A 57,671-nucleotide genomic window follows, 5' to 3' on the forward strand; every position below is an offset into this window, starting at 1 on the left:
AAGCCGCGATGAACCTTTTTAGTTTCTGCTGTATCAGATTCTGTCGTTAAGTTTTCTAACGAGTTAGAATTCGTATTTAGCTGAAATACCGTAGTTTCTTTCCGCTTGAGTGTTCTCTTTGTAAAGTTCATCATCACCGCGAATATCATTCCAACGGTAGTACTCTTCGTTAGTTAAGTTGAACACACCACCACGAATCGTCAGATCCTTCATTGGTTTGTAGTAAGCTGTTAAATCAACAACTGTTGCGCTTGGAAGCTCAGCCTGGCCTGCGTTACCGCCACTTTCGTCATCGAAGTTGATGTCTGAACCAGATTTGTCAGCTGTGTAGTTTAACTTAACGCTAGTGTCGGGTGGACGACACTTGTTACCAAGTGCCGTCTCCCTAAGAACCCAGCGTGCAACTTTCACTGCACTAGGCTCAAGCCTCCACGAAGGCATCGTTTGATACCCAGCAACTTATAAAGCAGTCGAAGCAGGTTCGTTCCAAGAGTTACGAGCTAGCCTTTTAGATTTTCTCTTTACCAAGTATTCTTGGTAAAGAGGGTCAAAGGGTGTCGCTGCACTTCGGATTTTCACATGCCTTTCTATTGGCACTTTGGCTATTTGGAAGAGATTGAACTGGCAATCCATATCCATGATCTTCTGCCAACCGTGAAACTGCCATTGGCCTTTTCGGTTGATGAAGTATTTTAGGGCAATCCAAGTTTTAGACTTTGTTGGATGACGCCTTTTAGCCCAGTGCCATAACGTATGGAATAACTTGTGACCTACATATCCGAATACCTGTTTAGCTACGCAGTGCCGATAATAGTTCGACCATCCCCTGAGTTTAGGATTTATCAGTTTGATAAGATCATTCACTGGAAGGGTTACGTGCTTTTTGATGAGTTCACGCAGATTGCTTAAGAACATCAACGTATTGGATTTACTCGGCTTGATGAGCAGTTTCCCTTTGTACTTCCTATGGTTGAACCCAAGAAAATCAAAGCCATCGTTGATATGAGTAATGTGCGTTTTCTCTTCGGATAATGTTAAGCCTCTTTCCGCTAAGAAATCAGCAATCAACGGTTTGATATCGTTCTCGAGCACTTCCTTTGAAGCGCAAGTGACGACGAAATCGTCGGCATATCCAATAAAGTTAGCTCTTGCTCCTTTCTTAAGCGCGGTAGACTTAATGCGCTGTTCGAGACCCGATAACGTCATCAACATCAAGGTGGGGGATATAATTCCGCCTTGAGGAGTGCCTTCGTCGGTGTCGTAAAACAGCCCTTTGTCTACAAAGCCTGACTTTAGCCATTGCTCCAACATCCGTTTATCGATGGCGATGTTATCCATAAGCCATTGATGCCCGATTTTGTCGAAGCAAGCTTTAATATCTCCTTCAAGAACCCATTTAGCCGATTTCTTTAAAGCCAAACACTTGAAGCACTGGTCGACAGCGTCAGCCGTGCTACGATTTGCTCTAAAGCCATAACTATTCGGGTCGGCAGTTGTTTCTGATATGGGCTCTAGCGATAATAGGTGTAGCGCTTGTTGTGCTCTGTCTATCATGCATGGGATGCCCAGAGGTCGAAGCTTGCCATTCTTTTTGGGGATATAGATACGCCTGAGTGGTTTCGCTTGATAAGCTTTCCGACTCAGTTGATTTACTGCTTTCATACGACGCGTGTCTGTGTTCCAGACAACGCCGTCTATTCCAGGCGTTTTACTGCCTTTATTTTGAGAAACTCGCTTAACAGCAAGAAGTTTTGCTGAGCGAGAGTGAGTCAGTATCCACTGCAATGCTTTTGCTTTGCCGTGTTTACCGTCTCTAGTTGCCTTTGCGATACGCATTTGAAGCTTTAAGACGTTCGCCTCTACGGCCTTCCAGTTAATGGATTGCCACAGTGCACTGTCAGAAGATGCACTAATCTCATTCGAAATCGTCATTTGCTTTTCTTCCTTAATAAAGTTCTTCAAACTCTCTCGCAACGAGAGACCAGTTGGAAGTGGGCTCACTTTCGTGATCAGGCACAAACCTGTATCTGCGTCATTACAATGCAGCCTTTGCTTTTTCCAACCTCCTCTACCCGCATCACTATCGGCCACAGAGGCTTTCCCGTAGGGAGTGATACAGGCTTACCGTGTTCCGTATGTCACGCAATGTCAGTTTAGATGCCCGCTATGGTGCGGAGAGTTCAATGATCACGAAAGAGCATGGGGCAATCTCTTTCCGACTCTCGTGCCTTTTGGCTACAGCGTATTAACCACTTCCGCTGTTTCACAACATAACGCACCTTACGCGGATTCACTTATGTTCATCATGCTGACTACCTAGCACTCACCCGATGTTGTGGTTATCAGGAGGATCGTCCTCTCACGATTTCAATCCCGATTGGAAAATACCAACCTTCGTTACATTGTCAAAGCCGCTACTTTATTCAGGCTCCTAGGTTCATCTGGTGATACAGATGGTTCACTCGTTTAGCGGTGAACAGCGCTTCATACGACTTCACGTCGCACACCCCAATTTTGGTTTGGCGCATCATAGTTAAGACCTAACACCGCATTCCAAGGGTTAACACTATTTAGTGCATTTCCGTTTCCGTCCTCACCCTCTGTGTATGAAGCTACGAAGTGAGTTGAAATACCCTTAGGCGCACCAACCAAGACATCCCATAGTAACGTGTTCGAGAATTCAATCCCCTTTATCGTTGCCGAATCCAAGTTAACGTTAGAATAGTGCGTTGTTCCACCAACCTTTTTCGTAACCACTGTCTCGATAAAGTCATCGTAGTCACTGTAGTAGGCCGCGATTTCAGATGATGAAGCTTGAGTGTTGTGACGATAGCCTAGCTCGTATGAAATACTGGTTTCTGATTTAAGATCTGGATTTGGATCATTTACGTACCCATGTCCAGGGTTATCATATGTATAGTAAAGTTCATCAAAAGAAGGGGCTCTAAAGCCTTGGCTAATTTGGCCAAAAATAGTGCCTGTATCTGTAAGTTTGTATGTTGAACCTAAACGACCAGTTACCGCAGAATCTGAGAAATCACTCAACGTCTCAGTGGTGTTGTTACCAGGATCAGTTGAGAAATAGTCAAAGCGTACACCAGGGGTAACAATAAGTTTGTCATTCACTAAGCTAATTTCGTCTTGAATAAACAAGCCAAATTTTTGCTCCTTAGCATCTGGAGTATATACATAAAGTTGGTTATCAGTAGCAGGATCAGAGTTATACTCCATATTGGTGTTGCTGATGTCACTATGTGTATAAGTTGCACCATACACTAGGTAATGGTTGTTAATTTCTTTATCTAGCTGAGTCTCGATTTCAAGCTTATCTTCAGTGTACTCGTAGTCTTTTGTTTGTAAGTTGTCGTTGTTAGCTGGTACCCAAGGTGGCATACCTGGGCCTGCAGGTTTAAAGCGCTTAGTTACACCATTCTCTTCTTTAGAAATGTACGATACTTTACTCGTTACAGTATCGGCAATTGTGCCATCAGCGAACCAAATGTGCTTAATAGCGAATCGATTTTGCGTTGTGTCATCAGCACCTGTATAGCTATCGTAGCTTGAGTGGTAGATGTCAGAGTCTGAAGTATCTTTGATTAGCTCAGCTAAAAACTCGATACGATGACTTTCGTTTAACTGATATTGCAACTTAACCAAAAGATTATCTGTTGAAGTATCTTGACCTTCTACAGCGTAGTTCTCTAAGTCGTTAGGGTTACGGAAGTTTTGCAACTCTTCACCATCTCGACGAGTGTAGGCTACCAATGTTTCTAGGTCATCGAATCGATTAGCTAATGCAACGTGCTCACTGAAAGAGTTATCTTCTGAAGAGTAAGACAGTTTCGCTTGACCGCCAAAGTCTTCTCCATCTTTTAAGAAATCAGAAGGGTCTTTAGTTTCAAAGGCGACAACACCACCAATAGCGTCGCTTCCGTGTAAACTTGAAGCCGCACCTTTGATAATTTCGACACTTTTCAGCATATCGGGATCGATTGAAATACCGCTAGAGTTAATAAATGCGTAAGGGCCACCATCAAATGAACCTGGTTGCGATGAGCCATCCACTAAAATCTTTACGCGCTTACCTTCCATGCCACGAATGTTGATGGTTTGTGCACCTTGTCGAGAGCTCGAGTTCATCGTTACACCTGGAGTGTATTCGAAGATTTCGTTAACATTTTTTGCCATGTTCTCTTCGATTTGCTCATCGGAGATGACTGCAACAGAAGCCGCTGTATTGATAAGTGTTTGATTCGTGCGCGTCGAGGATACAACAACCTCATCAAATAGGGCATAATCTTCAGCAAAGGCTGACGTTGATGAAAGCGCTAAAACGATTGAAGCAGAGAGTAGGGATTGCTTATACATCTGATAGTTACCTTAGTTCCATAGTATTATCTTGATTTGCGAAGATGATATTGGATCTAAATGATAATTACTATTATTTGCATTTAATTAATTTTCAACTTTATCAACTAATTCATAATTAATGCTCTTAATCACTTGTATTAAAAAGACTTATTCAGTTCCATTCATTCTGTGAATGCTTCTGTTTTTGTGATGTAAATCTCAATTTATAGTAGGAAAGCTATGCATAGCCCAATAACACTTGAAGCATTACACATACTAGATGCTATCGATCGTCGTGGAAGTTTCGCCGCAGCAGCGAATGAAATGGACCGAGCGCCATCATCATTGAGTTACCAAATTCAGAAGTTGGAGCAAGATCTAGACATCATGATTTTTGATCGGTCTGGGCATCGTGCAAATTTCACGGAAGCGGGTCAGTTGATACTTGAGCAAGGTAGAATCATTCTTGGAGCTACAGAACGTCTTGTTAACGAGGCAAGCATTCTAGCCAATGGTTGGGAGCTCGATTTGACCATCGCCTTTGATGGCATTATCCCGATTGCTAACTTTTTCCCACTGGTAGATGAACTAGGAAAAATCAGTAAAACACGCGTTCGTTTGCAAGAGGAAATCTTAGCGGGTTGTTGGGAATCTCTCACAGATGGTCGTGCTGACTTATTGATATGCCCTAAGCTCGATACAATTCCAAACGATATGAAAAGTGACGTAATTGGTAAAATGGAGATGGTGTGGGTCGCGGCATCAAGCCACTATGTTCACAATCGTTCTGGTGAATTCGATCAGAAGGCGAGAGAAAGTTACAGGGTTATTGCCATTGCAGACACCGCACGCGATCAGCCAGCACTAAGCATCAATATTCTAGAGAAACAGCCACGTTTAACCGTGACAAGCTTTCCTGCGAAAGTAGAGGCTTTGACATCAGGACTAGGGATTGGCACCTTACCGAATAGTGTCGCTAAACCTTTGATTGAATCTGGCGTACTACAGCAGATCTCCGGTACAGAACCACAACCGATCGATATTGTTATGGCTTGGCGACGCAACAAAATGGGCGACGCCAAGTCTTGGTGTATCCAACATCTTAAAAAGACATGGGCGTTAAAGTAACGGTAACACCATATCTGCAGTACCATCTTCAAAACTGATATCTAGCTCGAAGCCGAGCTTTTGGGCTAGTGTCAGCATCCCTCTATTCGTTGGCATCGTCATGCCCGACATCTGTTTAGTCTGCTTCGCACGGCAGTAATCGATAACCTTAGTCATAAGAATGCGACCTAGACCAACACCTTTAAGGTCAGAACGAATCAATATTGCGAATTCGGCGTCTGTGTTCTCAGGGTTAATCAGCGCACGGGACACGCCGATGATCGCTGGAACGCCTTGTTCCTCGCGAACGACCACAAAGGCGATTTCTCTATCGAAATCAATCTGAGTGAAATTCGCCAACGCCTCATGATTGAATTCACCGACATCACTAAAGAAACGCTTATAGAGATCTTCCTTAGACACACGGTTAATGAAGTCAGCATGAAGCGGTTCATCTTCGGGAAGAATAGGGCGTAACAACACTTCGGTTCCATCTTTTAGCTGGATACGTTCTTCAAGCTCGACCGGATAAGGGCGAATCGCAAGACGTTCCTGTGGATCGCCTTCGTACGCTTTCAAGATGATATCGGCATCTAATATCGTGAACTTGTCACCATTGGCCAGTACTGGATGGATATCCAAATCATGTATTTCAGGGCAATCCACTACCATTTGCGATATACGTACCAATAACTCAGACAAACCTTCTATATCGATGGGGTTAGGGAGTTTTTGTAGACGAATCTTGCCGCTTTTTATCGCTCGAATAATCAAGTAACGCGCCAGTGTCATGTTGAGCGGTGGAAAAGCAGCTGCGGCATCAATCGACTCATCCCACTCCGAACCACCTTGTCCAAGTAATATGATTGGGCCGAAGGTTTCGTCTGTTGTAACCTTAATACGCAACTCTTGGCCGCCCGCGAGCTTAGCCATACCTTGAATTAACAAGCCGTGGATGTTTGCTGTAGGGAAGGATAATTGAGAACGATCGAGAATTGCCTGAGCCGCATTGGCAACTTCACTGCTGTTTCGCAAATTGAGCATCACGCCTTGTACGTCTGACTTATGTGCAATATCCGGCGAACGTAATTTTACTGCGACGGGATAACCGATCGTTTCAGCGATGTGTACCGCTTCACTTGGGTCAGAAGCGATCCAAGTTGGTAACACATCGAGGTTGAAGCTCTTGAAAAACTGACTGTTTTGGTGAGTATCAAGGCTAACTGTATCTTTATCCAGTAGTTTTCTTTCTATCCAACCTTTCGCATCTGCTAGATCTTCAATGTGTACTTTTTCTGCAGTGGTCGGCGTTTCCATTAACTGACGTTGGTTACGTCTGTACTCGACTAAGTGCATGAATGCGACCACAGAGCTTTCAGGGGTCCGATAAGTTGGGAAACCCGCTTCGGTAAACAGCTTTCGTGCGGGCCTTGCTGTTAGCTCACCAGACCAATTCGTCAGGATGTTAAAGCGCTTGTGGCGAGGGTGCTTCTTAATCGCTTCAATAATTCGTTCTGCCGTTCTAGCGGAATGTGCGACCGCTGAAGGGCTGTGCATGATAAGAATCGCGTCTGCTTCATCGCCATCGAGTAAGATGTTTATAGTGTCGATATAACGTTGATCACCAGCGTCGCCGACAATATCGATAGGATTGCTATGAGACCAACTCGATGGCAAAACCTTGTTCAACTTATCAAGTGTCTCTTCTGAAAACTCTGCGAGCTTACCACCGCGGTCAAATAGGGTGTCCACAGCCATAATCGCAGGGCCGCCACCATTAGTAACAATAGCCAAGCGCTCGCCTCGCAATGGTACTGAATGAGTCAGTGTTTCTACCGCAGCAAACAGTTCATGTAAGTTCTTAACTCGTAGCATGCCGCTGCGTCGGATTGCGGAATCATAAATAATATCTAATGTGTCGGCACCGCCAGTGTGAGCCATTGCTGCGGCTCTGCCTTTCGCCGTTCGACCGCCTTTCAACACCAAAATTCGTCGGTTACGCGAAGCCGCACGCGCTGCAGAAATAAAGCGCCTCGCATCAGTAATGCTGTCTACATAAAGCAATATCGCTTCGGTGTGAGAGTCGGTACTGAGATAATCCAATAACTCCGAGAATTCGATATCGCTACCATTGCCTATAGAGATAAACGCCGAAAAACCGATCTCTTTGTCATTAGCCCAATCGAGAATAGTGGTACACACAGCTGCAGACTGAGAAACAAAGGCGATCTTACCGGGTAATGCTGTCACAGGAGAGAATGAGGCGTTTAAATTTAACCAAGGGACAATTACTCCCAAACTATTGGAACCTAACACTCGAATGTTGTGTTTTTTGGCAATCGCTAGGCATCGTTCATCATACGTCTCACCATTATCGCTTTCTTGCTGCATGTCTGAAGAAAGCATAATGACAGAGGCTATACCTTTCTCAGCCAGTTCTTCAAAAATAGCGACATTACGGGTCGCATTGGTACACAAGATTGCGAGGTCAGGAACAATCGGTAACGACAAAATGTTCTTGTAAGAAAGCACACCGGCCACTGAATCATATTTCGGCGTAACCGGCATCACCGCACCTTTAAAATCCCCATGCAACAAATTGTTCATAACAATATATCCTGCGCGTGTTTCTCGTTGAGAAGCACCAACAACAGCGATTGAACGGGGTTTAAGTAGGGGATCAAGATGATTCATAGACATATCCTAGCAATGCACGTAAGTTCATCGTAACTTACTTTGCACTCACAGGTTGATGGCAAATTCACCGAATTCAGATGAATAAGCAAACACTGCATAAAGTTTGTGAAATAGGTCACCCACTAATGGTGTATAATCCCAAAGTTAACTTGATTCTAAACCGACGTATCGGCATGATTTATAGTAATTATTATTAAGGATATAGAGCTTTCCATGAAAAAATTTGCAATTGTGACTTTGCCACTGCTCTTGGCTGCGTGTGTATCTGACGACTACGTTACCAATGTCACTTCAGATAGTTATCAAGAAGAGTACAAAACGGCAAAAGTTGAAGCTCCAGTTGTATCTCAATCTGAGCAAACAGGCGTTGTTGAAGAAAACGTTGTCAACGTGATCAGAACTGAACCTGTTGAACAGAAAGTCACTCAAACGACTAAAGCTAAGCCAGTTGCAGTAGTGACAGGACCAACGAAGAAACAACAAGACATGAACCAGCGTTTTGGTTACACAGTTCAAGTTGTTGCTGTTGGCAGCCAAAGTAAAGTCGATTCTTTCGTGAAAATGCTACCTACGACTTCTCAGCCAGTTTGGGAAAACTACAAAATGGTTAACGGCACTAAGTGGTTCACGGTACTTTATGGTGACTACGCAACACGCTTAGAAGCTAAAAAGGCAATCTCAACACTGCCGAACACTTTCCAAAACTTGAAGCCGTTCGTTAAAAGCATTGATGACATCAAGAACTCTGAATACCCAACGCTTAACAAGTTGAACTAAGTTTTGATTCATAAAGAAGGGGCAAATGCTCCTTCTTTTGTTTTAAGACTCGCTGTTTTGTTTAATAGTTAATCGCTCGATCTTTCGAACGCAATTTTAACAATCAAAACACTGTACCTATCTCGACTTTTGTTTATCATTGAAGTCAGTACTCCTAGTTTCAAGGACCGAATTTACCCATGAACACCACAAACATCCTTCTACTTTGCGGCGGTGGATCTTCAGAGCATGAAGTATCTTTAGTTTCAGCCAATTACCTTTTTGAACAACTGAATAGCGTTGCAGATTTTAACGTTGTAAGAGTTGAAATTAAGAACGAAGGCTGGTGTCTTGATTCAGGTGAATTGGTTTATCTTGATATTAACGACCAAACCTTACGCGGTGACAATTTAGCATCTAAAGTCGATTTCATTGTGCCTTGCATACACGGTTTCCCAGGTGAAACAGGTGACATTCAATCACTGTTTGAAATGGCTAAAATTCCATACCTAGGTTGTGGTCCAGAAGCAAGCAACAACAGCTTTAACAAAATCACGTCAAAGCTTTGGTACGACGCACTTGGTATTCCAAACACGCCGTACCTGTTCTTATCAGACAACAATGATCAAGCTCACTCACAAGCAACTCAAGTATTTGAAAAGTGGGGTAAAGTGTTTGTGAAAGCGGCTCGTCAAGGTTCTTCTGTAGGTTGTTACCAAGTTAACCAAGTAGAAGATTTAAGCGAGGCTATCAACAAGGCGTTCACTTTCTCGGACCAAGTATTGGTTGAGAAATCAGTGGTGCCTAGAGAGCTAGAAATTGCTGCTTATGAAATCGATGGCGAGCTACACATCAGCAAGCCGGGTGAGGTGATTGCACCGAATGGCGCATTTTACTCTTACGAAGAGAAGTACAGTGCAGACAGCCACTCGATCACTGAAGTTGAAGCAAGTAATTTAACTGACGAACAGCGTGAATTGATTGCAGACAGCGCACGAAAAGTCTTCACCCAGATGAAGCTTCGTCACTTGTCTCGTATCGACTTCTTTTTAACGCAAGACAACGAGATCTACCTGAACGAAGTCAACACCTTCCCAGGTATGACGCCAATCTCCATGTTCCCTAAAATGGTTGAGCATGACGGCCACAAATTCAGCCAGTTCTTAGAAAACTGCGTGAGAACAAGCCTTTCTTAGGTTTCTAACTCGTTTTCGTTCACTTAGAGCTGAACCCAAAAGTGCCTTAAGCTTTCGCCAAGGCACTTTTTGTTTTTAAAGCTAGCCGTTTTTTACGAATCTATCATTTAGCCACAACTTATATCCAAGTAATTACGAACCGTTTATTGCCAAGGTATTAGCGCCTTAAACTTCATCTTCTCACTCTCAGCCGTTCCCGTGAAACCCACATATTGGGCTGGCATGGCAGGGCTAAGCCAGCGACCAAAGTCCTGAATCTCTCTAACCTTAAGACCTTGTTTCGACAACTCTTGTGCAGCACCAACACGAATCGAATTTCCAGAGAAATGGTGATTTTCTGGCAGTTGAAGTAAGTCGCTAGCTCTTCTCAATATCCTATAGATGGACGAATCATCTAAAGGCTGCAAACCAATATTCTCATGCTTGTCTATCGCACGAAATACTGGCAAGTCATCTTGTATACCAGTAAACGAAAGCCAACGTTGAAGTGCAACACTGGCTATTTGTGACAACTGATAAGCCGAATCTTTGACTGTTACTTGGTAATGATCTTCAACGTACTCAACATCACTCATCGATAACAACTTAAGCTCTGAGCGCTTTAAAGCACACTCGAACATCACGTTATAAATAGCAATGTCTCTGATCTCTTTCAGGTTTGCTTTCTCATGGGAGAGTAACGTATTCAAATCAGTGAGATGCACAGATGTCATAGCATTGGTTTGTTTAGCGTCACCGGCCATTTGAGATTGTAAGTGGAGTAGGGTAAAGCGAACTTGCCTGTGCTTGATCGGGTTAGCAAAGCTCAACACAGTATGTAACATGCTAAGCGTTGCAGTGTAACGTTTTAGCGATGCGTATTTTCTATCGTTAGACTCCGTTTCAAGAAAACGACGAACAGCGGTTATAGATGCGGGAAGTGTGTTAATACGATGTTTGGTACAGAACGCATGATAGCGATTCCAATCACTGTAAATGCCCAACAGTGAATTGCGAGAGTATTGAAATCCTGTCAACTCATCTATAATTTCTACTGTCGCGTTGCTGTTTAATTTTTCAACAAATGAATTAATTATCACAGAGTCAGTTAAAATAGGGACTTTTTTTCTCAAATTACCATACCTCGACAGGTGTTTTTACCATATTATGCTTGATATCATTATTAGTATACTTATGATTAATGCAGTGAAAACAGAAAGATGATTAATAGATATGGCTAATTCAATTTACCGAAGCGTCCATCTTCAATCGATAGATGCTAACAACACAGTTTGGCGTGCTAAGTTAAAAAACAACGTTATTCAGGGCAACCTAGCTGCCGTGAAAAAGAGTATTGATTGGTGGATTGATACCGCATCTATTATTGATCCAAAAGAATTCATGTCATTAAATAAGTCGAGAGGAACTGGTGGCTCGACTGAAAACTTCAACGGCTACCAAATCAAGAATGACACCGGTGAGCCTAATGCGTGGTATTGCATGTTTAACGGTCGCTTAATCAAAGGCGGCAAGGTTGCAATCCAACGCCATATAGAAGCTTACTTACTCGCAAAACAAAAAGCAGAGCAACAAAAGAAGTAAATTATGAGCCTAGTATATTCAACAGAAACAGGTCGCATTAAGCCTGAAGAAGAGAAAGTCCAACGTCCTAAAGGCGATGGTATCGTTCGAATCCAAAAAGAAACCAAAGGCCGTAAAGGCAAAGGCGTTTCTGTCGTAACTGGCTTAGACCTAGATGACGCACCATTAAAACTAATGGCAGCAGAACTCAAGAAAGTTTGCGGCTGCGGTGGCTCAGTAAAAGATGGCAACATCGAAATTCAAGGTGACGCGCGCGACAAGATCAAAGCGCACCTTGAAAAGAAAGGCTACAAAGTTAAATTTGCTGGCGGTTAATCTCTAACTAATACCAGGGTTAAAATCGAAGATTATTATCACTGGTTATTAGGTATTTTATGGTAAATAGCCAGTTTGGTTAAATACACAGTATAAATTAGAGAATATCGGCACAATACAAAGGCAGGGCATCACACAAAGATACCTGCCTTATAAACATCAAAATCAATTTAACATAACGTACATAATACGCATCAAAAATGTAAGCGCAAAGTTGTAATGTCACTATTTTCCAAAGTTAAAATGTCCCTTTAGCTCATCACCACTAGGCTTAATTGATATTGGTAAACGCTATGGACATAACAACATGCTGGTGACTATGAGTGATTCAGAGATCAATCGTTTTAAAGTAATTGAAGATGTGTGTCAGCGACGGATACGTCGGGCCGATGCTGCCGAGATCCTCAGCTTGAGTGTCCGTCACATCCAACGCCTGATGAACCGACTTCGTAAATACGGTGCGAGCGGATTGGCTCATCGCGCTCGCGGTAAGCCTAGCAATCATCGTTATTCAAGTGGTTATCGAAACTGCACAACTTGCCCATATCAAACGAAACTTTACGTCAATGGATGATCGCCGACGGACTGTGGCTTCCACATTCACAACGCAAACCTCGAGTCTATCAGCCTCGTTACCGTCGTGATGGCTTGGGTGAACTTATCCAAATTGACGGCTCCCATCATGACTGGTTTGAAGGCCGCAGCGACAAATGCTGCCTATTGGTGTTCATTGATGATGCGACTGGCCGCTTGATGAACCTAAGATTCAGTGAGACAGAATCCGCGTTTGACTACATGATGACCACGCGTGAATACCTCAATGAGCACGGCAAGCCCATCGCATTTTACAGTGACAAGCACTCTATTTTTCGAGTGAATCAGGAGAAACACAAACAAGTTGGCCAAACTCAATACGGGCGCGTGTTGAAAGAACTGGCGATAGAACTCATCTGTGCCAACAGCTCCCAAGCCAAAGGCCGCGTTGAGCGAGCCAACCTCACGCTGCAAGACCGACTGGTTAAAGAGATGCGCTTACAAGGTATCGACACCATCGAACAAGCCAACGCCTGGCTTCCCTACTTCATCGCCGATTTTAACCATCGCTTTGCTAAGCCCGCTCAATACCCAAAAGACATGCATCGTCCGGTTCGAGAGTCCAAGCAAGAACTCGACGATATTTTCAGTTGGCAAGAAACTCGTAAGCTCTCTAAGTCACTTACATTTCAATACGATAAAGTGATTTATCTCATTGAACCTACTGAAGAAAACAGCCGATTAACGCACGAAAACGTCAAGATACTCGACTACCCAAACGGTGAAATCGCCATCCAATACGGGCATCGAAAACTCGAATTCAAAACCTTCGACAAACTCGAGCACGTTCAACAAACCCAAATCGTCGACAACAAACGCCTCGGCCAAGTTTTAAAATTTGCTCAGCAACAACAAGAAGAATTCGAACAACAACAGCAACGAACCCGCAGCAAGAAAGCCCCCAAGCGCCGTGCACAACAAAGAGCCCTTCAAACAGCCCCTCGAGCCATCAACCCTGTCCTCACCGAACCATTCAAAGCTTCCAGTCGAAAGACCTAACAAGGGGACATTTCTATTTGGGACAAATGAGGACATTTTAAAATGGGATTGACATAATAATACGTGTAGTTAATTCTAAAGGTAGTATTCTCATCTTTTGTCCTTAAAATCCTTGTTCCAACTGACTCTCACGCTTCTTGCGCCGTTCAGAGTTTTCTTATCGCATTTGAAATCTAATAATTATATGTACGGCCAGCGTCTACACAATTCAATATTCATTCAGAAAATCTAATTGACGCGAAACTTTGTCCGTCTGGTTTAACTTATATGCCACTTCTCTGTTTGCACTAACGGTTCGCTGCGCTGTGTGCAATTCTTGTAAGCATTGCTGTTGTTTCTATTCCAGATTTCACACACGCGACCAATGTTTCTTATCAACTGCACATGCTTAGCTCTCGTTTAAATCCATCAACTAATAAAGTTCGTGTGTCTTATGTAGACCCGCACACAGATTTTTCAAACCTTCTTAACGATTCTCTCTAGAGTTAGTACTTTGTGTTCAGTTTGCATAGATTCATTACACTTATTGCTGGTACACAACACCGATACTTGGGAGATCCATAATCACGGTTTGCCCTGAAATTACGTTCAATTGGACTTAGGTAGCTTTGGTAATAAACCTAAGAGTTACTTTAAACCCATTGCGCTTAGTTTTTCTTTACTTGTTTTCTCTAACTGATATGCCTGCTTTGAAGTCGCAATGGTGTTACCGCCTGAGATTAGAAAGCTTATAATGTTTATCGACACATGTAATCAATAAGTAAAGTGACACTGTAGCTAGCTGTACAGGTAAAGCTTGGTCCTATGGAACACAAAATAAAGAACCCAAATAATAACTGTATATTTACACAGTTAAATTATTATCCCCTTAAAAACGTTACCTTTCGTATAAATACCGAACAAAAACAACGCTATTTAGGCATATATCTGTCGCTGGGCGCGTATTTTTGCCTAGCAATCACGCTAGTGTCGTTGATCTCTTTTAATACGCTCATGGATAAGAACTACATCATCACACCTGACAGATAGCCTACGCGCGAAAATACGGACAGAGACCACGATGGTGGCACCGTAGGCTCATTACATAAGTCAGAAGATGGAATTAAGTTACAGCGTGACTTTGAACAAACCTATAGCTTACCCTTCTGTGAAATTGAGTACGTTAAGAGATCGACCCAAAATAAAGGGCTCGATCTCTCAACGTTCGATTCGGTCACCATCAATATAGAATATGAAGGTCAAGAGGAGCCAAGGTTTCGATTCTACATACGTAACCACGACGACAACTACAGCGATCAAAGCGACCCTATTTCTAACAAGTTCTATCGCTTAGACTTATCATTCCCCAATAGAAAACACATCGATTTAGCATTCTCAAATTGATACGCGCCGCATTCCTTAATCGACTTCTACACAACACCTTACGCCTCGTAAGCTTTTTAAATACTTATTCTGTAAAGCACATATGTGGCAACGAAGCTTGCTCTAAGCGGTGGTAAGCCATTCGCGATATCGGTTTTGAACATTACCGCTGTGGATTGTTTCACTCTGTTCTTAGATAAAATCCTCATTTGTCTGCTTCTGATCATTCATGGATTCTCATCCGTTCAAAATACAAGTCACAACGTCACTAGCCGTAAAAACACCATATATTTAGCCATTTAGACTTGGTGACACAAATACTGACACCTAAAGTGGCGATTGTTTTACTTTCAGATCTTGCTGTAATTTAATTACAACTCAAAGCCAAGTAAAGCCTGAGAAGTTAATTACTCTGACGTAACTTGTTGAATAAAAAGTATTTAAGAGTTTTGGACAGGTCGGGATTTAGAGAAACTAAAGAGTAGGTATGTACGAGATAATATACTAGAGGGTAATATATTTAGTTATAGTGCACTATCGTATTAAAAAAGAAGGGCTGATGCCCTACTCTTCTTTATTACTCATTTCTTCACGGATTTGCTCAGCAACGATTTTGATAGCTTGTGCTGTGCTGATGCCTTGGGTCATCATTTCTTGAATTCGTTCAACAGCTTTCTGTTGTTCTTCGTGAGAAAGGGTTGGTAAGTCGTTTAGCATGCTCTGCTCCTTTATTTAGGAGCAGAACTATATAAGGACTGTTAGTAACTAGCAAGGAAATTGATGGATGCACCCATTGCATTTTCATTCGTGTAGTTAGCACTTAGATCTAGCTGAAACAAGTTCAATGGCGAGATACCAACACCAGCTGTCACTGTTCCTTCTGAATCAGAGTAAGCCAGGTTCTTGTAATACCCTCCCCTTAGCTTAAGCTGACGTAACAGGTCGACTTCAGTACCAACACGAATCATCTGTTCGTTGTCTTCGAACGAAGTAAACTTCTCCGCTTCATTCAAATCATAATCAACACTCAACGTAAAGTAATCAGAAACGATCCCCGCACCAACAGTGTAGACAGGCCCCAGGTTATAAGAATGACTCGATGTTACTGTTCTTGTAGCCCCTGTGCTGCTTGTTAGCTGTTGGCTAACGGATTTAGTTTCAATCTCACGGTCTATAATATTCGTTGCAGAAAAACCCACTCTAAATGGGCCGTAAAACCAAAGCGCACCTGCATCAATATTAAATGTAGTTTCCGCGGTGTCGTTTTCTCGAACATCACTTAGATCGTAGTTTTGTGCCGAGGCAATGTAGTTATACGTATAGATTCTTTGGAGTTTTGGAGAAATACCAAACGACAAATGTTGTCCCATGAACGTTTGATATTTTGCTAATGATATACCAGCTTCCATAATGCCAATAGAAACAGCTTTAACAGCAGTTAACTCAGCATTAACCAAGTCACTATTAGCAGCGTCACTAGATGTATCAGGGGTTACAAATGATTCAGTGTATGCTTTTGCAAATACGTTTGCTGCAATATACTGATTTGGTAGAGCGAATGCTACAACACCACCTAAATCAACATTCAGGCTATCACCATTAAGAGCATCTAGATCAGAACCAGTCACAGTACCTGACTCAATGCTGTCAACTAAATTATCGATATCATCAACTAAGTTATTAGGGTCATTATAATTACCGCCAAAACTTGGCGTGATCATTCCCATGTCATCATTACGACGATAAATGGCAACAAGTGCTGGGTTATAGAATGGAGCAGTTAGGAAGTTTGCTGAAACAACACCAACACCACCCATCGCATCACCACGCGCTTCAATGGCGTAGTTTGCTGCTGAAAGAGGAAGACTGGCGAATGCAATTGACGCTGCGAGTAGTTTTGTAGTTTTTTTCATGCCGTTTATCTTTGTTAGATCCCTTACATAGTTAACGGCACAATTTTAAATTACTTTAACTCTTCTTCGCTAGAAATATCATAAGTTTTACTGATAGTTTGTGCTTGTTCTATCGCTATGTCGCCTTGCCAGCGTGAATGCACCATTGAAACCGCTAAAACATAGCGATCATTAGGAAGTTCTTCACCAGTAAGGTTCATTGGATAATCAGATTCGTAGCTCTTGCCCCAGACCTGTTCATAGTGTTCATCAACGTAATCGTACAAACCGATTTCGAGCTTAGGGAGCGGACAATAAGGATTGAGTAGTTCTTTTTTATCGATTCGCCACGTGTCTTTTGATGCCCAGCGAACTTGTTGACGCATGGCAACTTCACCCAAAACAACCCAAGTGCTCCAAGACTTTCCGCCATCACCTTTAACGCTTAAACGGTATAAACCGGATTCAAGTTGAGAGGCTAAATTGTAACGCTTGCGGTATAGACTCACCGATGCGTTGTTAACCACTTCACTGTCTTTGGTTAACTCACTGTCCGAAGAAACGATCTTATCGACCCACTTCTCGAAGGTAATGTCTTGAATGTTGTTTTCGGATTCAACATTAATCGATACACGAAAGGTATCTCGGCCAGGGCTTTGAATGATGTGTCTTTTAACGACGACTGAACTAATCCAATCTGGGAGTGTTTTTCTGGTGAGAGTTTTACCACAATCTTTGTTCAATGCTTGATCGAACAGTTCATTGAGGTGATCTTCTCGTGATTGAGACGAGTTGATTTGCCAAACTTCCACTAATGAGTCAAACATCTGAGGTAAATCATTATCTAGCAGATGTTTATGAACTTGAGTCAGAGCATCGCTGCTCTTAAACCAATCCGTTGCTTGCGCGGTATTCGCTACGCAAGAAAACATTAATAGTGGAAGTAAGGCTATTCTCATTACGCTTTCATCTTGTAACCAACGCCACGCAGCGTTTCAATTTCTAGACCCGGCAGTTTCTGTCTTAGTTGCAGAACGTGCGTGTCTACCGTACGTGTTGTTGGGAAATGGTTGTAACCCCATACATGGTCAAGCAGTTCATCACGTGTAAACACACGTCCAAGGTTACTTGCCAAGAACAGTAGAAGGTCAAATTCAGTGCGCGTTAACGTTACTTCCTGTTCATTGAAAAACACTTCACGTGTCGCTTTATCGATAACAAGATTCTGAGCGATAACTTTTGATGCATCTTGTTCTTCAGAATCTGGCAGGCGAAGTTGAGCACGAATTCGAGCAAATAGCTCAGCCTCTGCGAATGGCTTTGTTAAGTAGTCGTTTGCACCTGAATCTAGGCCCGCTACTTTGTCTTTTACTGTCACGAGAGCCGTCAGCAAAATAACTGGGATATCTTTCTTTTTCTTCCAACCTGGAAGTGAATCTACTGAGTCGCCATCAGGAAGTTGACGGTCTAGAATCACTAGATCCGCTTGTTCCCAGTAGCCTTCAACTTCAGAGATCAGTTCTGCATGCAAACATTCATATCCAGCTTGCTCAAGGCTAACTAATAAACCGTCAGCTAAATTTTTATCATCTTCAACGAGAAGCAATGTCTGTTTCACAAGGTATCTCCAAAATAAATGTTGTTGGGGGGCCGATAAGCGTCATGTGACCGCCCATTTTTCCAACCATAGATTCCACTATCGTCAGACCTAAACCGAGTCCACTCTTACTTACGAATGGCTTTCTTAGTTGCCCCCAATCTTTGCGAGACAAGTCTCCATTATCTATAACTTTGAATGTCAGCTTCTTGTCAGAAGTATTCAGTTCTAGAATTACTGGAGCCACACCGTATTTCACGGCATTTCTGATTAGGTTATCGATGCACGTTCCCAACCAATATACGTTCACTTTTGCAGCTATATCTTTGTTTACACGGAGTTCAATCCCCGGCGCAAAGTCTTCTTCAACTTTGTATTGGAGCCACTCTTCAACACTTGGCACCCACTCTGTTGCGAGCGGTTGATTATCTGATTGCAGGTAATCTTTACTTGCTTCCGCCAACTGTCTTAAACGGCGTGTATCTTCACACAGCCTACGGAACTCATCATATACCGATTCTGGTAAGTGTTCGAACTCACGCCTGAACCCTTCCACCGTCAATGACAAACTCGCAATCGGCGTTCTTAATTCGTGCGTTAGGATTTGAAGAACCAGCATGCGACTCTTCATCTCTTGTTTCTTGCTGTTCCAGCGGTAAATCGCCCAACCTAAGACAAGCATGATGTTGGCAATAACCAAGATAAACATGGCGACTTGCAGAAGCTCTGAATGATCTTCTATTTCCCAACACACATTACCACGCTGGACAAAACAGCTTTTACCTTCTGAAGACAAGCTAAACGATAACCCAGCAAGCGTGGCATTTTCGTTCCAGACTGATTTTTTATACAGGTAATATCTGTCGCCGCGTTTTACCCACATCTCATCAAGCTCAACAAACATACTGTCACCCGCTAACAGCGCGGTGATTGCTTCGCTATCCATTTGTTGCAAGCGAGACAGTAGTTCATCGTGTTCGGTGTTTGGTCGCTCTTGAATATGCATAAAGCGCTTCAGAGAGTCGAATTTTTCTGGGTACTTCTCAACGTATCGTGCCGCATAAGAACCGCCGCCTGGGTGAATCAAACCACTACGGCTAAACCAACGGTCAGAAAGCTTGGTGCCTTTACACATTGCACGAGTAAAAACTAAAGGCTCAGTAATCAAAGGGCTTAACGGCAGTTTACCACTACAGGTTTTTGATAACTGGTACAAGCGCTGAATGTCTTTTAACGGGTACTCTGCTGTTTGTGGCAGCATAGAAGACGGCATGATCAAACGTGTTGGATAATCAGCCTGTAGCACTCGAATATCGTAAGATTCGATTGCCGTTTCATGATCAAAGAGTTTGGTGAAATTATCGATACGCTCAGGTAAAGAGTCAGCAAATGCGTTTGCAGACACAGACAACGTAGCGATAAGAAGAGTAAATGTTCTTTTGATGATCACAAACCAACGCAAATTCATATAGATCAACCAAATATATACCATTCGCTATCAAAGATAAATTTTTAACCGCATGAAAAACATTGAGAATGGCGAGCTACAGAGATAAAGGCCAATATATTACGGCCACATTGTACATACGTACTAGTAGGCTGATTGGCAAGCCAAACCTCAATTGCGACAAGTTTTGCATCAGGCTTCGTCAACTTCGTATCAACTGAGATCACACATAGAGTCGCTTTCGTAAGATAAAAAAAGGAGCTCAAATGAGCTCCTTATCGAGTTGTTACATATTGTTTAGAGGTGATCTCTATAGATGTTCTAAGATACTTAGACAACTCTTTTTAGCATCGCCAAACAGCATCTGCGTGTTCTCTTTGAAGAACAGTGGGTTTTGCACACCGGCGTAACCTGTGTTCATCGAACGCTTGAATACGATAACATTCTGAGCGTTCCAAACTTCAAGTACTGGCATACCAGCAATTGGGCTGTTTGGATCTTCAAGTGCTGCAGGGTTTACGGTGTCATTCGCACCAATTACCAATACAGTATCTGTCTCATCGAAGTCATCGTTGATTTCGTCCATTTCTAGAACGATATCGTAAGGCACTTTCGCTTCAGCAAGCAGTACGTTCATGTGACCCGGTAACCTACCAGCAACTGGGTGGATACCAAATCGAACATTAATGCCCTGCGCTCGTAGCTTCTCAGTGATTTCATGCACTGGGTATTGTGCTTGAGCTACTGCCATGCCGTATCCAGGAGTGATGATTACTGACTTAGAGTTTTTCAGCATATCAGCCACATCTTCAGCTGATGTTTCGCGGTGTTCACCTTGCTCTTCATCACCATCAGACACAACCACTTCTTGGCCGAATCCACCAGCAATAACGCTGATGAAAGAGCGGTTCATCGCCTTACACATAATGTAAGACAGAATCGCACCCGACGAACCAACCAATGCACCAGTTACGATAAGCAGATCGTTTGCAAGCATGAAACCTGCCGCTGCTGCTGCCCAACCAGAGTACGAGTTCAGCATAGAGACAACTACTGGCATATCTGCACCGCCAATCGATGCCACTAGGTGGTAACCGAATGCGAATGCGATAAGTGTCATCACCATTAGTGCGAACATGCTGCCGTCTGCTTTAACGAACATGATCATCAGCAGTGTAGAAACTACGATAGCCGCTAGATTCCACTTGTGCTTATGAGGGATGTTCAATGCAGACGAAGAGATAACGCCACGAAGCTTACCAAACGCAACAATAGAACCCGTGAACGTCACCGCACCGATAAACACGCCAAGGAACACTTCCACTAGGTGGATCACGTGCTCTGCATGAATATCTGCAGGGTTGATAGAAACAGTAGCAGGTGGATCGATGTAGCTGTTATAACCTACAAGTACTGCCGCCATACCTACGAAGCTGTGCAGAATTGCAACCAGCTCTGGCATTTCAGTCATTTCTACTTTTCTTGCGTAGTGGATACCAATACCACCACCGATCACCATAGCAATGATGATCCATACAATACCTGCAGAGTGAGGACCAAAGATCGTCGCGATCAACGCAATTGCCATACCCGTGATACCGTAATAGTTACCTGCACGCGCAGATTCCTGTTTCGATAACCCAGCCAAGCTCATAATAAAAAATACAGCAGCAACAATATAAGCTGCTTGTACTAATCCTTCAGACATCTGTTACTCCTTAGTCTTTACGGAACATTTCAAGCATACGTTTGGTCACGGTAAAGCCACCAAAGATATTGATACTTGCAATTAATACGGCAATAAATGATAAGAACGTGACGACGCCACTTCCTTGTCCGATCTGTAACAGTGCACCGACTACAATGATGCCTGAAATCGCGTTAGTCACGGACATCAAAGGCGTATGCAGAGAATGGCTTACATTCCAAACTACGTAATAACCCACCACACAAGCGAGAACAAAAACGGTAAAGTGAGATAAGAACGCAGCTGGAGCAACCGAAGCTACCCAAGCGAATGCACCAACAGCTACCGCCATACCCGCCACTTTCTTAATTGGAGAAACAGGTTCTTCAACTTTAGGCTCTGGTTTGGCCGCTTTTGGCTTAGCTTGTTGTGGTTGAGCTGAAACTTGAATTGGTGGAGCTGGCCAAGTGACCTCGCCCTCTTTAACCACAGTAACACCACGCAGAACAACATCTTCAAAGTCGATTTTGATGTTGCCATCTTTCTCTTTGCAAAGCAGTTTCAGAAGGTTAACTAGGTTCGTTGCATACAGTTGAGATGATTGAGTCGGCAGTCGACCAACCATATCAGTGTAACCAACCACCTTCACACCATTAGCCGTTGTAATGACTTGATCCGCAACCGTGTATTCACAGTTACCGCCATTGGCCGCCGCAAGGTCTACAATCACACTACCTGCACTCATGCTGTCTACCATCTCTTTGGTAATCAGCTTCGGAGCCGGGCGACCTGGAATCAGCGCCGTTGTAATGATGATATCAACGTCTTTTGCTTGAGCTGCATAAAGCTCTTCCGCTTTCTTATTGAATGCTTCAGACATCTCTTTTGCGTAGCCGTCACCAGCACTGGTATCTTCCTTGAAATCCACTTCCAAGAATTCAGCACCCATCGACTCAACTTGTTCTTTAACTTCAGGACGAACATCGAATGAACGAACGATTGCACCTAAGCTACCCGCAGCGCCGATTGCCGCTAGGCCAGCAACACCAGCACCTGCAACCAGTACTTTTGCTGGCGGAACTTTACCCGCAGCCGTAATCTGACCCGTGAAGAATCGACCAAACTCATGCGCCGCTTCAACAACAGCACGATAACCCGCGATGTTTGCCATAGAACTCAATGCATCTAACGCCTGAGCTCTTGAAATTCGTGGTACAGAATCCATCGCCATCACGTTGATGTTACGACTGGACAATTGTTCCATTAATTCTGGATTTTGGGCAGGCCAAATAAAGCTGACCAATGTTGCGCCATCTTTAAGAATATCGATTTCATTTTTAAACTCGTCAACGATCGGAGCGTTAACTTTAAAGATAATATCGGATTTCCAAGCTTCATCTGCGGTGACAACTTTTGCTCCAGCTTGTTCATAAGCTGCATCTTCAAAACTTGCTAACGCACCTGCTTGTGATTCAACACAAACTTCAAATCCTAATTTTAGAAGCTGTTCTACCGATTTCGGCGAAGCAGCGACTCGCGTTTCACCAGCGAGCGTTTCTCTTGGTACACCAATTTGCATAGCTATTCCTTGACTATTGGCACGAATGACTTATTCGTTTGTATCTAACGACAACTAATACTTCAAGCGTTTTGTTCAAAGAACAGGAAAAGTTATTACTTATAACGATTTGGATGGAGTTTGAGCGCTTCATTTGGATAAATGACGACCGTCTCGAACGAAGAGGTCAAACCACTTGCAAATAATCCTTTTAATAACAACCTACTAGCTGTTCTTTGTCCCTAAAACTAAAAAGAGCTTTCAGCATATACACTGAAAGCTCTCTAAATTATGACCAACATCAATTCTAACCCTAATTGGCTAGCTAAATATATTGTCGCCCATTTGGTCGATGAACATCTGCGATTTTTTGAGCATCAATTCGTCGGCATCTTGTTTGTTTGAAACAACATCTGAACGAATAAAACGGTGAGTTTTGATTTCACCATCGAATTCTTTCTCGATTCGCCCAGCAACACGGTATTGACCAGATTCTGCAATGGCATCTTGATAGATATTGAAACCCTTATATTCGACTGGCTCAATCTCTACTTTTTGTTCGGTTTTTTCTTTGCCACCAAATAATCTAGAAAAGAATCCCACGTTTTTACTCCTTAAATGACCGTATTCACCCTAAACTATCATGACTGTTTACGGTTCAACAACGGCTTTTCATACCATTGCAATTCTACGTCATCGTCAAAATTGTGTTGACTAAATATAACAGGCACATTGTCATCACGTTCACGTCTTCGATCGTCAATAATCATACTTTCTGCATTTTTGACCGCGATCTCACTATTGCGTTTATAGAGCACCAATTTGTCTTCTGGCAATGCTGACAGAAAATCGATATCAAAACGAATATAGATAGGTTTTAGCTGGCCCAAAGCCAAGCACGCGAGATCGGCCAACTGTTCGTTGGTATAACTAGACACATATTCCTCGGTAGCCAATACATGACCGACCAGAGTTTCCATATAGTTATGTACATCAACACTAATTTGCATACCACACCTCCATTTGTAGCGGTTTTTCTAGTCGCAGTCGTTTCTAAAGTCACTTGAAACCATGCAATTCCTAATAGCTTTCTATAACTCAGTTATAGGTTTTACTGTCCATAGTTGAAACTTAGGCATTATTTAATCTTACTCTGACTTCATTACAGATCTTCGTCGCTTAATGAAAAGGTCACTCAATGATAACTGATCATCAAGCCCTTTAAGTGACAGCGCCAACGTAAGAGCAGCAGAGCAGATTTTGTTAAGTATCTATAACGACTAATTAATTTCTCATATATACTGTGTAGTTCGTTCTAAGGTTAATAGCAACTCAAAATACATATAAAAATGATTGCACCAATAGCGACCTATGACTATGTTTTTGCTCTAATTTAGGCAAAAAGCTTGGCAATCGCTTGTTTAACCGTATCCTACGCATAGTATTAAATAATAAGATCATCAATATAGTTAGGCTCACCACATAAATGGCATCATCTTTTGTAACGTCGAGCATGTTTCGATTTTGCTTCCCTTTAGTCCTGTTAACAATTTTGCTCGTTGGTATGGACAACGTCATTCTCGTGACGGACTCAAATTTAGGGTTTGCTAGCAACCTCCCTTACATTTTATTGAGCGTTGCGGTTCTGCTATGCCATACGTTCAGACAAGGTCGAATGGCGATGGTATCGGTGACCATGCTTGTCGCTTATCTGATCATCCAAGTTCGCTTACAAACGCCTCTCAATACTGGCACAACGCTATTAGAGCTCTCGTTACTTGCGGCATTAGTACCTGTCACTTGCTTACTTGTTTATGCCTTCCCTGATAACGGCGTAAACTCAAAGTCGATGCTGCTCTACGCCATCGTTCTTGTTCTGTTTATGGTGTGGGCACAATTGATCGTCTCTCACTTCCATGCCGGCGGTTTTGAATCATGGAGTGATGGTCTTCTATTTATTGTCAGAGACTTCTCCAAACTGCCTTTTGTTTTAGTGCTGTATAGCCTTTGCTTGCTTGGCCTTACTGCCATTCTCGTGTTGGTGTATAACCGCTCTATCGATGTTGTGGTTTATAGCGCTATCCTGCTTTCTTCTTGTACGTTCATCTTCTTCGATATTCAGTACATCTCGAGCACCATGTTCTCGCTGTCAGGCACGTTGATCATCGTCTATGTGATGTCTGCTAGTCATGATATGGCCTTTAATGACCAACTGACTAACATTCCAGGTCGACACGCCTTAGAAGTCGATATGAAGCACTTGGGGCGTAAGTATTCGATGGCGATGGTCGATATCGATCACTTTAAGCAATTCAACGACACCTACGGACATGACATTGGGGACGATGTGTTAAAACTGGTGGCACGCATTCTGAGAGAAACCACAGGCGGCGCTAAAGCTTATCGCTATGGTGGTGAAGAGTTCACGATTATCTTCAAAGGCAAACATTCGGAACAAGTTAAAGAGCACCTTCAAGCTCTGATTTCCGAGGTTCAAAACTACGACATGACGATTCGCAATAGTCACGAGCGCCCTGACGATCATGAAGTGGGGATGAAAAAGCGTGGTAAGAACGGCAAACCATCGGAAGTGGTGAATGTGACGGTGAGTATTGGATTGTCTGACAGTACAACCACCAGACATCCTGAAGAGGTGTTGAAGCTTGCTGACCAAGCGCTGTATAAAGCGAAAGAAACCGGTCGAAACAAACTGTGTATTGACCGTTAACAATAGTTGATAGCGAAAGATATTGAGTGCTAGAGATCTAAATAGCTTAAGCCATTAATAGCGATCTGCTTCAATAACTATCACTTCCAAGTTCAACGAGCCTCATTGATTTGAGGCCGTATGGGCTTAACTGGAAAAAAGAGCTTAATCTTGGTTGAAGAATATAACCAAGCTGCCACCTTTTAAGCTACTTCCGTAGTTAATCGTAAAACCTATTCCCACGTTATCGACCCACTCATTAAACAGGTTTGGGTTAAGCAACCAACCAACACTGCCCTCGTAGTAAGATGTGGTGCCCATAGATGCCACGGTGTCACCACCAATATCAATTCGTCTTATACTCGAGTACATCGAAGTGATGTTCTTATCCCAACGCACGAGATCATAGAAAACCTTGGCTTCATTGGCGATATACCACCCTTCAGGATGACCGACATTGCCATTATTCGCCTCGCCCCAGCCGATGCCATTAAAGTAATGCCAACTGGTGCTCAATTTATACTTTCCCCAGTCATTCTTATCTTCGTACATCAGCTTGATTTTAGGCTCGATGATGTAAGCCCAAGCATCAGTATTGAGATATACGCCATCCAGTTGGTCTTGAATAGGCTTTAGCAACGAAGCGCGATATTCATAATCATTGCGGTAGTAAGAGATGTGGTTACCGATTGCAGAGCTGAAGCTCCAATATTCGTCTAGCTGGGACACATTCGCGAATTCGACGTAGCCAGACACTACCGACTCTTTTTGAAAATCGTTTCTGTTTGCTGCCGCGTACTCGACATCGTTCTCGATTCGCAATGCAGACAAGCGTAGCGTCACCTCTTGATGGTTGTCTTCGATGTAACTTGGTAATTCAAATGTGTAAGGCAAACTCAGGGAGGTGATGTTTTGGCGACGACTTACCGAATCATTCGAACCGATGTCTTCATTGTCCAAACTAAACACTTTATTGGGGTCAAAGTTATTGATACCAAAAGTGAAAACATCGGTGTCGTTGAGCAATACACTGGTGGCAAAGCTCTGCTCTAGATCCTTTCGAAAAAGATCAGATAGCGTATTGGCATTAACAGTGGTCGCCAAAGCGGTAAAAAATAGAGGAACCGCAAGCGTCCAAGATGTGTTAGTCATAGAAAATGACTTCGAATGTGGCATTTCTTTTATCACTTAAAGCACTTCCTAGCTCAAACGCTATTAGAAGTATAAATTCAAATATCTAAAAGAGCTCGCCAACTAACGCGCAAGCTCCAAAATGTTACGTTGTACAAAGGTATTTCTACCACTTTGCTTCGCTTGATAAAGCGCTTGATCGACCTTTTCGTAAATAGACGCAATAGATTCGCCACCTTCTGGCACAAATGACAACACACCTTGTGACGCTGTCACTCTATCCGATACCGTTGAGTGTTCATGAGCGTAGTTCATCTCATGCAATGCCTCTTTAACTCGAGTCGCGTGTACCTTAGCGCCTTCACTGTCTGTATCGCTAAGAATCAGAACAAACTCTTCACCGCCATAACGACCTACAAATTCTCCCGCACGAACAAACAGCTGTTTCAAGGTATTAGCAAGCCCTTGTAAGCACTTATCCCCTTGAATATGACCATAATTATCGTTGTAAGGCTTAAAGAAGTCTACATCTAGAAGTATGACTGTCATGGATATATTACGTCTTCCGTGCCACGCTATGCTCTCTTCAAGCTTAGTATCCATATATCGACGGTTATACAATTTGGTCAGGCCATCTTCGTTGGCTTGTTGCTGCAGAAGGATGTTCAGTTCTTCGAGTTTGGCTGTGCTTTGTTTTAGCTCTCGTCTCATGTGCGCGATACGTTGCATCGCAATCAGCTTAGAATTCAAAACAACCTTGTTTACTGGCTTGATCAGGTAATCATCGCCACCAGCGTCAATCGCTTTTGCGATCATCTCAGGTTCTTCGTGACCACTAAGAAAGATGATGGGAACCCATTCTGGGAATCGGCTTCGAACCTCATTCGCCACTTCAAAACCATCCATATCAGGCATGCTGATATCAAGTAACACGAGTTCAGGATCAAAATCAGAATAAACACTCAGGGCTTCTTTTCCGCTACCGACAGCTTCTACAATATGACCCAGTTGCTTGAGTCGGATAGCAAGTTGCATCCTGTCTAGTTGAACGTCATCAACCAGCAATATGCGCATTGAAGATCCCTTTTCTATCATCACATCACCTTTATCTAGTGTTGAATATTCAAAGTAGCTCAAATTTGGGCTTAAATCATGCCCTAATCTCTATATTATATTGACTTTTTTACAGATCTTTTTAGCATTGTTTCTTTTTAAAGAGAAATACTATGTCAGACGCTACAAACAACGAACAACAAGAAATCGATTTAACCACCATCTCACCAGAACTTCGTCAAGTTATCGAATTTGATGGCGTACCAAAAGAGATGCACTTTATGGTTACTTCTATTCACGAAGTGTCTGAAGAAGCAGTACGCGAAGCTTGGGATAGTCTTCCAGCAAGCGCACAAAATGTTTTAGACAACTTCGAGCAGTTCCACGCTCTAATCTCAGTTAGCCAAGCTTTCGCTGGTGTTAACGTGATGGAAGAGTTCCCTACTCTTAAACTTCCAGAAGACATGTCTGACGAAGAAAAAGAAGAGTACCGTGCTCAACTGCTAGACCAAGTTCTACACAACTGTGTAAAAGACATGGTTAAACAAATCAAGAAAGCTCGTCGTGATGCAATCTTGAAGCGTGATTTCAAAGAAGTTTTTACTAAGTAAGTCGTTAGTCGCCTAAACTAGGCTAAGCGCTAACAGTACTACTTAGAATTAAGCTGCATGTTTCTTTAAACACGCGGCTTTTTTATATCCGCTATTTTCTGTTCGTCGATCGTTACGTCTGTATGTTCTTGTTGCTAATGTTCATATGATTCGACAAATCATATGCTTTAACATTCATATAGTGTGGCGCAAAACTGGCAGTTATACCGTATAAAAATGACGCATGTATCCATTCATGGAATCAAGATCGAATTTTCAGAACCTATAACAGGCAGTATCGCGACAATATCGAAAAACTGACCTTGTCAGGTTTAATGCGTTACCGCGATATCTCTTTGAGCGACACTCACACCTTTAATTTGAGCGTAAACACGCTGCCCGATTTCTAGATTTAACTCATCCAGCGCCCACAATGTAATGGTTGCCCATAGGTAGCACCCAGACTCTAACTCTAGCTCGACCTCGACACTCTGCTTATTTGTGCCTTGTTGGTGCGTCTCTACGCTTTTAATGGTCACTGGAAGGATGTTACGTATCGAGGTTCCTTTCGGCTGTTCTAGCGTGATAGAGACATCATTTGCCCTAACTTGTAGCCTCACTGTCGTACCAAGCTCACTCGACACTTTCTGAACCCATAACGACGTCGACTTTCCTAACATCAGGCGAGACAGCGCATAATCGTCATTGTGTTCCGCTAATGTCGCTTCAAACAACGAGCTTTGCTCTGAGAAAGATTGCCAAGGTTGCATGGCTCTCGATGCCCAAACCTCTTCCGTCACACCCGACGAAATCACTTTGCCTTGGTCAATAATCACAAGGTGATTTGCCAAGCGTAAAATTTCATTGAGGCTATGAGTGACATAGATGATCGGGATTTGGACGGTTTCGGATAAGTTTTCCAGAAATGGCATCACTTCGCGCTTACGAGGCAAGTCGAGAGACGCTAAAGGCTCATCCATCAACAAAATGCTCGGCTTTGATAACAAAGCGCGGCCAATCGCCACACGTTGCTTCTCACCGCCAGACAAACGAGCTGGGTATCGGTAAAGCAATGAACCCAAAGACAACAGCGAGACTATTTGCTCAAAGTGCGCTTGATCGACGCTTTTCATACCGTATTTAAGGTTCGCTGCCACCTTCATATGTGGAAACAATCGCGACTCTTGGAACACATAACCGACGTTGCGTTTGTGAGTCGGCAAATTAATGCCATTTTCACTATCGAACAGTGTGGTTCCAGATACGCTGATCAGACCTTTATCGGGCTGTTTAAGGCCACTGATTGCATTGATAAGTGAGGTTTTACCCGCGCCAGAACGACCAAAAATTGCCGTAATGCCGCTACTTGGTAATTCCAAGTCGATATCAAAGAACGTTTCACCAAGTTGTTGTTGATATTGGAGGATCAAAGCACTCATGCATTGCCTCCCAAGCGTTGTGCTGACTTTTTGTTGAGCCACTCAGATAGCATCAATGAACCCAGCGCTATCACAATAGAAATGACACACAAACGCGCGGCTTCCATTTCAGCGCCAGGGGTTTCAATAAAAGTATACATAGCCAAAGGAATGGTTTGAGTTTCACCGGGAATATTTGAAACGAAGCTGATGGTCGCGCCAAACTCCCCTAGGCTTCTTGCGAATGAAAGCATGGTGCCGGTAATGACCCCTGGGATCATCAAGGGTAAAGTGATCGTGAAAAACACACGAAGAGGTGAAGCGCCTAATGTAGCAGCCGCCTCTTCAAGCTTACTGTCTACGGTTTCTAGGCTCAATCTAATAGAGCGAACCATCAGCGGCAACGCCACAACCACACAAGCGAGTGCCGCGCCCTTCCAGCTAAAGCTGAATACAATACCAAACACGTCATTGAGCCACGAACCTATGATACCTTGCCTGCCCATCATCACTAGCAGTAAATAGCCAATAACCACAGGTGGAAGTACCAAAGGTAAATGGACAATACTCTCAACAATGCTCTTACCTACAAATTGTTTCTTAGCAAGTAGCCATGCTAAGCCAATACCGATAGGGATAAGCCATAAGATTGCAAACCCAGCGACTTTTAAGCTCAGCATTAAGGCTTGGTATTCGTATTCCGATAAATACATCATTTAACGCACTTCAAATCCAAAACTGTTCAAGGTGTCTTTCGCTTTTTCGCTCTTTAGGAAAGTATAGAACTCTTCTGCCACAACTTTATCACTCAACTTCGCTACAGGGTAACGTATTGGTGTGTGCAGATCTGATGGGAAGGTCGACACTAGGTTTACTTCTTTAGAAAGCAACGCATCCGTTTTGTAGACAATGCCAAGCTTAGCTTCACTGCGCTCGACTAAGGCTAAGGCCATACGAACATTGTTACTTGGCGCCAATCGAGTTTTCACATCGTCCCATACACCTAACGTTTCTAACGCTTCTTTTGCATAGATACCAGCAGGAACCGACATGGTGTTACCCACTGCAAGCCTTTCATTAGTAAGCAGTTTAGCCCATTGTACACCTTTTGATAGGTCTAACGTTACCGATGTCTCTTTAGGAGCAATCAGCACCAGTTCGTTTTCACATAGGTTTGTGACATTGTCACTATAAACCAATTTACGATCGACTAAATGCGTCATCCATTTCTCATTTGCCGAGATAAAAATGTCTGCTGGTGCTCCTCTTTCGATTTGTCGCACCAAAGACGACGTACTCGCGTACACAGGAATCACATCGACAGAATGGTCTTTCTCAAACTCTTCAACCAACAGATTAACCGCATTGGTCATCGACGATGCAGCGTAAACTCGTAGCTTTTCCGCAGCAAAAAGATGACTAGAACTCAATGCCGAAGTTAAAGCCATGGTTAAAAGGAAGACTCGCTTTTTCATTGTTATCACTTATCTATTGTTCGTTTAAGTTCTTTAGCTAACTTCTAAATGGCGGCTTAAGCTGTTAACTCTGGCCAAAGCAGATCAAGATTTAAGTACTCTTCGATGGCATCAGCGATTCGATTAATACCCAGCTCTTTAAGCTGTTCGTGGTCAATCGCGGTCACATCGTTGGCTCCTGCCCATTCGCAAATAAGCGACAACGCATCACTGTTGTCGAATACGCCATGCAAGTAAGTACCAAAAATCGAGTTATCTTGATTCACAGCGCCATCTAGGCTGCCAGATTCTAACTGAACCGGTAAGGCTGTTTCTTTGACATCAGTCCTACCTACGTGGATTTCATACCCTTTTACTTGTGCTGTTTTGCCATCCAGCGTCATGGTGCCGCGTACGTTGGTTAAGGTTTTCTGCTGTGTAAGGGTCGTTTCAGTATCCAGATACCCTAACCCTTCGCTGCTGCCGGGTTCCCCTTCAACGCCATCAGGATCGTGGATGATGTTACCTAACATTTGGTAGCCACCGCAGATACCCATCACTTTGCCGCCTAAGCGCAGGTGGCGTTGAATATCTTTATCCCAGCCTTGTTCTTTTAGGTAATCCAAATCTGCTCTTACCGACTTTGTACCCGGCAAGATAATTAAATCAGCATTGTTTACACGTTCGCCTTTACCGACATAACGTAAATCAATCGAAGGATTCAATCTTAACGCGTCAAAGTCTGTATGGTTGCTGATTCGGGTTAGCACTGGCACCGCCACCTTAAGCTTAGCTTCTCCGTAAGACTCTTGAGCAGAGGTAATGGCATCTTCCGCTTCTAAGTTAAAACCATGCAGATATGGCAAAACACCAATGACTGGCTTGCCGGTTTTTTCCTCTAGCCAATCTAGGCCAGATTGAAGCAGTGCGATATCGCCTCTAAAACGATTTATCACAAAGCCTTTTACACGAGCTTGTTCAGATTCAGACAATAGAGCTAATGTCCCGTAGAGATGCGCAAAAACGCCACCACGGTCAATATCAGCAACGATGATCACAGGGATGTCCGCTTTCTCAGCAAATCCCATGTTAGCGATATCATTTTCACGAAGATTGATTTCGGCTGGGCTCCCCGCACCTTCAATCATCACGCTTTCATATTCTTCAGAAAGTCGGTCAAACGAATCGATAACTGTATCCATCGCCACTTTCTTGTAATCATGATAACCCGTCGCTTCCATGTTGCTCAGCGCTCGGCCTTGCAAAATCACTTGCGCGCCGGTATCTGAGTTGGGCTTTAGCAATACAGGGTTCATGTGAACGGTTGGCTCTATATTACAAGCTTGCGCCTGAACCGCTTGAGCACGGCCAATTTCGCCACCATCTTTTGTCACAGCACTGTTCAACGCCATGTTTTGTGGCTTAAAAGGTGCCACTTTGATTCCTTTCCTTGCCAAAACACGGCATAAACCTGCCACCAAAACACTTTTTCCGGCATCTGACGTTGTCCCTTGAACCATAAGGGCACTTAATGGTGCTCGCATTTGTACTTAAATCCTTAATTTCTTAATTTTCAATTTATAGCTGTGGGCAATATTTCTCTGCGACCATCTTAACGTCATTGCCGAGTAGATGCTCAATAAAATGAATGGAAAATGAATGTGTTACTCACTCTGGATTCAACCCCAGTGTTGTTTAATAGCTCCATCGAAACGAAGCTTGTGAACGATAACAGACGCTTCAACAAAAAACGTACTAACGAAAAGAAACGTTTCAAATTCAGAAAAACGTTTCTACTAAAAACAACATTAAGGGATTCACCATGAAAAAAACTGTATTAGCTATCGCATCTACTATTATCCTTGCTCCTACTTTCGCAATGGCTAGTGACCACAACAGCAATAATAATGTCAACAGCAAGCACGAAAGCGCTATTGCTTATACTGGCCCAATTGAAACCGTTTCTGTTGCGACACTACTTGCCGACACAAGCATGTTCGCAGAGCAAGAAGCAATTGTGGATGGCAAGATCGTTCGTCAACTTAAGAATGACACGTTTGTCTTCTCTGATGGCCAGAGTGAAATTCAAATCGAACTTGATGATGATATCCGCCTAGCACAACCACTGACCGCTGATACAAAAGTTCGTATCTTCGGTGAATATGAAGGTGGTAAGACACCTGAAATCGAAGTGGACCACATCCAGGTTCTATAAGCGATTAATATAAAAATACCGACTTCAAATAATTGGCCTGCATATTGCAGGCTTTTTTGTATTATACTGCCGCAAAATACAATTTATATGGAGTCACCATGCTAGGTTGCACGAATAAGACTGTCCTTTTAGGACTCGCTGCACTGTGTTCATTCTCTGCGTCTGCAAACAACTTTAACTACAACACATTCGAGCTGCGCATGGGTACTAGCCCAAGTACTTTCGGTGGTGAAGTCACAACAATGTTCACTCAGAACTCTCATTTTGTTGCTCGTATCGATTCAGAATTTGAAAGTGATTGGGATGCAGCGGTAGGTATGGGATTCAACGGCCCAATCAGTCAATTTGCTGACGTTACTGGCCAAATGTTACTGCACAACATTGAACGGAATGACGATAACCACATCAAAACAGAAATTAACCTTGGCTTGAGAGCTTGGTTAATGGCAAACGTTGAAGTTAACGCACGCCTTGGTCAACTGATCGACAACGATGACACTCGTTCAATTTTGGGTATCGGTGCTCGTTTCCATTCAACTGATCAACTGTCTGTTGGTCTTGATATGCGCAATAACGGCACATATGGCCACCAAATCTTAATGTCGGCTCGATTCGGATTCTAATCTAGATTTCAATTACTGAGTAATAAATAGCTAAACGTATTACATAGAAAAGCCCCGAACATATTAATGTTCGGGGCTTTTTTGTTTGTTAGTTTCGCTGGCTTTTAGTCGTTCACGACCTGAGCCAGCGACTTGCTTTATAAGCTAACCATCAGCATCTTTTTCTGGTGATCTAAGTACTCTTCATAAGTACCTTGGAAGCTCACTAGCTGTTGATCTTTTACATCGATGATGTGTGTTGCTAATGAAGAAACGAACTCTCGGTCATGGCTTACGAAGATAAGCGTGCCAGTGTAAACCTTCAACGCGTCGTTCAGGGCTTGGATTGCTTCCATGTCCATGTGGTTGGTTGGTTCGTCCATTACAAGCACGTTGATGTCTTGCATCATTAGCTTGCCGAATAACAGACGGTTCTTCTCACCACCAGAACAGTTACGCGCTTTTTTGTTCGCATCGTCAGCAGTAAACAATAGGCGACCTAGAATGCCACGTACCATAAGGTCATCGTGCTTCACTGTGCGCCATTGTGAGATCCAATCGAAGATGCTCAGGTCGTTATCAAAGTCAGACGTACTATCTTGTGGGCAGTAGCCTACAGATGCGTTTTCAGACCATTTTACGATACCTTCGTTTTGCTCTAGCTCTTGAACTAGGCAACGTAGCAGCGTGGTTTTACCTACACCGTTCTCACCGATAACCGCAAGACGAGTACCCGCTTCAAGCAGCAAGTTACCACCGGCAAACAATGTTTCGCCATCGAAGCCGTGACCAAGGTCTTGAAGTTCAAGCGCTTGACGGTGTAGTTTCTTACCTTCGCCAAAATCAATAGATGGGCTCATACGGCTCGATGATTTCACTTCATCAAGCGTGATCTTATCCATTTTCTTGGCACGAGAGCTTGCTTGTTTTGCTTTAGATGCGTTAGCACCAAAACGGTTTACGAAATCTTGAAGCTCGCTGATTTCAGCCGCTTTCTTAGCGTTGCTTGCTAAAAGCTGTTCACGAATCAAGCCAGATGCTTCTAGGAAGTACTCGTAGTTACCAGGGTAGACACGTAGCTCACCGTAGTCGATGTCTGCCATGTGTGTACACACAGAGTTCAGGAAGTGTCTATCGTGCGAAATGATGATCATTGTACATTTACGCTGGTTTAGCTCTTCAGCAAGCCAGTTGATCGTGTGAATGTCCAAGTTGTTGGTTGGTTCATCAAGAAGCAGGATATCTGGGTTTGCAAACAGAGCTTGTGCCAATAGCACACGCAGTTTCCAACCTGGAGCTACTTGCTGCATCAAGCCGAAATGGAACTCTTCTTCAATACCCGCTTGAATTAGGATGTCGCCAGCACGGCTTTCTGCTGTGTAGCCATCCATTTCCGCGAATTCACTTTCAAGTTCTGCGACTTTCATGCCGTCGTCTTCGCTCATTTCTGGCAAAGAGTAAATGCGGTCACGTTCTTGTTTTACTTCCCAAAGTTTTCTGTCGCCCATGATCACAACGTCGATAACGCTGTACTGTTCGAAAGCGAACTGATCTTGGCTTAGCACACCCAGTTTTTCTCCTGGAGTGATAGAAACGTTGCCCGAGCTTGGCGTTAATGCGCCACTTAGGATTTTCATGAACGTTGATTTGCCGCAACCATTAGCGCCGATCAAACCATAACGGTTGCCGTTACCAAATTTAGCAGAGATGTTTTCAAACAGCGGCTCTGCGCCAAATTGCATTGTGATGTTCGCGGTAGATATCAAAGAACTAATTCCTAAGCGTGTACTGACAGATAATTATTAGGCTATTTCAAGAACCTAAATAAGAAGTACGAAAGTATGGATTAAACAAAAATCGAAGCGCGGATTATATAGAGATCTCGATCACGTTGTCGAGGCTAAACAGTAAACGAATAGTAAACATAGACCATTTAGATGCTTTTCATACGTTATGGGGTGTAAATAAAAAATCCCCACCAGCAGAACTGGTAGGGATTTCATTTATCAACACTAAAAGTCTTTTAAGCTCGTCACCTTTGAAACTATAGCTCTTCAAACGAAAAGCTTTGATGACGAGCAGAACTTGTTATTTAGTAATTTTCTTCTGAACGTATTTTTTGCTCACGTCGACAACCGCAACATCTCTAAAGAAGCTTCTACCCAACAGAAGTGGGAAAGAAAGATGCGTTCGGTCGGCTAGCGTAAATTCAGTTTTGTCTTTTAGATCGCCAATTTGAATCGAAGCTACAACCACAGCGCGTCGTTGTGTGCCTTCTGCGCTTGATTGCTTGATCTTAACCCAGCGTTCTACTGGTAAGCTGATCTCTTCAGTTGTAATTCCGTCGTGTTCAATCTTGAACTTAACCCAGTCTTTGCCGTCACGTTCAAAATCAACAATATCAACTGCACTGATTGAAGAGGTTGTTGCACCGGTATCGACACGTGCTTTAAACGCTTCTTTTAAACCAGGAACAAACACCCACTCTTCTTCACCAAGAATCAGTTTGCCGTCACTTGTTTTTCTAACCTTCTCTACTGGTTTTTCAACAGGTGCAGGTTTTACTTCCGGCTCAGTTGGTTTTACTTCTTCAGGCTTCTCAGTAGGTTCCGTTACTTTCTCGCCTTCTGTTGCGTCAGTTTTTGAAGAGTCATCCACAACAGGTTGTTCGATTTGAGGCTTTTGCTCTGGCTCAACAGGAGCTTGAGTTGTAGCCGAACAAGCAAACAGGCCACCACTTAGCATTAAAACTACAATCGCTTTCCAATTATACATTCAGTCACCTTCTATTTTGAAACGTTTGCTATCGCTTTTGCTACATAAGGAATATGAGATTCGGAAAGGCCTGCGATATTGATGCGTCCATCACCAACACCATAGACTCCATATTCTTCACGTAATTGATTCATTTGAGTTTCTTTAAAGCCTAGTACACTAAACATGCCTTTATGGCTTTCAATGAAGTCAAATTGTGACGTGTTATAAGTATTTCGCAATTCATCACATAAACTTTGGCGCAGATTTAACAAACGTTGCTGCATTTCACTCAATTCTTGCTTCCAAATCGAGGTTAGCTCTTGATTCTGAAGAATTGTTTTAACCAAAGCTGCACCATGATCTGGCGGCATTGTGTAAGTTGAACGAGCAAGCGTTAGAAGCTTACCTTTAGCATTGCCAACGTGTTCGCTGTTTTTGCCAATCACGATAGCGGCACCCGTTCTTTCACGGTATAAACCGAAGTTCTTCGAGCAAGATGTCGTAATCAACATCTCTTCGACGTTGTTAGCCATGTGTTGAAGACCTTTTGCGTCTTCTTCTAAGCCATCACCAAAGCCTTGGTAAGCAATATCAACGAACGGCAAGAAGCCATTTTTCTGCGATAGTTTGGTAATTTCCTGCCACGCCTCAAAGTCGATATCCGCACCCGTTGGGTTATGACAGCAACCGTGCAGTAGTACCACATCTGATGGACCCGCTTTTGAAAGGTCATCCAACATTCTTGCAGTATCAACTTGCTTCGTTTCAGGACTGAAGTAATTGTAATATCGAACTTTTAAGCCTGCCGCTTCCATCACCGGTTTGTGGTTAACGTAGCTTGGGTTTGAAATCCAAACCGTGGTGTCTGGTTGAGAAACTTTCATTAAGTCACCCAACATGCGAAGTGCACCACTTGCACCCGGTGTTTGAATCGCAGCAACGCGATCCATTGCAGAAGTCCCTTTAAGCAGCAGATCAACCATGCTCTGGTTGAACTCTTCACAGCCTGCTAGGCCAACGTAAGCTTTGGTTTTCTGAGTCTCAACAACGATATCTTGAGCCTTAGAAACGGCTTTCATGATCGGAGTTTCGCCTTGGTCGTTTTTGTAAACGCCAATGCCTAAATCGACTTTATCAGTACGAGTATCGCCGCGGTAAGCAACAGAAAGAGATAGAATTGGATCTAAAGTTGGTTTTGGTAGATGTGAAAACATGAAAGTCACAACCCTTTGAAATTCAAGTAATGGATTTCACGTTAACATTTTCGTACTAAAATCAGAAACATTTTTTAATAGAAGCGCTTAGTTACCATAAGTAATCAGAGATTGGTCGTTTCAAACGGATAAATAGTGCAAATTTCAAACACCTAATGACCCATTGCACAATTCAAATTGCTTTATTTCTATGCGTCTTATGTTCCTATATTCTTATGTTTGCACGTGCTCTATTAAGATTACTACTGGGCACTCTGTTTGAATTGTCTTGGTGTCATTCCTGACCAAGCCTTAAACCGAGTGCTAAAGTTAGCGGCATTGGGATATCCAACTATCTCGCCAATGTGTTGAATCGACCAATCACTCGACCTGAGCAGCCTTGCAGCGTATTCCATTCTCATACGCATAATATGAGTCATCGGGCTATGAGAGTAATAACGTTGGCACAAACGATGGAAGTGCGGCTCTGAACAAGGAAATAGGTTTGCTAGCTCATGCACATTCCACTCTTTATGAAGCTGCTTTTGAACACTGTCGAACACACGTCTCAAGCGAATCAAATTTCGAGACTGTTGCTGCGGGACTGGTGCATTAATCATGAACTCTATTTGGGCTACGCTGTGAATGGCAATCGCTCCGCCTAAATCAATGGGCAAGGCAATACTTCTCAGCAAGGTATGAATACAAGACGAGACGACTTCGGCTGCAGGAGAGAGCGTATAACTCACTTCATCATTGACGACATTATCCCAATGCTTATCAGGCGATAGAAAGATCCACGCTATCTGCCATGTTTCTTCTTCAATCCCAAAGCCATTCTCAACGCCTGCAGGCACAGTAATTCACGACCCCGGCTCTAGAATATAGCGACACGCCCCACTTTCTAACCACCCTTTGCCCCTAACCGTGTAAAGCAGCATGTGTTTCTGTGGATTCTTCCGATGGACAGAAAAGAAATCTCGGCACGACGCCGTCCCACACTGAACGATACCCAATTCTTCGAATGCCAATACATGGCTTTGATCGACAAACTCTTGGTGTGTCTGATCAGAGATCTCGTACCGTTCGTGTTTCTCACTCATTTCACTGGTCGCTCATTAGGTTTGCCTGCAATTAAATCGCCACTTTAGTCATTCGATAGTTTTGGAATAGATGATTTTGAAAACAGATCGTTTTGACAAATAGACAGCTTTTGAAAATAGATAGTTTGGCAAAAGTTTGTGATGAACCTGAACAATACAGCCTAAACAAATGCCGATAAACTTCTCGCATATTAACCACAGGGGAAATGCGATGCGCTCGACATATCTTCATCTAGACAAAGATTTTTGGCAAAAGCTTTTACACATCGGTTTGCCTGTATCGCTACAAACCATGTTGTTTTCATTACTCGGCGTGGTCGATATTTTTATGGTTAACCAACTGGGTGACTCTGCAACTGCGGCGGTTGGTGTGGGTAACCGCATATTTTTCTTCAACTTGATCATGGTATCCGGGATTAGCGGCGCTGTCAGTGTGCTAGCTTCGCAATATTTCGGTGCGGGAGATTTCAACGGAATTAGACGCACATTAGCACAGTCATGGGCATTGTCTGTCTTTACCATCATCCCCTTTGTGTTGATTTATACATTGGCTCCTGAATCAGTCGTGTCTGTGGTGGCCTCAGACCCTGATTACGTCCGCTTGGCAACGGATTACCTTTGGATAACAGGAGCCAGCCTTTTTGGTACCGCGATCGTAGTGCCCTTAGAAAGCGCACTGCGATCGGTCGGCGAAGCCAAGCTACCCACCAAGATCAGTATTTGGGCAATCATCGTTAATGCGATTCTCAATGCATTGCTGATCTTTGGTTTGTTTGGATTTCCAGAACTGGGCGTAGTTGGTGCGGCTATTGGCACCACGGTGTCTCGATTCTTTCAGACGATAGCGCTGCTTATCATGGCGAAGAAACACTACGCGCATCTATTCCCGACATTAAGTAATTGGCGAGAAGCGATATTACCGAAGCATAGAAAGAAGTACTTCACGATAGCAATACCTATGTTGGTTCATGACACAGCATGGGCGGGCGGGATTCTTATTTATAACGTGATAGTTGGGCAAATGGGTGTTGGAGAGCTTGCGATCATTTCGCTGTTATCGCCAGTAGAAAGTATCTTGATCTCGGCGTTCATGGGGTTTGCGGTCGCCGCTTCGATCATTCTAGGCAACGAGATCGGCGCGAAGAACTATCAACGTGTTGAGAACACCGCATGGGGTTATGTATTGGTCAGCTGTGGGCTTGCGGCTATATTAGCCTTGGTGTGTTGGTTTGCTAAACCCGCGATCGTATACATGATCGGCCTTACTCACTTAGAGCTTAAAGACACGGCCGTTAACGTCACCTTAGTCATGGCACTCGGCATGATACTAAGAGTCTTCAATATGGTTGGTATTGGTGGCGTGCTGAAAAGTGGTGGAGACATCAACTACAGTATATTCATCGACTTGTTTGGCCAATGGGCAATCGGTATCCCCCTTGCCTACTTTACTGCGCTGGTGTTGGGTTGGCCGCTAGAATGGGTTTTGATGATTGTACTGCTGGAAGAGCTCGCCAAAATAATTCTGACCAGTCATAGGATTCAATCCAAGAAATGGATAAACAACCTAATCGACGAGCCTGAGCACATTCCTATTTAAGCAAGCGCCAAACCGACACTGACGTGCAGGCGATAGAATCAAAAGAACTCACACCCAAGGGCTGATTTGTAGCATTGCGCTAACGATGATGTCCTTTTTCCTGTTTCTATTCCTTTTACAAGAGTCCTGAATTAGAACAAGCTTATAAGTCGGTAAATCGATGGATGATTTGGTTTGAACTACCACGCCAATCCAACATTGGATCCGCTTTATCTTGTTCAAAACGACCATCAATCAAAGTATCTACGTATTCAAGTACTTGCTTTTGCTTTTCATCAAGCTCATCGAGCTCGTAACCCGTCCACATCCAGATGTCTTTGCCTTCACATTCTGCTTTTACGCGTTGAACAAGCTTAAGCACTTCAGATACGTTTGCAGGATGCAAAGGATCACCACCAGAAAGTGACAAGCCACGACGCTTAATTCGCGGATCATTGAGATCAGCGATAATGTGGTCTTGCAGTTCTTGAGTAAACAAATGCCCAGAGTCCAACCTTTGCGTCGATTGGTTATAACACCCGCGACACTGGTGTACACAACCCGACACAAACAAAGTGCAGCGTGTTCCAGGGCCATTTACAACGTCGATTGGGTGATATTGGTGATAATTCATAAGGCAGTATTGAGAACTCGTGATGGCTTAATGGTTTAACTCGAAAAGTAGCGAGAGTTGAAACAAATGAATTGGTATCGACATAGCGCCGATACCAATCATATTTCTTGAAACGTAGCTCTTCTAAGTAAGCTAGCTAATAATCTTAGAGCTTACTAAAGATGCTTCACTCGGCGTTTAACTTCTTCTTGCTTACCGAAGTTAAATGGTCGTGCATCTGGACTACCAAGGTAACCACAAACACGGCGTGTTACCGATACTTTGGTTGAGTCGTGGTTGCCACACTTAGGACACGTAAAGCCCTTGCTTGTACAGTCAAACTCACCGTTGTAACCACATTCGTAACACTCATCAATTGGTGTATTCGTGCCGTAGTAAGGTACGCGTGTGTAGCTGTAATCCCATACGTTTTCTAGTGCTTCGATGTTCTTCTGCATGTTCGGGAATTCACCGTAACAAATGAAACCACCGCTAGAGATTTCTGGATAAGGCATCTCAAAATCGATCTTGTCGTATGGGTTCACTTTCTTCTGCACATCTAGGTGGAAGCTGTTGGTGTAGTAACCACGGTCTGTTACACCATCAATCACACCAAATTCTTTAGTGTCGATGCTGCAGAAACGGCTACATAGGTTTTCACTTGGTGTGCCGTATAGGCTGAATGCGTAACCTGTCTCTTTCGTCCAAGATTCCACTTCACGCTTCATGTATTCCACCAGCTCAAGCGCTTTAGCACGCATTTCACCGTCGTCGTACAAGTGAACGTCTGTGCCGTAAAGCGCAGTCATTGCTTCGTGGATACCGATGTAACCAAGAGAAACAGACGCGCGGCCGTTCTTGAAGATATCGGCAATAGAGTCGTCTGCTTTCAAGCGAACGCCACATGCACCTTCCATGTATAGGATTGGAGCAACACGTGCTTTCACGTTTTCTAGACGAGAAATACGAGTTTCTAATGCACGACGAGCCAGCTTGAGTTTATCATCAAGCAGTTCGTAGAACTTAGCCATATCTTGTTTTGCGTTAATCGCAATACGTGGCAAGTTCAAGCTAACAACACCTAAGTTGTTACGGCCTTCGTGAATCAACTCACCATTTTCTTCGTAAGTATTCAAGAAGCTACGACAACCCATAGGAGTTTTAAATGACCCTGTCACTTCTACTACTTTGTCGTAGTTAAGAATGTCTGGGTACATACGCTTAGACGCACACTCTAGCGCTAATTGCTTGATGTCGTAGTTTGGATCTTGCTTCTGGTGGTTCAAACCATCTTTGATCGCAAATACCAGTTTAGGGAACACGGCTGTTTTACGGTTCTTACCCAAACCTGCAATGCGGTTTTTCAAGATTGATTGCTGAATCAATTTCGAGCCCCAGCTTTCACCTAAACCAAAACCAAACGTCACGAATGGTGTTTGACCATTAGCGGTGTGCAGCGTGTTTACTTCGTACTCCAGAGATTGGAACGCGTCGTAACACTCTTTCTCTGTGCGAGAGATAGCAAAAGCTTCTGGGCTATGAATGTCCCACTCTTTCGCTAGCGATAAGTGCTTCTCGTAGCTCGCCATAACGTAAGGTTCAAGAACCTCATCGATGCGGTTAATCGTTGTGCCGCCGTAGATGTGACTCGCCACTTGCGCGATGATCTGCGCGGTTACCGCTGTCGCCGTAGAAATAGACTTAGGTGTGTCGATTTCCGCGTTACCCATCTTGAAGCCATGCGTTAACATGCCTTTCAGATCGATAAGCATGCAGTTAAACATTGGGAAGAACGGTGCGTAGTCTAGATCGTGGTAGTGAATATCACCACATTCGTGAGCATGTACGATATCACGTGGCAAAATGTGAGTTTTCGCATAGTGTTTAGCCACGATACCCGCCAGCAGGTCACGCTGAGTTGGGATTACTTTACCATCTTTGTTCGCGTTTTCATTGATTAGATCAACGTTACTTTCTTCGATCAAACCTTCGATCTCACGAGTTAAAGCGCTTTGCTTCTCACGGGCGATGTCGCGGTCATGACGATATTCAATGTAGGCACGAGCCAGAGACTTGTATGGTCCCTGCATTAGCTCGTTCTCGACCATGGTTTGAATTTCAGAGATATGAACTTCATCGTAGTCTTCGAGCTTCAACTCAACTGCTAATGCCACATTCAGTGCATAAATAGCAATTTCCTTATCGGCTTTGTCTGATGCTGCTTCCACTGCAGCTTGGATGCGATCTCTACTGAATGGAGCTCTTGAGCCATCACGCTTGATTACGATTGATTTCACCACTTCTCCTTACTCTTGAGGTATTCACAGACTTATCCACAAACACACTATATAGAGCGATTTATCGTTTAACTAACACTAGATATTGTGGCGTATTTAACGAGAACCACCAACTTTGAGTATTGATTTGGATCAATAAAAAGAGAACGCTGACTAAGATCAATTCAATATTATTACGCTAGTTCTCAAGTCGAAAAGAAACAATGTAACAATAAAAAAACTCCTAAAAAGAGTTGAATTTTTGGTAAGTGTTGTAGGATAACGGCTCATCAATATTGGCAGACAAAATTAGGGATATTTGGCATGAAACGACTTCAAAACTGGATAATGTTAGGCTGCTTACTCAGTAGCCAGACATTTGCTGAACCTTTGACCATATCCAGTTGGAATATCGAATGGTTATCAACCAACGAGGCTGTGAATAAGTTTTCTGACAAACGTGATCAAGCTGATTTCGACAAACTCGCAACTTATTTTCAATCCTTAGACGCAGACGTGGTTGCGTTTCAAGAAGTCGATAACGTAAATGCCATTCAGCGTGTGGCTGGTGATCAATACAAGATATTGATGTCTGACCGGGCGCTATCTAAGAACAGCAACCGCCAATTTAAAGAAGTGAACCAATACACGGGATTTGCAGTTCGTAAAGGAGTAGCCCTCACCGACTACGCTGACTTTCCGCTTGAAACCACATCCAACAGTAAACTTAGGTTTGCCAGCTATATCGTTGTAGAAACAAACTTTAAACCCATTCACATGTTGTCTGTGCATTTAAAGGCAGGTTGTAGCGGAGCGTATAAGTCCAACCGCGATTGCTCTCGTTTAAAAGAGCAAGCTCAGCAACTGAACAAGTGGATAAAGCAAAGAGAGCGCAATAACGAAGACTACGCCATTCTTGGCGACTTTAACCATAACCTCGCTTACTCACGAGATTGGATGTGGAAAGAGTTATCACAATATACTGATGCGCAGTTAGCGACACGAAAGACCCGTGCAGATTGTAAGGTACGCTCTAACCGCAACAATTATCGCACACATCAGTTCCGCTCTGTTATTGATCATATTGTGGTGAGTGAGTCGCTAAATGCTTCTCCTGCAAAGCAGAAGGTATTTGAAACACAAGATGTTCTGGACTACAAACTCAGCGACCACTGTCCAGTTTCAACGACTATTAAATAGTAGATTTTAGATAACAGCAGATTGTAGATAACTGAAAATAATAGAAACAGTAAATATAGAAAGAGGCTGACTGACTTTCGTGCTGAAAGCGAGTCAACCTCTATGCTTGGTCAGCTCAGAACGGATAACGTCAAAGCCAATGTAATCAGCTATAAGCTTGCTACTAACACGTTTTGTTCATACGATCCGCCAGCCACATTCCCACCAGCATGCTTATCATAAACACCCACACCGTCGGGTTGCCGCCACTTAGGCTGGTTACCGCAGGGCCTGGGCAAAAGCCTGCAATCCCCCAGCCTAAGCCAAACGCTGTAGATCCAAGAATCAGCTTTCTGTCTATCAACGGATTGTTACGGCTATCTAACGGCTCGCCATTGATGGCTTTAGCGCGCTTTTTAATGACCAGATGATAAAACGGTGCAAAGACCAATAGCGCGCCACCCATGACGAATGCCAAACTAATGTCCCAGTTACCGGTAATGTCTAAGAAGCCGAGTACCTTCTCAGGATCAACCATCCCTGAGATGATCATGCCAGAGCCAAAAAGAATACCTGCGACCAAACCGATAACGATAGTAAATGAAGCGTTTTTCATTATGCCCCCAAGCCAGTCAGATTCTTGATAAACACGGTTACGATTGCCACACCCATAAATACACAGGTCGCAACAATAGAACGTTTAGATAAACGCGCCATTCCGACAATGCCATGCCCGCTAGTACAACCGTTCGCTGTTTTAGTACCAAAGCCCACCAGAAGGCCAGCAATAATCACTAAAGCGAGATTCATCTCTTCTAACTGCGGAAGTTGGTAGCCCGTCGGAATTAATAGCCAACCACTTGCGACCATTCCCACAACAAAGGCGATACGCCAGTGTTTTTCGGTGTTTGCTGTATCCGCATCTTTACGTTCTTTGTTGCTGGTGCCAGTTGGCAATAATCGGCTGACAATGCCACTAATGCCAGCAACTCGACCAATCCCCAACATTAAAACAATGGCCGACACGCCTAACAACATGCCGCCGAAAAAAGCATCCCAAGGAATCAAACTAAGCACAAACCTCTCCTATCCACAAACATCATAAACTCATAACAACCTATAAATTAGAGTTTACTAATAAATATAAATTAGTCAATGCTAATGTACTGCGAGTATGTGTCGTTTTGTAAGTCTGGAATTAACAAGCGCCCTGCATGAAAAAAGCCCCTAGGCGTTAACCTAAGGGCTTAAGATTTATTCTGTCTTTGGTAAAGAACAGCTATTTGACCTTGTTCTTCTCAGCAATCCATTGCGACATGTACTTAGTGCTCGCCATACTATGGTGCTTAAGCATTGAACCAAAGAAATTATTCAGTCGATGCGCATCAAGCTCAGAACCTAGCGCAGTCAGTCGCTCGATCAATTTGTCGCCCAGTTGATTCTGTTCATAGTGCGCTTCAAGAATTGAATGACATTGGCTTTGAGCTTTAAGCCATTTCTTTTCATCTTTATAAAGAGCGACAGCTTGTTCAACAAACTCATCAATATCATCTGACACTGCGCCCGGCCATTGCAGTTCACCTTGCGGTAGCATGCCTTCACTGCCGATCTCGCTGGTTACATTCGGAGTTTGCAGCTTCATCGCATCAAGTAACTTGCCTTTAATGCCAGCGCCAAAACGTAATGGCGCAACACAAACACGTGCATCTTCCATCACTTCTTGAGCGTCTTTCGCCCAACCTTTGATATGGAAGCCAGTTTTAGGGTTATGCAAAGCGGTTGCTTTTGGCGGCGGATACGATCCATAAATATGAAGTTCAGTGTCAGGTAACTGTTTACGAATCTTCGGCCAAATCTTCTGTAGCTGAAGTACGGCATCCCAGTTCGGTGCGTGTCTAAAGTTGCCTATCGTCATGAAATGCTTACGTTCTTCAAAGCTTTTCGTGCTTTCAGGAAGCGTATTAAGATCAACCATGAACGGCAGATGATGAAGCAGTTTGGGATCGATATTGAACTCAGATTGAAGCAGTTCCATCTCGTAACTTGAAATGATCAACGAAAGATCACAGCGCAAAATCGCGGCAATTTCACGTTTAGCCAAGTCACTGTACAAGTGTGCTTTGGTCAGATCTGTTTCTTTCTTAACCGCTTCGTGTCGAGCATTACGCAGAAACTGTAAGTCTTCCGTATCCAGTAGCTTAAAGGCATTGGGACATACCTTCTCGACGCGCCAGCCGAATTGCTCTTCCATCATAAAGCGGTCAAACATGACAACATCAGGTTGCAGCTCTTCAATGTAATCGTCAAAGCTATCGCAATTTAACTGTATAGATTGGCTTGTGATGCCCTCTTCAGAGAGATCAATCATGTGCTCGGTTTCTTGAGCGGGTGTTGCAAATTCAACTGACCAACCTTGTCTCTTAAATAGACGTAAAAGAGACATCATATGGCTGCCAGCCGCCGATGAATTCGGTTCTGGCCAAACGTAGCCAATTGCTAAAACTTTCTTCAAAATACTTCCTAAGAAATAACAAAAGGGCCACAGAAGCCCCTAATAAAACGTTAATCGAGTTATGCCGCTGATAATAATGGTTCTAAGAACTCAGCGATCAGATTCGTTCACCTACATTGCGAGCTATCATAAGCACTTCATCGGCTGAGTAAAAGTTTGAAATCGTGGTTTCGACTTGAGCGCCCAATGTCGACTGATAGAGCTTTTGTGCAAAGTTATCTGCTCTGGTGGTCACTAATACATGTTTTAGTGTCGAGCCCTGCTCTGATAGCTTCTGCTTCACTTGAGGCAAAGAGTCTAGAATCAGCTTTTTGCCCAATCCTTGCCCCTGAGCACTCGGTAACACAGCAAGTTGTTCTAGCTCCAAAACAGCTTCAGGCCTAAACCCACTCTTTTGAACCCAAATAATGTAGCCGACAATCTCGCCATCGCTTTCAGCAACAAAGTTAAGAAAGCGTGGCGCAGCATTTAAGTTACATTGTAACCAATTTTTTGAGTTTTGCTGTCGAACAAAAGTAGCTTGGTGAACTAAAGCCGCTCCATCGAGGTCGGCTTCTGTCATAAAACGAACTTGGGCCATGCTGCTACTCATTCTCAGAATTAGGACGCGTTTTACAGTGTAAAATGGCTCTCTCTAGAAGTTCTAATGCCGAGCTATCTGCTTCTGGAAGCTTAGCGTCCGATTGACCTAACGGCTCAACACGGCTACCCCACTTAATATGGCCTGCCCCCCAAGTTAAACCGGCACCGAATGCCGCCACAAGAATGTTTGAGTTAGGTTTAACAAAGCCTTGCTCTAACGATTCACACAATGCAATCGGCACAGTCGCAGCCGATGTGTTGCCGTAGTTTTGAATGTTCACAAACGCTTTCTCACGTTCAATGCCCGCCATATCACACAGAGTTTGAATAATTCGGATGTTCGCTTGGTGCGGAATCACAACATCGATGTTTTCAGTTGAGATGCCAGTGCGACTCAATACTGTATGTGCTGCAGCGCCCATTCCTTTCACTGCACGCTTGAAGATCTCTTTACCAACGAAATCAAAATCCCAGTAACCGTTATCAGCAGCAAAGCGGTCCATAGACGTACCGAATTTTGGTACTGCTAGAATGTCACGGCCCTCTGCGTCACAACCGATTTGAGCTTCTTGTAAACCCACTTGTTCTTCAGTACGCGATAAAACCACAGCGCCAGCGCCATCACCGAATAGAACCGCAGTATCACGCTTGGTCCAGTCGATGAAGAATGAAAGACGCTCTGCACCCACAACGATCGCATTGCGGTAGTTGCCCGCTTGAATCAATCGAGTTGCTGTTTCAACACCGTAGATAAAGCCTGTACACGCTGCATTAAGGTCAAAAGCTGCTGCGCTCTTGATGCCTAAGTTCTGTTGAACTTTAGACGCGGTATTTGGAATAAGAGAGTCTGGACTGCACGTCGCTACGATCACAAGATCGATATCTTCGGCTGTTAAACCAGCACACGCCATTGCATGTTGAGCAGCAACGGTCGCTAGCTCAGAGGTATTTACATGACTGATACGACGATTTTCGATACCAGTTCGAGTACGAATCCACTCGTCAGACGTATCAATGAAAGTGCTTAAATCATCATTGGATAGCACGGCTGGTGGCAGACACTTTCCCCAGCCCGTAATTTCAGCGTAAAATTTTGTCATCATTTACCTGTTTATTGTTTGTTTTTATTTGAGTATCTTATTCTTGTTTAAACAGTATAAGCGTTCCGTACATGATTCGTAAATCGCGTTAGGCACGGAGACGCAATAAAAAGAGAAAGTTATGTCTACATTCAACACACGTTGCCCTTCTTGCGGTGGCGTAAACCGAGTTCCTTCAGAAAGAATTTCAGAAAGCCCTACTTGTGGTAAGTGCAAAAACACACTTCTAGACGGTGCACCAATCGAAGGTACGTCACTGAATTTCCAATCAATTTTGAACAGTTCACAGCCTGTCGTTGTCGATTTTTGGGCGACATGGTGCAACCCATGTGTAGGTTTCGCACCTGTGTTCAGCGATGTCGCTAAAGAGCGCGCTGGCGATGTTCGATTTGTTAAAATTGATACCGAAGCTCAACAGCAACTGGCGGCTATGTATCAAATCAGAAGCATCCCAACGGTGATGGTGTTCAAGAACGGTCAACGTGTTGATACGATTAACGGTGCACTGCCAAAAGGTCAATTTGATCAGTGGCTTAATCAAGCACTAACTAAGTAATACTATTGGTTAAGCTATTGATTTAGCATTACTTAATTCTAAGTAAGCACACAAAAATAGGTTAGAGAGTCTTACCAAATCAAGACTATCTAACCTACTGTTTTATTTATGGTTATCACTTAACTTCTTGAATAAAACTACAGCTTCGCCTTTCGCTTGAATATTAGATTCTTGCTTGCCAAACCCGTATTGCTGTTTGATTTGATCTGCGACTTTCTCAGCAATCATAATGGTTGGTGCATTGGTGTTTGCCCCAATCAGTGTCGGCATCACAGAAGCATCAATGACTCTCAAATTATCCAATCCATAAACTTTGAGATCTTTATCTACCACAGCTAAAGAATCGCTACTAGGTCCCATTTTACAGGTCCCGATCGGGTGATACTGAGTGTCTGCACGATTGCGAATATCTTGCTCGATAGCCTTGTCATCACTGGCGTCCACAGGGTAGAAAGCATTGCCTCGGATATCATCAAACGCGGAACTCTCTAACATTTGATACTGCTTCTTCCAGCCCTTAATCATGATCTCCATGTCTTCAGGATGACTGAAAAACGCAGGATCGATCTTAGGCGGATCATAGGGATCATTACTATTGAGCGTTACGGTTCCGTAGCTCTTCGGTCGCAATAAGGTGACATGAGAGGTAAAGCCATGACTGGTATGAATTTTTCTAGCATGGTCATCTACAACAGCGACCACAAATACAAACTCTAAATCCGGTACAGCGATATGATCTTCGGAACAGAGAAAGCCTATTCCCTCTGCAAAATTACTGCTCATTTTACCGCAGCGTTCTTTGTGCCATAGTGGTAAGGCTTTGGTCATTTCAGAGGCCATTTGCAGCGAGATACCAAAAGTTTCACGCTTTTCACTGCATTTATACGAATGTACTAAGTCGATATGATCTTGAAGGTTCTTGCCCACTCCAGGTAATTCATGAACCTGTTCGATTCCATGTGTCTCTAGTTCAGTTTGAGCACCGACACCAGACAGTAACAGCAATTGGGGAGAACCAAACGCGCCAGCGGAAAGAATCACTTCTTTGTTGCATCGTATCTGATAACGCTTTCCGCTAGAACCATATTCAACACCAATCGCCTTCTTGCCTTCAAACAAAACCTTATGTGTGGTGGCTTTAGTCACGACCGTGAGATTTGATCGTGAAAGGTTTGGCGTTAAGTAAGCCTTGGCAGCACTGCATCGTTCACCATTCAGCTGTGTTACCTGCGTCGGCATCGCCCCAAACTGAGCAGCGCCGTTAATATCCTCATTGCGAGGTACACCTATCGATTCACACGCCGTTAAATAACGTTCCAACATAGGGCTTGGCGATCTAAGATTGGCCACATTAAGAGGACCACCTTGGCCATGGAACTCATCTTGGTGGACTTCGTTGTTTTCTGCTTTCTTAAAGTAAGGCAAACAGGATTCATAGTTCCAGCCAGCATTGCCCAGCCTTTCCCATCTATCGTAGTCATAGCGATGTCCACGAGCGTACATCATGGCATTGATAGAGCTAGAACCACCAAGTGTCTTACCTCTAGGCTGATAGCCTTTACGACCGTTCAAACCCGGCTGTTCAACCGTTTCGAATGCCCAATTATTGAGTTTGGTTGGCATCATCGCCACCACGCCAACGGGTGTGTGAATGAATGGGCTGGTGTCTTTACCACCCGCTTCTAACAAGCAAACCGTCACATCAGGATCTTCCGACAGCCGAGAAGCCATCACACACCCAGCTGAACCACCGCCAACAATAATAAAATCATAACTATCCATTTGCCATCTCCGCTATTTCTAGTGGGTGTAACTCACGCTTCAAGATTTTTCCGGTTGCTGTCATGGGTAAGGCTTTACGAATGAATACCTTACGCGGGTATTTGTAGTCGGCGAGTTGCTCACGACACCATGCTATCAAGGCGGCACTATCACATTGCGTATGTTCGTGAAGAACCACATGCGCGTGGATCTCCTCGCCTAAATGTTCATGATGCTCGCCTACCACCGCGACCATTTCGACATCGGGGTGACACATCAACACTTCTTCGACTTCACGTGGATAAACGTTGTACCCACCACGAATAATCATGTCTTTAACACGGTCAACAATGAACAAATTGCCATGCTCATCGACGCGACCGATATCTCCCGTTAAGAACCAACCATCACGAATAGATTCAGCTGTCGCCTCTGGCCTTTGATAATAGCCTTTCATCACACTTGGGCTTTTAATGCAGACTTCGCCGAGTTCACCCATAGCGACAGAGTTGCCTTGTATATCAGTAATCTTGATGAGGTGGCCACATAAAGGCTGACCGACACTACCCGATAAACGATCGCCATCAATATGATTAAAGGTCGCAACCGGCGCCGTTTCCGAGAGCCCATAACCTTCTAAGACTGGTAATTCAAAACGAGATTCAAACTGCCGTATGACCTCAAGCGGCATAGAAGCACCGCCAGAAACACCTAACCTCAAGCTGTGTTTAACCTGTTCAGAGCGCTCTAATGACTCTTCTCCGGCTCTAAGAAGCCCAATGTACATGGTAGGAACGCCAGCAAAGACACTGACTTTATGGCTAATGATCTGTTCAATAACCAGTGATGGTTCAAAACGAGGAATCAACACCATGGTGGAGCCCGTTAACACACTCGCGTTCATCATCACTGTTTGGCCGAAACTGTGGAACAAAGGAAGCGTGGCCATTGTCGTGTCACTGTATTCCAATCTCATTAAATACTGAGATGCCATCGCATTGGTTTGCATGTTGGTGTGAGAAAGCTCTGCGCCTTTTGGCTGACCTGTTGTGCCAGAGGTATAGAGGATTACTGCGGTATCATCGCCATGACAAGCCACAGACTCAAAAGGAGTAAAAGGTTGTGCCAACCAATCAGCGATTGATTCATGCTCCTCATTACTTTCTAAAGTAGTGTCTGTGTTTGTTGGGATAGGCATCTCGACAAAGTGTTCACAGTGGTTTGCCTGCTCAAAACCTTGTAAACCATAGCGACCAATTGGAAGCTCTTCACTGCCGTCAAAACATAAATAGGCCTTCGCGTTAGAGTCATTAAGGTGATAAGCGATCTCTCTGGCCTTGAATAGCACGTTCAAAGGCACGACTACACAACCCGCTTTTAGAATCCCGTAATAGGCTATCGGAAAGTAAGTCACGTTCGGGCATGACAACGCTACCTTATCTCCGTTCTGCAATCCAAGTCTTTTCAAGTTAGCAGCCACGTTTCCAGAAAGTTGTTCTAACTGAGAAAAACTGATTTCATCCGATCCCATACGCAGAGCGGCTTTAGTTGGAAAAAGCGAAGCGCTACGCTCCAAATTAACAGCAAGATTGTGCATCCATGATCTCCTTGTGCGGCTTAGACCTGTTTGTGACGGTCACCGTAGACGTTCTAATCGTTGTAATAAGTCTCTTTCTTGTCATCACGAGCCTGCACATTGGTGTGTCATGTAGATAAGAGTCGTTATTGAGCAAAATGTTTGAGACGCTCCAATGTGCAGCCCAATAAATTACAACATTTCGATAACATTTCGAACAGGTTTCAAAAAGACAAAAACCGGTGATATTCGGACACAGCCTGCGCTAGCCCAATAAAACCTTGCACACATAAACCAAAATTTGGAACAAGCTTGCGAAAGTGAGAACAAGCAACAGGCGTAAATGTTAAAAGTTCGGTTAAGATATCGATATTCAACAAGAGGCAGCTTATGGAATACACCGCAGTTTACGAACCCGACATGCAAGCATTCGGCATTCTGGATCTTCAGTTGCTGCATCGTTACCTGTCGCCTGTTCTCAGTATCGAAGAGTTGCTCGAAGGCAGTAACATCGATGCTCTCCAACTCAACACACCCGATACACACATCACTTTGGCGCAAAAGCTTGCTGTGTTCAGTAATGCGTTAGCGAATTCCAACGAAGACGGATTGGGGCTTAAAGTTGGCCAACAAGCGAGGTTCAGCGATTTCGGCGTGCTCGGTTATGCGGTGTTTAGCAGCGAAACACTACTCGATGCCTTTTTAATCGGGTTTAAGTATCTGCAACTTGCTGGCCCTGTCCTCAGGAAAACCATGTCTGTAGAAGACAACATTGGTTACTTTCGCGCAGAGCAACTTATCGAACTCGATTCTTTACTGCCCTTTTGTTGTGAATACTGGTTCGCAGCGATACACAGTTTGTGCGAAGAGGTCTTACAGCAGCCCTTTCCTTCTCAAGTGATCCGCTTCCCCTATCCAAAACCTGAATACGGCGATCTATACACAGAGATTTTCCGCTGCCCGGTTGAATTCAATAGTGACCGGCTTGAATGGGAGTTCGACGCAACCACCTTGTATTCATCTCTTCCTACCGCCAACCCCATCACTTTACAGATGTGCTTAAAATCGTGTGATGACATGTTGGCAAAAGTCAGTGCACCCAGTAGCCTCAAAGAGAAAGTCTCTCAGATGCTGATTGAAAGGCCAGGATGTTACCCTTCTATAGAATCCATTTCTTCAGAACTGGGCATGTCTTCTCGAACTCTGCGTCGTCACCTGAAAGCAGCGGATACGAGCTATCAGAAGATACTGGACCATGTTCGCTTTCACCTTTCCCGGCACTACCTTTCTTCAACTCGAATGAGTATTGAAGAGATATCTGAACGAGTTGGCTTTTCTGATAGCGCTAACTTTCGTCATGCCTTTCGTAAGTGGAGTGGTAACTCGCCACGTCAATACCGTAAAGAAACTGTCTAACACTTAAAATCCCACTCAATCCAAATCATAAAAAGACAATCACGCTGCAATCTTTTTCTAAATTAAACCACCAATGAACAACGGCTTAACGACTTTTTGCCCGCATAAAATCTCGCCAAACCACCAAATATCGCAACCGTATTTTAGTTTAGTTGGTCGATAAATTTCCTTTATCTTAACGACCATTTTTATTTGTTTTACCCAATTCAGTTTCTCCCCCATAGTCGCGGAAAATTCATCGTTTCTTTTACTATCAGAGGCTCCTGCATTGGACAACATCCAACCAACAACTCGCATAACTGTTCCTGTTATTGCATTGTCTTTTTACGCGATCGCTTCAGGCTACTTAATGAGTTCATTACCATTAATGCTGTCTGAGTATGGCTTAGACAAAGATCTATCGAGTTGGTTGGCGAGTGCATTCTATGCAGGTCTACTGGCTGGTACATTATTGATTGAACGTGCCATTGCGCGTGTTGGCCACAAAGATGCGTTCGTCATCGCATTGAGTGTGTTCATCGCAACGATCCTTGTATTGCCATTGATCCCACACCAAGCAGTATGGCTACTAGCTCGCTTTGTGGCTGGTGTGGCGGTTGCAGGTATCTTCGTGATTGTAGAGTCTTGGCTAATGAGCGGCGACGAGTCACAACGCGCAAAACGTCTCGCTATCTACATGTGTTCACTGTACGGCGGTTCTGCAGTTGGTCAGCTTGGTATCGGTTACCTAGGTATTACTGGTGGCGTACCTTTCATCGCAATGTTCACCCTTCTGTTTGGTGCGATCATTGTGCTGATGTACGGACAAGCAACTCCACCACAGATCCACGATGCGCAATCTTTGTCTTTAAAGCAGATCAGCAAATTAAGCCACAGCGCGCTAATTGGCTGCATTGTTTCCGGATTAACGCTAGGTGCGATTTACGGCTTGATGCCAGTTGAACTTGCTCAACGTAACATTGCACACGAAGACATTGGTGGTTTGATGGCTTTGGTTATCATGGGTGGTATGGCTGTACAGCCGATGGTGACTTGGTTATCTCACCACGTAGGACAAGTGTTATTAATGGCTTTGTTCTGCCTGCTAGGGGTTGCAAGCATTGGTGTGCTGACTATCAATCACGATTTCTACGTACTAGGCATGAGCTTGTTCGTATTAGGCATGGCCACATTTGCGCTATACCCAATCGCGATTAACTTAGGTTGCCGTAACCTTGACCCAAGCTACTTGGTGTCAGTGACTCAAATCATGCTACTTTGCTACAGCATCGGTTCTGTTGCGGGACCAATCGTTGCAGACAGCTTTATGGATTCACAAGCAGGATTGTTCACTTACCTATTCGCGTCTCTACTTGCTACAACGATCTACATGTTGATTGCTAGCCTAAAGCGCTCTCACCTACAGATTGCAGGCGAGTAAGCTTAAATAGACAGACACTAGATGCGTGTCATTAGGGCTCCGAGTTCAGACTTTATGTCTAAGCGAAGGGCCCTTTTCAACTCATGCCTATATGTAACCTTCTTCTCCCACACTTCTCATTTCATCGTGCAAGGCTAACCAAGAAGTCGATGGCTCTTTCGATATTGACTGGGTGACAAACCGAAATGCTTTTTGAAACGATGCGAAAAGTTATAAGGATCTTTGTAGCCTAAGCGATTAGCAATCATAGAAACTGACCAATCTTGATATTTCAGTAGACTGGTGGCTTTGTCCATACGTAATTGAATCAATTTACTGCGTGGTGAGAGGTTGAATAGCGTCTTGGTGACTCTATTGAGTTGCTCTTCACTGATGAACACTCTTTCAGCCATCCCTGCCACTGTCCATGGCTGATGCAGACTACTTTCAATTTCGTTATAGAGCGCTTGAACACGTGCAGTGGTGCTGGTCGACTTAGGCTCAAACCCCGTCAATGTTCGGATAATTTCACTCAAGAGTAACTTACGGTAACTGGCTCTACCGCCTATCTCAAAGTAAACCAAGTTCATTAATGACCAGATCTGCTCACACTCTCCAAAAGGCACAATCCCCTGTCCTAAACTTGCTATGTGCTGCCATTGCTTGGTGTCAGGCGTCAGCATCCACGCCATTTTCCAATAATTATATTGAGGATCGAGTTCAAAACGAAATGGGGTTTCAGCAGGAAGCACCACGAGTGTATAAGGTGTAATCGCTTGGACCGATGTTGCGGTTGTTAGAATGCCGCCACCTTCCATAGTGAAAATCAACGTATGAACATTAACGGATTCGCGCTCAACCCAGTAGCCATCATATAGCTTCGCCATGCCGCCCATATAGACACCAAAGCTTTTCATCTCTGGAATATCTTCAACGGTCAAAAAACGTTCTTTGCACTGTTCAGCGAGAAAAACATCATCATGCCAAGTTGATTTTGGTCTCATTGAATCAATGACGGATTCGCACAGGTTTTGTTGTTTTTTAAACATGTTGTTACTTCGCTCAAATCACTATAGTTCTGCCATAAATCGGAGAGCTTATGACAACTAACATCAACCCTAACTCATCTATGAATAACAAGCCAGAGAGCATCTTACCTCGTATCGTTAAACTGGGTTTACCTGTTGCTTTACAAAGTGCGCTTGTCGCTATTCTTGCCCTTGCTGACGTATTAATGGTCAGTGATTATGGTATGGAAGCAGCTGCGGCTGTGGGAATTGCATCAAAATGGCACTTCGTTGCTATTATGATTATGGCAGGGTTGGCCTCAGCAAACGGAACATTAGTCGCTCAATACTGGGGAAAGAACGACCGAAAAAGCGCGCGAACGGTATCATCTATCGCAATGGTGTTTGGCTTAAAAGTTCTGCTGCCTGTTACTGCAATCATCACTCTTGGTTCTCAGTTTTTAATGATGTTGCAGACCAGCGATCAAACCGTGATTGAACTTGGCGCGACTTACCTGTGGTATGGATTCCCTGTCCTTCTTCTGACTCACATTGTGGTCGTGGTAGAAGCAAGCATGCGCTCATCAGGTGACACCGTAACACCACTATTGCTTGGTGCGGTCACGATTGCCCTCAACATCGCACTTAACTTCGTACTCATTAAAGGTGCCTTCGGTATTCCAGCGATGGGCGTTGCAGGTGCGGCATTGGCAACCACTTTAGCGCGCTTGATTCAAGTGGGTTTGATGTATGGCTA

The 57,671-nt window shown here is 43.7% G+C and carries 47 protein-coding genes and 5 pseudogenes (1 of these 52 running past the window's edge); 17 read left to right on the plus strand and 35 right to left on the minus strand.

Annotation, left to right across the window (positions count from 1 at the left end; all coding sequences use genetic code 11):
- Positions 1 to 63: 63 nt before the first annotated feature.
- The 3 genes and pseudogenes from AB4307_RS07840 to AB4307_RS07850 form a co-directional block, all read right to left on the minus strand.
- Positions 64 to 348, minus strand: a pseudogene (locus AB4307_RS07840) (TonB-dependent hemoglobin/transferrin/lactoferrin family receptor); the annotation flags it as partial.
- A 111-nt stretch (positions 349 to 459) separates the two neighbouring features.
- Entirely contained in the window at positions 460 to 1,932 is a 1,473-nt protein-coding gene (gene ltrA, locus AB4307_RS07845) for a group II intron reverse transcriptase/maturase (RefSeq protein WP_029626754.1), read from the minus strand.
- A 573-nt stretch (positions 1,933 to 2,505) separates the two neighbouring features.
- Positions 2,506 to 4,368 (minus strand): annotated as a pseudogene (locus tag AB4307_RS07850) (TonB-dependent hemoglobin/transferrin/lactoferrin family receptor); the annotation flags it as partial.
- Positions 4,369 to 4,590: 222 nt separating this feature from the next.
- On the opposite strand from AB4307_RS07850, the gene AB4307_RS07855 reads away from it, so the two are divergent.
- The gene (locus AB4307_RS07855) at positions 4,591 to 5,478 is read left to right on the plus strand and encodes a LysR family transcriptional regulator (RefSeq protein ID WP_065584957.1); all 888 of its coding nucleotides are present in this window, start codon (positions 4,591 to 4,593) and stop codon (positions 5,476 to 5,478) included.
- Here the strand turns inward: AB4307_RS07855 and AB4307_RS07860 are convergent.
- Entirely contained in the window at positions 5,470 to 8,151 is a 2,682-nt protein-coding gene (locus tag AB4307_RS07860; protein ID WP_372131562.1) for a bifunctional acetate--CoA ligase family protein/GNAT family N-acetyltransferase, read from the minus strand. The genes AB4307_RS07855 and AB4307_RS07860 overlap by 9 nt on opposite strands.
- Positions 8,152 to 8,367: 216 nt before the next feature.
- Between AB4307_RS07860 and AB4307_RS07865 the strand changes: the two genes are divergently transcribed.
- Together AB4307_RS07865 and AB4307_RS07870 are read left to right on the plus strand one after the other, a co-directional pair.
- Positions 8,368 to 8,931: an SPOR domain-containing protein gene (locus tag AB4307_RS07865; protein WP_017064585.1), complete on the plus strand. Its 564-nt coding sequence runs from the start codon at positions 8,368 to 8,370 to the stop codon at positions 8,929 to 8,931.
- A gap of 179 nt (positions 8,932 to 9,110) precedes the next feature.
- Positions 9,111 to 10,106: a D-alanine--D-alanine ligase gene (locus AB4307_RS07870; RefSeq protein ID WP_372131564.1), complete on the plus strand. Its 996-nt coding sequence runs from the start codon at positions 9,111 to 9,113 to the stop codon at positions 10,104 to 10,106.
- A 143-nt stretch (positions 10,107 to 10,249) separates the two neighbouring features.
- Here AB4307_RS07870 and AB4307_RS07875 read toward each other — a convergent pair whose 3' ends face one another.
- Positions 10,250 to 11,218, minus strand: coding sequence for a tyrosine-type recombinase/integrase (locus AB4307_RS07875; protein ID WP_372131566.1), 969 nt, complete (start codon positions 11,216 to 11,218; stop codon positions 10,250 to 10,252).
- Positions 11,219 to 11,318: 100 nt separating this feature from the next.
- Between AB4307_RS07875 and AB4307_RS07880 the strand changes: the two genes are divergently transcribed.
- The 4 genes and pseudogenes from AB4307_RS07880 to AB4307_RS07895 form a co-directional block, all read left to right on the plus strand.
- Positions 11,319 to 11,687: a DUF3319 domain-containing protein gene (locus AB4307_RS07880; RefSeq protein WP_017060095.1), complete on the plus strand. Its 369-nt coding sequence runs from the start codon at positions 11,319 to 11,321 to the stop codon at positions 11,685 to 11,687.
- Positions 11,688 to 11,690: 3 nt separating this feature from the next.
- Positions 11,691 to 12,002 (plus strand): stress response translation initiation inhibitor YciH, encoded by a 312-nt coding sequence (yciH, locus tag AB4307_RS07885; RefSeq protein WP_008221404.1) that lies wholly within the window; start codon positions 11,691 to 11,693, stop codon positions 12,000 to 12,002.
- 319 nt (positions 12,003 to 12,321) lie between these two features.
- Positions 12,322 to 13,595, plus strand: a pseudogene (locus AB4307_RS07890) (ISNCY family transposase).
- A gap of 888 nt (positions 13,596 to 14,483) precedes the next feature.
- A pseudogene (locus tag AB4307_RS07895) lies at positions 14,484 to 14,975 on the plus strand (GGDEF domain-containing protein); the annotation flags it as partial.
- A gap of 546 nt (positions 14,976 to 15,521) precedes the next feature.
- On the opposite strand, the gene AB4307_RS07900 reads toward AB4307_RS07895, so the two are convergent.
- From AB4307_RS07900 to AB4307_RS07940, 9 genes are all read right to left on the minus strand, one after another.
- Positions 15,522 to 15,674 carry a YoaH family protein gene (locus AB4307_RS07900; RefSeq protein WP_004731009.1) on the minus strand — a complete coding sequence of 51 codons (153 nt, stop codon included), beginning with the start codon at positions 15,672 to 15,674 and terminating at the stop codon, positions 15,522 to 15,524.
- Between the two features lie 41 nt (positions 15,675 to 15,715).
- Entirely contained in the window at positions 15,716 to 16,870 is a 1,155-nt protein-coding gene (traF, locus tag AB4307_RS07905; RefSeq protein WP_017069084.1) for a conjugal transfer protein TraF, read from the minus strand.
- A gap of 50 nt (positions 16,871 to 16,920) precedes the next feature.
- Complete coding sequence (locus AB4307_RS07910) at positions 16,921 to 17,808, minus strand: DUF2861 family protein (RefSeq protein ID WP_029235234.1); 888 nt, start codon at positions 17,806 to 17,808, stop codon at positions 16,921 to 16,923.
- Positions 17,808 to 18,467 (minus strand): response regulator transcription factor VxrB, encoded by a 660-nt coding sequence (vxrB, locus tag AB4307_RS07915; protein ID WP_017060099.1) that lies wholly within the window; start codon positions 18,465 to 18,467, stop codon positions 17,808 to 17,810. Before vxrB ends, AB4307_RS07910 begins: the two co-directional genes overlap by 1 nt.
- Positions 18,442 to 19,914 (minus strand): sensor histidine kinase VxrA, encoded by a 1,473-nt coding sequence (vxrA, locus tag AB4307_RS07920; RefSeq protein ID WP_029236433.1) that lies wholly within the window; start codon positions 19,912 to 19,914, stop codon positions 18,442 to 18,444. Before vxrA ends, vxrB begins: the two co-directional genes overlap by 26 nt.
- Before the next feature lie 289 nt (positions 19,915 to 20,203).
- A complete protein-coding gene (pntB, locus tag AB4307_RS07925) occupies positions 20,204 to 21,601 on the minus strand; it encodes a Re/Si-specific NAD(P)(+) transhydrogenase subunit beta (RefSeq protein ID WP_019822689.1) in 1,398 nt (465 codons plus the stop codon).
- 10 nt (positions 21,602 to 21,611) lie between these two features.
- A complete protein-coding gene (gene pntA / locus AB4307_RS07930) occupies positions 21,612 to 23,159 on the minus strand; it encodes a Re/Si-specific NAD(P)(+) transhydrogenase subunit alpha (protein WP_136978193.1) in 1,548 nt (515 codons plus the stop codon).
- Positions 23,160 to 23,459: 300 nt separating this feature from the next.
- The gene (locus AB4307_RS07935; RefSeq protein WP_004731023.1) at positions 23,460 to 23,741 is read right to left on the minus strand and encodes an HlyU family transcriptional regulator; all 282 of its coding nucleotides are present in this window, start codon (positions 23,739 to 23,741) and stop codon (positions 23,460 to 23,462) included.
- Between the two features lie 38 nt (positions 23,742 to 23,779).
- Positions 23,780 to 24,148: a late competence development ComFB family protein gene (locus AB4307_RS07940; protein WP_017060104.1), complete on the minus strand. Its 369-nt coding sequence runs from the start codon at positions 24,146 to 24,148 to the stop codon at positions 23,780 to 23,782.
- Between the two features lie 476 nt (positions 24,149 to 24,624).
- Between AB4307_RS07940 and AB4307_RS07945 the strand changes: the two genes are divergently transcribed.
- A complete protein-coding gene (locus AB4307_RS07945) occupies positions 24,625 to 25,866 on the plus strand; it encodes a GGDEF domain-containing protein (protein WP_065584948.1) in 1,242 nt (413 codons plus the stop codon).
- 144 nt (positions 25,867 to 26,010) lie between these two features.
- On the opposite strand, the gene AB4307_RS07950 is transcribed toward AB4307_RS07945, so the two are convergent.
- Together AB4307_RS07950 and AB4307_RS07955 are read right to left on the minus strand one after the other, a co-directional pair.
- Positions 26,011 to 27,021 (minus strand): Solitary outer membrane autotransporter beta-barrel domain, encoded by a 1,011-nt coding sequence (locus AB4307_RS07950; RefSeq protein WP_029235232.1) that lies wholly within the window; start codon positions 27,019 to 27,021, stop codon positions 26,011 to 26,013.
- 78 nt (positions 27,022 to 27,099) lie between these two features.
- Positions 27,100 to 28,071, minus strand: a complete 972-nt coding sequence (locus tag AB4307_RS07955; protein WP_170791831.1) for a diguanylate cyclase — start codon at positions 28,069 to 28,071, stop codon at positions 27,100 to 27,102.
- Positions 28,072 to 28,202: 131 nt separating this feature from the next.
- Here AB4307_RS07955 and AB4307_RS07960 point away from each other — a divergent pair, with 131 nt between their 5' ends.
- Entirely contained in the window at positions 28,203 to 28,640 is a 438-nt protein-coding gene (locus AB4307_RS07960; protein WP_017060108.1) for a DUF3069 domain-containing protein, read from the plus strand.
- Positions 28,641 to 28,951: 311 nt separating this feature from the next.
- Here the strand turns inward: AB4307_RS07960 and modC are convergent, their stop codons facing one another.
- Genes modC through AB4307_RS07980 form a run of 4 tightly spaced genes read right to left on the minus strand, consistent with a single transcriptional unit; the run spans position 28,952 to position 33,035 of the window.
- Positions 28,952 to 30,058 carry a molybdenum ABC transporter ATP-binding protein ModC gene (modC, locus tag AB4307_RS07965; protein WP_372114585.1) on the minus strand — a complete coding sequence of 369 codons (1,107 nt, stop codon included), beginning with the start codon at positions 30,056 to 30,058 and terminating at the stop codon, positions 28,952 to 28,954.
- On the minus strand, positions 30,055 to 30,753 hold the full coding sequence (modB, locus tag AB4307_RS07970; protein WP_017060110.1) for a molybdate ABC transporter permease subunit: 699 nt from the start codon (positions 30,751 to 30,753) through the stop codon (positions 30,055 to 30,057). Before modB ends, modC begins: the two co-directional genes overlap by 4 nt.
- Complete coding sequence (modA, locus tag AB4307_RS07975; protein WP_372131569.1) at positions 30,754 to 31,512, minus strand: molybdate ABC transporter substrate-binding protein; 759 nt, start codon at positions 31,510 to 31,512, stop codon at positions 30,754 to 30,756.
- Positions 31,513 to 31,568: 56 nt separating this feature from the next.
- Positions 31,569 to 33,035, minus strand: coding sequence for a cobyric acid synthase (locus AB4307_RS07980; protein ID WP_017069093.1), 1,467 nt, complete (start codon positions 33,033 to 33,035; stop codon positions 31,569 to 31,571).
- 278 nt (positions 33,036 to 33,313) lie between these two features.
- Here AB4307_RS07980 and AB4307_RS07985 point away from each other — a divergent pair, with 278 nt between their 5' ends.
- The gene (locus AB4307_RS07985) at positions 33,314 to 33,706 is read left to right on the plus strand and encodes a YgiW/YdeI family stress tolerance OB fold protein (RefSeq protein ID WP_017064574.1); all 393 of its coding nucleotides are present in this window, start codon (positions 33,314 to 33,316) and stop codon (positions 33,704 to 33,706) included.
- A 98-nt stretch (positions 33,707 to 33,804) separates the two neighbouring features.
- Positions 33,805 to 34,329, plus strand: coding sequence for a hypothetical protein (locus AB4307_RS07990; protein ID WP_017060115.1), 525 nt, complete (start codon positions 33,805 to 33,807; stop codon positions 34,327 to 34,329).
- Between the two features lie 137 nt (positions 34,330 to 34,466).
- Here the strand turns inward: AB4307_RS07990 and AB4307_RS07995 are convergent, their stop codons facing one another.
- The 4 genes and pseudogenes from AB4307_RS07995 to AB4307_RS08010 form a co-directional block, all read right to left on the minus strand.
- On the minus strand, positions 34,467 to 36,074 hold the full coding sequence (locus AB4307_RS07995) for an ABC-F family ATPase (RefSeq protein ID WP_080582218.1): 1,608 nt from the start codon (positions 36,072 to 36,074) through the stop codon (positions 34,467 to 34,469).
- Between the two features lie 322 nt (positions 36,075 to 36,396).
- Positions 36,397 to 37,083, minus strand: a complete 687-nt coding sequence (locus AB4307_RS08000) for a putative ATP-dependent zinc protease (RefSeq protein ID WP_017069095.1) — start codon at positions 37,081 to 37,083, stop codon at positions 36,397 to 36,399.
- A gap of 11 nt (positions 37,084 to 37,094) precedes the next feature.
- Positions 37,095 to 38,279, minus strand: a complete 1,185-nt coding sequence (locus AB4307_RS08005; RefSeq protein WP_017064572.1) for an amino acid aminotransferase — start codon at positions 38,277 to 38,279, stop codon at positions 37,095 to 37,097.
- Between the two features lie 242 nt (positions 38,280 to 38,521).
- Positions 38,522 to 39,361: pseudogene (locus tag AB4307_RS08010) on the minus strand (AraC family transcriptional regulator).
- 169 nt (positions 39,362 to 39,530) lie between these two features.
- Between AB4307_RS08010 and AB4307_RS08015 the strand changes: the two are divergent.
- Positions 39,531 to 40,958 (plus strand): MATE family efflux transporter, encoded by a 1,428-nt coding sequence (locus tag AB4307_RS08015; protein ID WP_372131571.1) that lies wholly within the window; start codon positions 39,531 to 39,533, stop codon positions 40,956 to 40,958.
- Between the two features lie 142 nt (positions 40,959 to 41,100).
- Here AB4307_RS08015 and nrdG read toward each other — a convergent pair whose 3' ends face one another.
- Both nrdG and nrdD read right to left on the minus strand, forming a co-directional pair.
- Positions 41,101 to 41,571 (minus strand): anaerobic ribonucleoside-triphosphate reductase-activating protein, encoded by a 471-nt coding sequence (nrdG, locus tag AB4307_RS08020; protein WP_017058260.1) that lies wholly within the window; start codon positions 41,569 to 41,571, stop codon positions 41,101 to 41,103.
- A gap of 155 nt (positions 41,572 to 41,726) precedes the next feature.
- A complete protein-coding gene (nrdD, locus tag AB4307_RS08025) occupies positions 41,727 to 43,847 on the minus strand; it encodes an anaerobic ribonucleoside-triphosphate reductase (protein ID WP_017064570.1) in 2,121 nt (706 codons plus the stop codon).
- Between the two features lie 303 nt (positions 43,848 to 44,150).
- Here nrdD and AB4307_RS08030 point away from each other — a divergent pair, with 303 nt between their 5' ends.
- The gene (locus tag AB4307_RS08030) at positions 44,151 to 45,026 is read left to right on the plus strand and encodes an endonuclease/exonuclease/phosphatase family protein (protein ID WP_017064569.1); all 876 of its coding nucleotides are present in this window, start codon (positions 44,151 to 44,153) and stop codon (positions 45,024 to 45,026) included.
- 163 nt (positions 45,027 to 45,189) lie between these two features.
- Here AB4307_RS08030 and AB4307_RS08035 read toward each other — a convergent pair whose 3' ends face one another.
- The 5 genes from AB4307_RS08035 to AB4307_RS08055 form a co-directional block, all read right to left on the minus strand.
- A complete protein-coding gene (locus AB4307_RS08035) occupies positions 45,190 to 45,621 on the minus strand; it encodes a YeeE/YedE family protein (protein WP_016787649.1) in 432 nt (143 codons plus the stop codon).
- On the minus strand, positions 45,621 to 46,082 hold the full coding sequence (locus AB4307_RS08040; protein WP_010429747.1) for a YeeE/YedE family protein: 462 nt from the start codon (positions 46,080 to 46,082) through the stop codon (positions 45,621 to 45,623). Before AB4307_RS08040 ends, AB4307_RS08035 begins: the two co-directional genes overlap by 1 nt.
- Positions 46,083 to 46,284: 202 nt before the next feature.
- Positions 46,285 to 47,517, minus strand: a complete 1,233-nt coding sequence (locus tag AB4307_RS08045; protein WP_372111464.1) for a glycosyltransferase — start codon at positions 47,515 to 47,517, stop codon at positions 46,285 to 46,287.
- A gap of 97 nt (positions 47,518 to 47,614) precedes the next feature.
- Entirely contained in the window at positions 47,615 to 48,079 is a 465-nt protein-coding gene (locus AB4307_RS08050; protein ID WP_029235379.1) for a GNAT family N-acetyltransferase, read from the minus strand.
- Between the two features lie 22 nt (positions 48,080 to 48,101).
- Positions 48,102 to 49,199, minus strand: coding sequence for a ketoacyl-ACP synthase III (locus AB4307_RS08055; RefSeq protein ID WP_102333615.1), 1,098 nt, complete (start codon positions 49,197 to 49,199; stop codon positions 48,102 to 48,104).
- Between the two features lie 121 nt (positions 49,200 to 49,320).
- Here AB4307_RS08055 and trxC point away from each other — a divergent pair, with 121 nt between their 5' ends.
- Complete coding sequence (gene trxC, locus AB4307_RS08060) at positions 49,321 to 49,755, plus strand: thioredoxin TrxC (protein ID WP_372131573.1); 435 nt, start codon at positions 49,321 to 49,323, stop codon at positions 49,753 to 49,755.
- A gap of 102 nt (positions 49,756 to 49,857) precedes the next feature.
- Here the strand turns inward: trxC and AB4307_RS08065 are convergent, their stop codons facing one another.
- Positions 49,858 to 51,537, minus strand: coding sequence for a GMC family oxidoreductase (locus AB4307_RS08065; protein WP_372131575.1), 1,680 nt, complete (start codon positions 51,535 to 51,537; stop codon positions 49,858 to 49,860).
- Entirely contained in the window at positions 51,530 to 53,113 is a 1,584-nt protein-coding gene (locus tag AB4307_RS08070; protein WP_372131577.1) for a long-chain-fatty-acid--CoA ligase, read from the minus strand. The genes AB4307_RS08065 and AB4307_RS08070 overlap by 8 nt, the downstream gene beginning before the upstream one ends.
- 369 nt (positions 53,114 to 53,482) lie before the next feature.
- Here AB4307_RS08070 and AB4307_RS08075 point away from each other — a divergent pair, with 369 nt between their 5' ends.
- A complete protein-coding gene (locus tag AB4307_RS08075; protein WP_017069105.1) occupies positions 53,483 to 54,508 on the plus strand; it encodes an AraC family transcriptional regulator in 1,026 nt (341 codons plus the stop codon).
- 57 nt (positions 54,509 to 54,565) lie between these two features.
- Here the strand turns inward: AB4307_RS08075 and AB4307_RS08080 are convergent, their stop codons facing one another.
- Positions 54,566 to 54,805: a hypothetical protein gene (locus AB4307_RS08080; protein WP_017060129.1), complete on the minus strand. Its 240-nt coding sequence runs from the start codon at positions 54,803 to 54,805 to the stop codon at positions 54,566 to 54,568.
- On the opposite strand from AB4307_RS08080, the gene AB4307_RS08085 reads away from it, so the two are divergent.
- Positions 54,777 to 55,928: an MFS transporter gene (locus AB4307_RS08085; protein ID WP_029235229.1), complete on the plus strand. Its 1,152-nt coding sequence runs from the start codon at positions 54,777 to 54,779 to the stop codon at positions 55,926 to 55,928. The genes AB4307_RS08080 and AB4307_RS08085 overlap by 29 nt on opposite strands.
- A gap of 134 nt (positions 55,929 to 56,062) precedes the next feature.
- Here AB4307_RS08085 and AB4307_RS08090 read toward each other — a convergent pair whose 3' ends face one another.
- The gene (locus tag AB4307_RS08090) at positions 56,063 to 56,956 is read right to left on the minus strand and encodes an AraC family transcriptional regulator (RefSeq protein ID WP_017060977.1); all 894 of its coding nucleotides are present in this window, start codon (positions 56,954 to 56,956) and stop codon (positions 56,063 to 56,065) included.
- A gap of 50 nt (positions 56,957 to 57,006) precedes the next feature.
- Here AB4307_RS08090 and AB4307_RS08095 point away from each other — a divergent pair, with 50 nt between their 5' ends.
- On the plus strand, positions 57,007 to 57,671 hold the 5' portion of the coding sequence (locus AB4307_RS08095; RefSeq protein WP_372131578.1) for an MATE family efflux transporter. Its footprint extends 733 nt past the window's final position; the window shows 665 of its 1,398 coding nt (coding positions 1–665); the start codon lies at positions 57,007 to 57,009; its stop codon lies off the right edge, out of view.

It is taken from the genome of Vibrio sp. 10N.261.52.C2 (assembly GCF_041471425.1).
Taxonomy (GTDB): Bacteria; Pseudomonadota; Gammaproteobacteria; order Enterobacterales; family Vibrionaceae; genus Vibrio; species Vibrio crassostreae_C.

Excerpts from the sequence above, each read along its gene's own strand:
- AB4307_RS07880 (WP_017060095.1), top strand. The coding sequence starts at position 11,319 with ATGGCTAATTCAATTTACCGAAGCGTCCATCTTCAATCGATAGATGCT.
- AB4307_RS07870 (WP_372131564.1), top strand. The coding sequence starts at position 9,111 with ATGAACACCACAAACATCCTTCTACTTTGCGGCGGTGGATCTTCAGAG.
- AB4307_RS07910 (WP_029235234.1), bottom strand. The coding sequence starts at position 17,808 with ATGAGAATAGCCTTACTTCCACTATTAATGTTTTCTTGCGTAGCGAAT.
- AB4307_RS07945 (WP_065584948.1), top strand. The coding sequence starts at position 24,625 with ATGGCATCATCTTTTGTAACGTCGAGCATGTTTCGATTTTGCTTCCCT.
- AB4307_RS07860 (WP_372131562.1), bottom strand. The coding sequence starts at position 8,151 with ATGAATCATCTTGATCCCCTACTTAAACCCCGTTCAATCGCTGTTGTT.
- AB4307_RS07980 (WP_017069093.1), bottom strand. The coding sequence starts at position 33,035 with ATGCGAGCACCATTAAGTGCCCTTATGGTTCAAGGGACAACGTCAGAT.
- AB4307_RS07985 (WP_017064574.1), top strand. The coding sequence starts at position 33,314 with ATGAAAAAAACTGTATTAGCTATCGCATCTACTATTATCCTTGCTCCT.
- AB4307_RS07955 (WP_170791831.1), bottom strand. The coding sequence starts at position 28,071 with ATGATAGAAAAGGGATCTTCAATGCGCATATTGCTGGTTGATGACGTT.
- pntB (WP_019822689.1), bottom strand. The coding sequence starts at position 21,601 with ATGTCTGAAGGATTAGTACAAGCAGCTTATATTGTTGCTGCTGTATTT.
- AB4307_RS08050 (WP_029235379.1), bottom strand. The coding sequence starts at position 48,079 with ATGACAGAAGCCGACCTCGATGGAGCGGCTTTAGTTCACCAAGCTACT.
- modB (WP_017060110.1), bottom strand. The coding sequence starts at position 30,753 with ATGATGTATTTATCGGAATACGAATACCAAGCCTTAATGCTGAGCTTA.
- AB4307_RS08080 (WP_017060129.1), bottom strand. The coding sequence starts at position 54,805 with ATGCGAGTTGTTGGTTGGATGTTGTCCAATGCAGGAGCCTCTGATAGT.
- AB4307_RS08015 (WP_372131571.1), top strand. The coding sequence starts at position 39,531 with ATGCCGATAAACTTCTCGCATATTAACCACAGGGGAAATGCGATGCGC.
- AB4307_RS08070 (WP_372131577.1), bottom strand. The coding sequence starts at position 53,113 with ATGCACAATCTTGCTGTTAATTTGGAGCGTAGCGCTTCGCTTTTTCCA.
- modC (WP_372114585.1), bottom strand. The coding sequence starts at position 30,058 with ATGAGTGCTTTGATCCTCCAATATCAACAACAACTTGGTGAAACGTTC.
- AB4307_RS08035 (WP_016787649.1), bottom strand. The coding sequence starts at position 45,621 with ATGAAAAACGCTTCATTTACTATCGTTATCGGTTTGGTCGCAGGTATT.
- AB4307_RS07940 (WP_017060104.1), bottom strand. The coding sequence starts at position 24,148 with ATGCAAATTAGTGTTGATGTACATAACTATATGGAAACTCTGGTCGGT.
- AB4307_RS07990 (WP_017060115.1), top strand. The coding sequence starts at position 33,805 with ATGCTAGGTTGCACGAATAAGACTGTCCTTTTAGGACTCGCTGCACTG.
- AB4307_RS08000 (WP_017069095.1), bottom strand. The coding sequence starts at position 37,083 with ATGTATAATTGGAAAGCGATTGTAGTTTTAATGCTAAGTGGTGGCCTG.
- yciH (WP_008221404.1), top strand. The coding sequence starts at position 11,691 with ATGAGCCTAGTATATTCAACAGAAACAGGTCGCATTAAGCCTGAAGAA.
- trxC (WP_372131573.1), top strand. The coding sequence starts at position 49,321 with ATGTCTACATTCAACACACGTTGCCCTTCTTGCGGTGGCGTAAACCGA.
- AB4307_RS08055 (WP_102333615.1), bottom strand. The coding sequence starts at position 49,199 with ATGACAAAATTTTACGCTGAAATTACGGGCTGGGGAAAGTGTCTGCCA.
- AB4307_RS08090 (WP_017060977.1), bottom strand. The coding sequence starts at position 56,956 with ATGTTTAAAAAACAACAAAACCTGTGCGAATCCGTCATTGATTCAATG.
- modA (WP_372131569.1), bottom strand. The coding sequence starts at position 31,512 with ATGAAAAAGCGAGTCTTCCTTTTAACCATGGCTTTAACTTCGGCATTG.
- AB4307_RS08005 (WP_017064572.1), bottom strand. The coding sequence starts at position 38,279 with ATGTTTTCACATCTACCAAAACCAACTTTAGATCCAATTCTATCTCTT.
- nrdG (WP_017058260.1), bottom strand. The coding sequence starts at position 41,571 with ATGAATTATCACCAATATCACCCAATCGACGTTGTAAATGGCCCTGGA.
- pntA (WP_136978193.1), bottom strand. The coding sequence starts at position 23,159 with ATGCAAATTGGTGTACCAAGAGAAACGCTCGCTGGTGAAACGCGAGTC.
- AB4307_RS08075 (WP_017069105.1), top strand. The coding sequence starts at position 53,483 with ATGGAATACACCGCAGTTTACGAACCCGACATGCAAGCATTCGGCATT.
- AB4307_RS07865 (WP_017064585.1), top strand. The coding sequence starts at position 8,368 with ATGAAAAAATTTGCAATTGTGACTTTGCCACTGCTCTTGGCTGCGTGT.
- AB4307_RS07900 (WP_004731009.1), bottom strand. The coding sequence starts at position 15,674 with ATGCTAAACGACTTACCAACCCTTTCTCACGAAGAACAACAGAAAGCT.
- traF (WP_017069084.1), bottom strand. The coding sequence starts at position 16,870 with ATGAAAAAAACTACAAAACTACTCGCAGCGTCAATTGCATTCGCCAGT.
- ltrA (WP_029626754.1), bottom strand. The coding sequence starts at position 1,932 with ATGACGATTTCGAATGAGATTAGTGCATCTTCTGACAGTGCACTGTGG.
- AB4307_RS07950 (WP_029235232.1), bottom strand. The coding sequence starts at position 27,021 with ATGCCACATTCGAAGTCATTTTCTATGACTAACACATCTTGGACGCTT.
- AB4307_RS08065 (WP_372131575.1), bottom strand. The coding sequence starts at position 51,537 with ATGGATAGTTATGATTTTATTATTGTTGGCGGTGGTTCAGCTGGGTGT.
- vxrA (WP_029236433.1), bottom strand. The coding sequence starts at position 19,914 with ATGAATTTGCGTTGGTTTGTGATCATCAAAAGAACATTTACTCTTCTT.
- AB4307_RS08030 (WP_017064569.1), top strand. The coding sequence starts at position 44,151 with ATGAAACGACTTCAAAACTGGATAATGTTAGGCTGCTTACTCAGTAGC.
- AB4307_RS07855 (WP_065584957.1), top strand. The coding sequence starts at position 4,591 with ATGCATAGCCCAATAACACTTGAAGCATTACACATACTAGATGCTATC.
- AB4307_RS07960 (WP_017060108.1), top strand. The coding sequence starts at position 28,203 with ATGTCAGACGCTACAAACAACGAACAACAAGAAATCGATTTAACCACC.